The sequence below is a fragment of the Spirosoma endbachense genome (assembly GCF_010233585.1).
Lineage (GTDB): Bacteria > Bacteroidota > Bacteroidia > Cytophagales > Spirosomataceae > Spirosoma > Spirosoma endbachense.
Genome location: NZ_CP045997.1, coordinates 4,717,284 through 4,774,954, shown reverse-complemented (window position 1 = coordinate 4,774,954; position 57,671 = coordinate 4,717,284). Strand labels below are relative to the sequence as shown.

Annotated in this window: 50 protein-coding genes; 19 read left to right on the top strand and 31 right to left on the bottom strand. The window is 45.0% G+C overall.

Annotation, left to right across the window (positions count from 1 at the left end):
- Positions 1-103 precede the first annotated feature (103 nt).
- Positions 104-2,578: a zinc-dependent metalloprotease gene (locus GJR95_RS19265; protein WP_162387412.1), complete on the bottom strand. Its 2,475-nt coding sequence runs from the start codon at positions 2,576-2,578 to the stop codon at positions 104-106.
- Between the two features lie 604 nt (positions 2,579-3,182).
- Positions 3,183-4,415, bottom strand: coding sequence for a mandelate racemase/muconate lactonizing enzyme family protein (locus GJR95_RS19260; RefSeq protein ID WP_162387411.1), 1,233 nt, complete (start codon positions 4,413-4,415; stop codon positions 3,183-3,185).
- A 413-nt stretch (positions 4,416-4,828) separates the two neighbouring features.
- Here GJR95_RS19260 and GJR95_RS19255 point away from each other — a divergent pair, with 413 nt between their 5' ends.
- Complete coding sequence (locus GJR95_RS19255; protein ID WP_162387410.1) at positions 4,829-6,328, top strand: glycosyltransferase family protein; 1,500 nt, start codon at positions 4,829-4,831, stop codon at positions 6,326-6,328.
- Between the two features lie 40 nt (positions 6,329-6,368).
- On the opposite strand, the gene GJR95_RS19250 is transcribed toward GJR95_RS19255, so the two are convergent.
- Together GJR95_RS19250 and GJR95_RS19245 are read right to left on the bottom strand one after the other, a co-directional pair.
- Positions 6,369-7,199, bottom strand: coding sequence for an SDR family oxidoreductase (locus GJR95_RS19250; RefSeq protein ID WP_162387409.1), 831 nt, complete (start codon positions 7,197-7,199; stop codon positions 6,369-6,371).
- A gap of 156 nt (positions 7,200-7,355) precedes the next feature.
- On the bottom strand, positions 7,356-8,363 hold the full coding sequence (locus tag GJR95_RS19245) for a helix-turn-helix domain-containing protein (RefSeq protein ID WP_162387408.1): 1,008 nt from the start codon (positions 8,361-8,363) through the stop codon (positions 7,356-7,358).
- A 96-nt stretch (positions 8,364-8,459) separates the two neighbouring features.
- On the opposite strand from GJR95_RS19245, the gene GJR95_RS19240 reads away from it, so the two are divergent.
- The 4 genes from GJR95_RS19240 (at position 8,460) to GJR95_RS19225 (ending at position 15,321) form a co-directional block, all read left to right on the top strand.
- Positions 8,460-10,889, top strand: coding sequence for a TonB-dependent receptor (locus GJR95_RS19240; RefSeq protein WP_162387407.1), 2,430 nt, complete (start codon positions 8,460-8,462; stop codon positions 10,887-10,889).
- Between the two features lie 188 nt (positions 10,890-11,077).
- Positions 11,078-12,556 (top strand): ankyrin repeat domain-containing protein, encoded by a 1,479-nt coding sequence (locus GJR95_RS19235; protein ID WP_162387406.1) that lies wholly within the window; start codon positions 11,078-11,080, stop codon positions 12,554-12,556.
- 4 nt (positions 12,557-12,560) lie between these two features.
- The gene (locus GJR95_RS19230) at positions 12,561-13,064 is read left to right on the top strand and encodes a DUF2271 domain-containing protein (protein ID WP_162387405.1); all 504 of its coding nucleotides are present in this window, start codon (positions 12,561-12,563) and stop codon (positions 13,062-13,064) included.
- Between the two features lie 61 nt (positions 13,065-13,125).
- Positions 13,126-15,321 carry a PepSY domain-containing protein gene (locus GJR95_RS19225; RefSeq protein WP_162387404.1) on the top strand — a complete coding sequence of 732 codons (2,196 nt, stop codon included), beginning with the start codon at positions 13,126-13,128 and terminating at the stop codon, positions 15,319-15,321.
- Positions 15,322-15,399: 78 nt separating this feature from the next.
- Here the strand turns inward: GJR95_RS19225 and GJR95_RS19220 are convergent, their stop codons facing one another.
- The 3 genes from GJR95_RS19220 to GJR95_RS19210 all read right to left on the bottom strand — a co-directional run bounded on the left by GJR95_RS19220 (position 15,400) and on the right by GJR95_RS19210 (position 18,030).
- Positions 15,400-16,386: an FAD:protein FMN transferase gene (locus GJR95_RS19220; protein ID WP_162387403.1), complete on the bottom strand. Its 987-nt coding sequence runs from the start codon at positions 16,384-16,386 to the stop codon at positions 15,400-15,402.
- Between the two features lie 203 nt (positions 16,387-16,589).
- Positions 16,590-17,096, bottom strand: coding sequence for a hypothetical protein (locus GJR95_RS19215; RefSeq protein WP_162387402.1), 507 nt, complete (start codon positions 17,094-17,096; stop codon positions 16,590-16,592).
- Positions 17,097-17,592: 496 nt separating this feature from the next.
- Complete coding sequence (locus GJR95_RS19210; protein ID WP_232541242.1) at positions 17,593-18,030, bottom strand: (R)-mandelonitrile lyase; 438 nt, start codon at positions 18,028-18,030, stop codon at positions 17,593-17,595.
- 189 nt (positions 18,031-18,219) lie between these two features.
- Between GJR95_RS19210 and GJR95_RS19205 the strand changes: the two genes are divergently transcribed.
- Positions 18,220-18,648, top strand: coding sequence for a hypothetical protein (locus GJR95_RS19205; RefSeq protein ID WP_162387401.1), 429 nt, complete (start codon positions 18,220-18,222; stop codon positions 18,646-18,648).
- A 223-nt stretch (positions 18,649-18,871) separates the two neighbouring features.
- On the opposite strand, the gene GJR95_RS19200 is transcribed toward GJR95_RS19205, so the two are convergent.
- The 3 genes from GJR95_RS19200 to GJR95_RS42550 all read right to left on the bottom strand — a co-directional run bounded on the left by GJR95_RS19200 (position 18,872) and on the right by GJR95_RS42550 (position 21,936).
- Positions 18,872-20,530, bottom strand: a complete 1,659-nt coding sequence (locus GJR95_RS19200) for a carboxylesterase/lipase family protein (protein WP_162387400.1) — start codon at positions 20,528-20,530, stop codon at positions 18,872-18,874.
- A gap of 174 nt (positions 20,531-20,704) precedes the next feature.
- Positions 20,705-21,601, bottom strand: coding sequence for a helix-turn-helix domain-containing protein (locus GJR95_RS19195; protein ID WP_162387399.1), 897 nt, complete (start codon positions 21,599-21,601; stop codon positions 20,705-20,707).
- 206 nt (positions 21,602-21,807) lie between these two features.
- Positions 21,808-21,936, bottom strand: coding sequence for a hypothetical protein (locus GJR95_RS42550; RefSeq protein WP_262889802.1), 129 nt, complete (start codon positions 21,934-21,936; stop codon positions 21,808-21,810).
- 151 nt (positions 21,937-22,087) lie between these two features.
- On the opposite strand from GJR95_RS42550, the gene GJR95_RS19190 reads away from it, so the two are divergent.
- The 4 genes from GJR95_RS19190 to GJR95_RS19175 all read left to right on the top strand — a co-directional run bounded on the left by GJR95_RS19190 (position 22,088) and on the right by GJR95_RS19175 (position 24,853).
- Entirely contained in the window at positions 22,088-22,444 is a 357-nt protein-coding gene (locus tag GJR95_RS19190; RefSeq protein ID WP_162387398.1) for a DUF3244 domain-containing protein, read from the top strand.
- Between the two features lie 192 nt (positions 22,445-22,636).
- On the top strand, positions 22,637-23,746 hold the full coding sequence (locus GJR95_RS19185) for a sensor histidine kinase (RefSeq protein WP_162387397.1): 1,110 nt from the start codon (positions 22,637-22,639) through the stop codon (positions 23,744-23,746).
- Positions 23,743-24,501, top strand: a complete 759-nt coding sequence (locus tag GJR95_RS19180; protein ID WP_162387396.1) for a LytR/AlgR family response regulator transcription factor — start codon at positions 23,743-23,745, stop codon at positions 24,499-24,501. Before GJR95_RS19185 ends, GJR95_RS19180 begins: the two co-directional genes overlap by 4 nt.
- A gap of 58 nt (positions 24,502-24,559) precedes the next feature.
- The gene (locus GJR95_RS19175; RefSeq protein ID WP_162387395.1) at positions 24,560-24,853 is read left to right on the top strand and encodes a Dabb family protein; all 294 of its coding nucleotides are present in this window, start codon (positions 24,560-24,562) and stop codon (positions 24,851-24,853) included.
- A gap of 339 nt (positions 24,854-25,192) precedes the next feature.
- Here the strand turns inward: GJR95_RS19175 and GJR95_RS19170 are convergent, their stop codons facing one another.
- The 3 genes from GJR95_RS19170 to GJR95_RS19160 form a co-directional block, all read right to left on the bottom strand.
- Positions 25,193-25,606, bottom strand: coding sequence for a hypothetical protein (locus GJR95_RS19170; protein ID WP_162387394.1), 414 nt, complete (start codon positions 25,604-25,606; stop codon positions 25,193-25,195).
- Positions 25,607-25,662: 56 nt separating this feature from the next.
- Positions 25,663-28,986, bottom strand: coding sequence for a glycosyl hydrolase (locus GJR95_RS19165; protein WP_162387393.1), 3,324 nt, complete (start codon positions 28,984-28,986; stop codon positions 25,663-25,665).
- Between the two features lie 88 nt (positions 28,987-29,074).
- A complete protein-coding gene (locus GJR95_RS19160; protein ID WP_162391771.1) occupies positions 29,075-32,524 on the bottom strand; it encodes a ThuA domain-containing protein in 3,450 nt (1,149 codons plus the stop codon).
- Positions 32,525-32,669: 145 nt separating this feature from the next.
- On the opposite strand from GJR95_RS19160, the gene GJR95_RS19155 reads away from it, so the two are divergent.
- The 8 genes from GJR95_RS19155 (at position 32,670) to GJR95_RS19120 (ending at position 39,514) form a co-directional block, all read left to right on the top strand.
- A complete protein-coding gene (locus tag GJR95_RS19155) occupies positions 32,670-33,062 on the top strand; it encodes a hypothetical protein (RefSeq protein ID WP_162387392.1) in 393 nt (130 codons plus the stop codon).
- Positions 33,063-33,065: 3 nt separating this feature from the next.
- Complete coding sequence (locus GJR95_RS19150; protein ID WP_162387391.1) at positions 33,066-33,791, top strand: NUDIX hydrolase; 726 nt, start codon at positions 33,066-33,068, stop codon at positions 33,789-33,791.
- A 273-nt stretch (positions 33,792-34,064) separates the two neighbouring features.
- Positions 34,065-35,363: an MFS transporter gene (locus GJR95_RS19145; protein WP_162387390.1), complete on the top strand. Its 1,299-nt coding sequence runs from the start codon at positions 34,065-34,067 to the stop codon at positions 35,361-35,363.
- Between the two features lie 727 nt (positions 35,364-36,090).
- Positions 36,091-36,297 (top strand): hypothetical protein, encoded by a 207-nt coding sequence (locus tag GJR95_RS19140; RefSeq protein WP_162387389.1) that lies wholly within the window; start codon positions 36,091-36,093, stop codon positions 36,295-36,297.
- Between the two features lie 155 nt (positions 36,298-36,452).
- Complete coding sequence (locus GJR95_RS42835) at positions 36,453-36,812, top strand: LytR/AlgR family response regulator transcription factor (RefSeq protein WP_162387388.1); 360 nt, start codon at positions 36,453-36,455, stop codon at positions 36,810-36,812.
- 90 nt (positions 36,813-36,902) lie between these two features.
- Positions 36,903-37,397 carry a hypothetical protein gene (locus GJR95_RS19130; RefSeq protein ID WP_162387387.1) on the top strand — a complete coding sequence of 165 codons (495 nt, stop codon included), beginning with the start codon at positions 36,903-36,905 and terminating at the stop codon, positions 37,395-37,397.
- Positions 37,398-37,511: 114 nt separating this feature from the next.
- Positions 37,512-38,366: an outer membrane beta-barrel protein gene (locus GJR95_RS19125; protein ID WP_162387386.1), complete on the top strand. Its 855-nt coding sequence runs from the start codon at positions 37,512-37,514 to the stop codon at positions 38,364-38,366.
- 827 nt (positions 38,367-39,193) lie between these two features.
- The gene (locus GJR95_RS19120; protein ID WP_162387385.1) at positions 39,194-39,514 is read left to right on the top strand and encodes a hypothetical protein; all 321 of its coding nucleotides are present in this window, start codon (positions 39,194-39,196) and stop codon (positions 39,512-39,514) included.
- A gap of 476 nt (positions 39,515-39,990) precedes the next feature.
- Here GJR95_RS19120 and GJR95_RS19115 read toward each other — a convergent pair whose 3' ends face one another.
- Positions 39,991-40,185: a hypothetical protein gene (locus GJR95_RS19115; protein WP_162387384.1), complete on the bottom strand. Its 195-nt coding sequence runs from the start codon at positions 40,183-40,185 to the stop codon at positions 39,991-39,993.
- Positions 40,186-40,334: 149 nt separating this feature from the next.
- Here GJR95_RS19115 and GJR95_RS19110 point away from each other — a divergent pair, with 149 nt between their 5' ends.
- Complete coding sequence (locus GJR95_RS19110) at positions 40,335-40,712, top strand: hypothetical protein (protein WP_232541241.1); 378 nt, start codon at positions 40,335-40,337, stop codon at positions 40,710-40,712.
- 285 nt (positions 40,713-40,997) lie between these two features.
- On the opposite strand, the gene GJR95_RS19105 is transcribed toward GJR95_RS19110, so the two are convergent.
- From GJR95_RS19105 to GJR95_RS19025, 17 genes are all read right to left on the bottom strand, one after another.
- On the bottom strand, positions 40,998-42,725 hold the full coding sequence (locus GJR95_RS19105; RefSeq protein WP_232541286.1) for an ABC transporter ATP-binding protein: 1,728 nt from the start codon (positions 42,723-42,725) through the stop codon (positions 40,998-41,000).
- The gene (locus GJR95_RS19100; protein ID WP_162387382.1) at positions 42,725-43,933 is read right to left on the bottom strand and encodes a nucleotidyltransferase domain-containing protein; all 1,209 of its coding nucleotides are present in this window, start codon (positions 43,931-43,933) and stop codon (positions 42,725-42,727) included. Before GJR95_RS19100 ends, GJR95_RS19105 begins: the two co-directional genes overlap by 1 nt.
- A gap of 103 nt (positions 43,934-44,036) precedes the next feature.
- Positions 44,037-44,303, bottom strand: coding sequence for a PqqD family protein (locus GJR95_RS19095; RefSeq protein WP_162387381.1), 267 nt, complete (start codon positions 44,301-44,303; stop codon positions 44,037-44,039).
- A gap of 94 nt (positions 44,304-44,397) precedes the next feature.
- Positions 44,398-44,970, bottom strand: coding sequence for a hypothetical protein (locus GJR95_RS19090; protein WP_162387380.1), 573 nt, complete (start codon positions 44,968-44,970; stop codon positions 44,398-44,400).
- Positions 44,971-44,995: 25 nt separating this feature from the next.
- Positions 44,996-46,828, bottom strand: coding sequence for an asparagine synthase-related protein (locus GJR95_RS19085; RefSeq protein WP_162387379.1), 1,833 nt, complete (start codon positions 46,826-46,828; stop codon positions 44,996-44,998).
- A 3-nt stretch (positions 46,829-46,831) separates the two neighbouring features.
- Positions 46,832-46,984: a hypothetical protein gene (locus tag GJR95_RS19080; protein ID WP_162387378.1), complete on the bottom strand. Its 153-nt coding sequence runs from the start codon at positions 46,982-46,984 to the stop codon at positions 46,832-46,834.
- A gap of 42 nt (positions 46,985-47,026) precedes the next feature.
- Positions 47,027-47,440 (bottom strand): lasso peptide biosynthesis B2 protein, encoded by a 414-nt coding sequence (locus GJR95_RS19075; RefSeq protein ID WP_162387377.1) that lies wholly within the window; start codon positions 47,438-47,440, stop codon positions 47,027-47,029.
- A gap of 9 nt (positions 47,441-47,449) precedes the next feature.
- A complete protein-coding gene (locus GJR95_RS19070; RefSeq protein WP_162387376.1) occupies positions 47,450-48,319 on the bottom strand; it encodes a phosphoenolpyruvate carboxykinase (ATP) in 870 nt (289 codons plus the stop codon).
- A gap of 108 nt (positions 48,320-48,427) precedes the next feature.
- A complete protein-coding gene (locus tag GJR95_RS19065) occupies positions 48,428-49,249 on the bottom strand; it encodes a phytanoyl-CoA dioxygenase family protein (protein WP_162387375.1) in 822 nt (273 codons plus the stop codon).
- Between the two features lie 53 nt (positions 49,250-49,302).
- On the bottom strand, positions 49,303-49,899 hold the full coding sequence (locus tag GJR95_RS19060; RefSeq protein ID WP_162387374.1) for a hypothetical protein: 597 nt from the start codon (positions 49,897-49,899) through the stop codon (positions 49,303-49,305).
- A 40-nt stretch (positions 49,900-49,939) separates the two neighbouring features.
- Positions 49,940-51,418 carry a capsule assembly Wzi family protein gene (locus GJR95_RS19055; protein WP_162387373.1) on the bottom strand — a complete coding sequence of 493 codons (1,479 nt, stop codon included), beginning with the start codon at positions 51,416-51,418 and terminating at the stop codon, positions 49,940-49,942.
- A 63-nt stretch (positions 51,419-51,481) separates the two neighbouring features.
- Complete coding sequence (nusG, locus tag GJR95_RS19050; RefSeq protein ID WP_162387372.1) at positions 51,482-51,988, bottom strand: transcription termination/antitermination protein NusG; 507 nt, start codon at positions 51,986-51,988, stop codon at positions 51,482-51,484.
- Positions 51,989-52,195: 207 nt separating this feature from the next.
- Entirely contained in the window at positions 52,196-53,392 is a 1,197-nt protein-coding gene (gene wecB / locus GJR95_RS19045; RefSeq protein ID WP_162387371.1) for a non-hydrolyzing UDP-N-acetylglucosamine 2-epimerase, read from the bottom strand.
- On the bottom strand, positions 53,385-54,164 hold the full coding sequence (locus GJR95_RS19040) for a hypothetical protein (protein WP_162387370.1): 780 nt from the start codon (positions 54,162-54,164) through the stop codon (positions 53,385-53,387). The genes wecB and GJR95_RS19040 overlap by 8 nt, the downstream gene beginning before the upstream one ends.
- A gap of 49 nt (positions 54,165-54,213) precedes the next feature.
- Positions 54,214-55,293 (bottom strand): DUF354 domain-containing protein, encoded by a 1,080-nt coding sequence (locus GJR95_RS19035; RefSeq protein ID WP_162387369.1) that lies wholly within the window; start codon positions 55,291-55,293, stop codon positions 54,214-54,216.
- The gene (locus GJR95_RS19030; RefSeq protein ID WP_162387368.1) at positions 55,290-56,459 is read right to left on the bottom strand and encodes a DegT/DnrJ/EryC1/StrS family aminotransferase; all 1,170 of its coding nucleotides are present in this window, start codon (positions 56,457-56,459) and stop codon (positions 55,290-55,292) included. Before GJR95_RS19030 ends, GJR95_RS19035 begins: the two co-directional genes overlap by 4 nt.
- Complete coding sequence (locus GJR95_RS19025) at positions 56,456-57,472, bottom strand: lipid II:glycine glycyltransferase FemX (RefSeq protein WP_162387367.1); 1,017 nt, start codon at positions 57,470-57,472, stop codon at positions 56,456-56,458. The genes GJR95_RS19030 and GJR95_RS19025 overlap by 4 nt, the downstream gene beginning before the upstream one ends.
- Positions 57,473-57,671 lie beyond the last annotated feature (199 nt).

Genomic DNA, 57,671 nt, shown 5'->3' with positions numbered 1-57,671 from the left:
GCCTCTCGATACCGTTTTTTATTAATCAGCCTTTCTCAGCGAACCGTGCACGAATAAGTTACTTCTATTTAGCTCACCAATTGGAACTTACGCTGACCAGGCATTATGGCTTCCAGTCGCAGTCTGGCGAAAGCCACTCCTGACCCGGATCGATCGGGGCTCCGTCGGGAGGGGCCTGCGCACTAGTTGGGCGCAGATCGGCAATGTTACCTTCAGCCCGGCGAATCTGATCGCTGGCAAACAACCGATGGGCAGCTGATTTAGGGTTCGCACTGGGTGCGATAAGTTTGCTCTTTAATTGATCAAGCTTTTGAACAGCTACTGCCCGCGCCTGTGACGTGACTTCCGGATTGTTGGCCAGCTCAATTAGTTTTTGCAGGAATAACTTATCTGTAAGCCGTTTTACTTCGGCCTGATAACCATCCGTTGGATCAGCTTTATACCATGTAGCACTAAGCAGTTGCTCAAGCATTGTCTCCAGACTAACCTGTGCCGGGTCGATAGCAGACTGCACGACTAAACGACTAACGCGCTCGGGGTTCAATAGCATCTGAAGTGTCATACCAGCCGCAGCTTCGGGCGCGCCCATCGGATCAAATGTAATACCTGTCCGGCGTTTGAATACTTCACGGGGATTAGGATCATACCGGAATGGACGGGGTGGAATCATCGACAGGATGGGCGTTGGAAGCGCCAGAAAAGCCGGATCGATTGTTGCCAGCAAGGCATCGATAGCGCGCTTCTGCTCCTGCGCCGGAACGGTCGACATAACGGGTTGTCCATCACCACGCAAGGCATTGGTATACGCCTGGCCACCTACTACTTTCGCAGCGGCTTCTACCTGATACCGGTGGAACATATACATCGGAACAAGTACTTCTTCGAGCGTTGCCATCGGAGCACCGGCCGGGATTTTCGTGGCCGAAAAGTTTGCCAGCGCTATTTTTCGAACCTCCGATACGCGCTTTAGTTCATCGACGGCATTAGCACCATTGTCCCACAGGTGTGTGCCGGGGTGTGCAGACCCTTCGGGGCGGGCATCCTGATCGGTCAGGAACGTCAGACCTGCCTTGTGCATGTCGCCCACGATCTTGTCCAGCGCCTGTTTCTCGTCTGTTCCGCTCGGAAACTGCTCGTAGCCATACCGGATACTCCACTTATCGTACGTTCCAATTCCTTTGGCATACGCGTCTGACAGATCGATGCCAGCCCCTTTTACCTTGGCGACCATTGTTGGGTAATCCATAACCGACGCCCGGTTTTGCGTACTGGCGATGTAATTATGGGGTAAGCCTAGCGTATGGCCAACTTCATGCGCAGCCAGTTGCCGCAATCGGTCGAGTGACATCTGAAGCATCGGGTCAGTAGCAGGATTCATTGCATTGGCAAAGTCACCTACCAACCCCTGAGCAATGAGATAATCCTGACGAACGCGAAGCGAGCCAAGGGTAACTTTTCCCTTGATGATCTCGCCAGTGCGTGGATCAATGATACTCCCGCCATACGACCAGCCCCGCGTTGAGCGGTGAACCCACTGAACCAGATTATACCGGACATCCATTGGGTCGGCATCCGCAGGAAGCAGTTTAACCTGAAACGCATCTTTGTAACCGGCCGCTTCAAACGCCTGATTCCACCAGGCAGTGCCCTCCATCAGTGCCGAACGAATTGGCTCGGGCGTACCAGGATCGAGGTAATAAATGATTGGTTTAACAGCCTCGCTAACGGCTGCCGATGGGTCTTTCTTCTCCAGCCGGTGCCGCGAAATATAGCGCTTCATAATTGGCTGACTCACGGGCGTTGCATAGTCAAAATACTCGATACCACCGTAACCGATGCGCGGATCGAACAGACGTGGTTTGTAACCTGCGTCGGGAAGTTGCACAAACGAATGGTGCTGGTGCATGGTCACGGCCGATGGCGTAGGCACAACCTCACGCAGGTAAGCGCCCGGATTGTCGCCCGTAAGGGTTATGATCGTCTCGAACTCCGTGTTTTGCGGAAAGGATTTCGTATGTGGCAGGTACATGGCACTCCGCGCCGGATCAAATTTGAAGGCTCCCTGCTTGGTTCGGGTAATGGCCTGCACAGCGCCAACCGCATCCTGCATCAGAAAAGGAGTCAGATCAACCAACACTTTGCCTCCTTCTTCGGCCGCAATCTCAAAACCAGCATGAACCGACTTGGCAAACGACTCTTCCACTGCCCGACGTTCGAGGGGGTCGCTGGTAATGGCACGATAGGCGTAGTTTGGTTCGATAAGCAGTACTTTCGGGCCACTGCGCTGAAACTTCACGATGTGTTCCTGCCCTAGCCGACCACGGTCGAGGCCAATGTCGTTAGAACCTACCCCCTGAGCCAGGGTTGGATAGTACAGAAATTCGGTGTCGAATTTTTCGATTTCAAGCCAGATCTTCCCTTTTTTAGCATCCCAATAATAAGTCAGGAAACCAGGAGTACGCTCCATACCCGATGTGAAGGTGGCAATACTGGCAGACGTATTCGTGGGCGACTGGGCATTAATTTGGCTATAAGCCGATAGTAAGAGGTAAAAAAGAGCAAATACGCGTTTTTTCATACTAAATGAGCGGTTGTATTTGCCGCTCAAGATACAGCCAAATCGCTTATGTATTGATGTCAAAAGCTGGAGTCCGCTCAATCAGTAGCCGATTCAACAGCACAAAGAGCTATCAGAAACCATAAAACCGGCACCAATTTGCTCAACGGGCGAGTTGTCGTTTCAGTACTCCGCCGATAAAACTGCCGATAAATGTTAGCCCTATCGACCCATATAGGCTAAATAATTCCAGTTCCCGTTTGCCGCTTGTTTCTGGAATAAGTACTCAGACAGATTTATTTATGCAATGAATTAGCTTTGTGAAATGCAACCACGCTTTGCCAGTCTCACTCCAGACGAAGAACGTACTCTGCGAGAGGGTCAGCAGCACGGGCCTCAGTTTCGCCATCAAGGTCTGGCTAGAAAAACACCTGCTGAGGTGTACTGTACTCCTTTGCAAGTCGACGTAGAATCGGAAAACCTCAATTAAAAAAAGCAAAAACTGGTCCTAAATATAGGGAGCACTATACAATAACGCAGTTGATCAAGCCAATAATTTACCCGAATAGTGGCTATAAAACGTGGCTATAGCAGGCTAAAATTCGGTACAAACACCGATGGTCAATTACACAATCCGTTCGGCCGATTTCCAGATTTGTTCGTCGTAGTTGATTCCTAATCCTGGCGTATTGGGTATTTGCATGACACCATTCTGCACCCGGATAGCGGGTTCATACCAGGTAGCAGGTTTACTATTCAACTCATAAACAAACTCCTGAAGACCATATAGATTGGGGCAAATGGCGGCTAAGTGCCAGAATGGAGCAATAAGCGGATCGGATTTAGGCGTATGTGGCGCTATAGTTTTGCCATAGGCTCGGGCAATTTCAGCGACCTGCAACCCTCGTAAAATACCGCCGTTATAATAGATATCAGCCTGTAATAAATCATAGACATCTGTCCGCGCCAACCGCTCAAATCGGTAGAGACTTGTATCCTGCTCTCCACCAGCCAACCGGAGTTTTGTAAGCGATTTATTTACACGTCTCAAACCCTCTTCATCCTCAAAATTGCAGGGCTCCTCAAAAATGGCAACTCCGTTGTCTTCCAGCATATGGCCAATTTCAATACCTTCTTCCGGTGTGTATGAACCGTTGGCATCGGCATAGATTGTGATCTTATCCCCTAATTTCTTGCGGACCAAAGGAACGAAAAGCCGCGTCCGGCGGTCATCCTCCGGCGTATTTCTCATACGCCCTCCAACCTTGATTTTTACCCCTTTAGCGCCCGTAGCGGCCAGTTTCTGCGCCAGTCGCTCTACAACAACATCAGCAGTATCAGTGCCCCGATCAAAATCGGAAATATATACCTCATACTGATTCCGCAGGGGTTTGCCCAGTAACTGATAGACTGGTTTTTTACTCAAGCGCCCCAACAGGTCCCAAACGGCAATTTCAACAGAGCCAATGCAATTCCAGAGCGACATACCGGCATATTTGTAGTTCGAATTAAGACGGTATGCATCATCAATTAGCTGCGGCAGGTCGCGGGCATCTTTCCCCGTAAAGTGCTCGATGACAAGCCCTTTCAATAACGAGGTCAGATTCTGCATCCGTTCGTTGCATTGAGTAATCCCCTTTGTTCCATCCTGCGCAGTTACCACCACCATCAATTGCCCTTGTGTCTTAAGCAATTCTACGGACCGAATGGGTACAGGATCAGCTATCGCTTTGTGCAGATCAGGCAATTTCCAGGCAGGCAATTCACTGCCAGCCGTTTGATCCAGGTTAAAGACGCTGGGAGTAGCGAGCAGACTGCTGCTTACAATCGTTTTATGAAGAAATTGTCGGCGCTGCATAGGAATGGGGTAAGTCAGATAAACAAGCAAAGCCAACTATGAATCGAACATACTGGACAAATACCTTACGTTTCCTTATTAGCTCCAAATCAACCAAATGAGGCTCGGCAAGGGATTTGGTGCCTGTTATAGTTTTGCCTAGCTAAGCCAACCTTACAGGACAGGTTCAACACCCGAACAATAAGTGGTGAAATGATTTTGTGTTATGTTTACATCCCATGAAGGTATTTACAGGGAGCTTCCCGCTTCAGCGCCCATTCGAGACCCTAAGAAATTGCCTGAGCAGTCCGACGTAGGCCCAATTTTCTCAACGCTACACAACAACGGGATCGTGCTTTCTGGTGGGCTTATCTGTAAGTTGCCATCGTAAAAATCAAAATACATAAATCAACTTACCCGCACATCAATAAGTGATGTCCAAAATGGAAATAAATTCACGATTCAGGATTGACGATTCACGCTTACGGTGGCTTTTGTTATTTTCCCTGCTTGTACAAATCATTTTCTCTATCACCCAGGTTGGCTTTCTTCATCCTGACCAGCACTTTCAATTAATCGAGTTTTCTTCCTGGCAACTGGGGGAACCTTCCGGTGCCACCAGTGTCTGGGAACTAAAGAGCCATATACGGCCAACGGTACAAGTTTATCTGTTTTCGGGGTTTATTCTTGCCTGTCGGTTTTTCCACATATATGATGCCTTCGTGCAGCTAGCAATCCTGCGCCTTATTTTTGGGCTTCTGGGTTTTGTCGTATTTAACGCGATTGGCATTTATTATTTCAAGTCCAACAAAAAACTACTATACCTGGTCCTGTTGCTGATCAATTTATCCTGGTCACTTCCCTACATCCGTACATTATTTAGTTCCGAAATGGCATCGTCTATTGTATTCTTCGGCGCCATTCTATTGTATGAACTAAAAAAAGGAAAGTTTCTCTATGTTTTATTAACGGGTTTTCTGTTTAGTCTGGCTTTTTATTTCCGCTTTCAAATAGCATTTGGTATTGTTGGTTTCGGTATATGGTTTCTGTTTATTGACAGAAAATATGTAAATCTGTTGCCTATTGCGATTGGATTTGCTGCAGGAGTGGCCATTAATGTTTTTTTAGATTATCATTTTTATCACCAGCTGGTTTTTACTCCCTTCGATTATTATCGGGTAAATATTACAGAAGGTAAGGCAGCCGAATTTGGCACCTCCAGTTTTTTGTGGTATATATTATTGCTGGCGCTGGTTATTGGTACGCCACCGCTTAGTATTTTTCTTTTTTATTATAGCTTGAAAGGCGCTGGACAACAATACCGTCAGCCGCTGGTTTTTGCCGTCGCGTTTTTTATCATAGGCCATTGCCTGGTAGCACACAAGGAAGAACGCTTTATGTTCCCGATAGTCAATGTGTTACCCGTTATAGCAGGCTGGGGTTTAGAGTCATTTATTGCTTATTATCAGCGTGCCCGTACAGGAATTCGTAATTTTCTAAAAGGAATTTTATATTTCAGTGTAGCGCTTAATACGCTGGTATTAATTTTGTTTTTAATTTTAAATCCGTATTATCAAGCAATAGAATTTACCAGAAAACTGACAAATACATTTAAGGATTCAAAACCCACTATTTATTGTTTTTCGCGTACGCCATTTGAAACGGAAAGTGGTCTGCCATTAACTTTTTACCGAAAAAATGCGCCGAATATTAAGCTTGTCAAATTTCATGATGCTGATTCTGCCCGGTATTTAAAAAATGCATGGATGGTAACTACGTTTAATGACGCAAAAGAAAAGTTGTCACTTTTCGACAGCCTTGGCTTTAAACCGCAACTTTATTCATCTGCCATCCTGTGGAATACGAACGCCTATTTACAGTCAAAACAAATAGGGACAATTAATGAAATTTGGGTACTTTATAAAAAAGAATAAGCTAGGCCTATACCGAACCAATAGTGACGATTAGCAAACACTATTGGCTTACGGGATCATTGACAAAATAATCACGAATCAATCTCGTATAGTCCCCATCGCTGTTTTTTGTTTTGGCATCGATGTAAAACTGGGCGTCCTCACCCACAACATAACGCAGTTGTTGTTTCCCATCAGTAGTCGCTTTGTAAATGGTCGCGGCAACCATTTCTGGACTTGCTTTTGGGATATGTTGGGTCGTTTGCGCATACCGACCAAAGAACAAAGCCAGCAGAGGATTATAAACAGGAATCTCATTTTTGATCATAGTCAGCCCATTTCGAAAATTGGTGGCGACTCCACCTGGTTCAATGATTTTGACTGTTATCCCCAAAGGAAGCACTTCATGCGATAAGGCTTCGGAAAAGCCTTCTACGGCAAATTTCGAACTGTTATATAAACTACCAAATGGTAACGCAACGACACCGCCAAATGAAGAAATATTGATGATCGTTCCGCTACCCTGAGCCCGCATATAAGGAATCACAGCCTGAGTAACCTGCATCATTCCGAATACATTTACGGCATACTGCTGCCGAATCTGCTCTTCTGTAGCAGATTCAAAAACACCCATCACGCCATAGCCTGCATTGTTGATGAGTGCATCAATTGTACCGAACGTATCTGTACCGGCTTTAACTGCTTTCCGAATGGATTCGGTATCGCTAACATCCAGATAATCAACCAGAACATTATTCAATTGAGTCAATTCCGTTTCCTTTTCGGGTGAGCGCATGGTCGCTATTACGTTCCATCCGTTTTCGTGAAAAAGTTTAGCGGTTTGTTTGCCAAAACCAGAAGAGGCTCCGGTAATTAACACTGTCTTTGCCATTGTTTTACACTTTATTTGTTCAGTGCAAAGGTCAGGCGATAAACGGCATTGGGCTTATACATTTCAACGGATGACTTATACAAAAACAGGCAGTTGTTTGTCTCTTCTGATTGCTGCAACCCAGGCTGGATTTGAAATAGCTACGAATGCTTGCCTTTAAGACAAGTCACAGCCCGGATGCGATCGCATAGCACTAGGCAGGATACCGAAGTATTTTTTAAAGGCTACCGTAAAATGAGCCGGATTTTTATAGCCTACCCAATACGATATTTCACTAATCGTTTTTTCGCCTTCCAGCAAAAAGTGTCGGGCATCTTCCATCCGCCGTTGGGTAATGTAGCCAAGAATTGTCGTACCTATTTGTTCTTTGAATCCTCGCTTCAGGTTGAATTCATTCAGACCAACGAGTTTAGCCAATTCAACAATCGTAGGCGTATTCGGGTAACTGCTATCCAGCACTTCGCGAGCTTCGTGTATTTTATGGATATCCGCTTTTTTTGATAGAAGAACAACGGGCTGAGCGCCCTGCATTTGCTCCAGTTGAAGCATGAGTAGTTCAGTTATCCTGGACTCCAGAAATAACCGTTTCAACGAGCCCGTCCGCGGGCTGGCGCGCATATCCCGAATGATCCAGTCCATAGCAGCCGTAATCGGTAGATTTTTAGCCGAGATATAAGCCGGTTTCTGCTGATTTATCCTGGCCACCAGGTGTCGATGCAAGTCACTATCAGGTGGTAATAGGCGAAAATAAGTTTCTTTGGGAATCACAACTACGCTATAATCCAGTTGCTCTGGAGATGCATAGTAGTCATAAACACTTTTCGACGGAGGAATGTAGGCGATATTATGCTGACCAGTCGAGAAGGCCTGGCTCGTTGTCTTCCCGCCCGTTAATGCCTTGCTTTCGCCCCGCAGCGCAAAATCCAGTTGAATAATATCTTCTTCTACTTCCTTAATCAGCTGGATCGATTGCGTGAGCTGGAACTTGCAGTGGGCCATAAAGAAATTACCCGTTGTGAGCTGAGTGTCGGTGATACAGCCCATCTGCTCATGCTGAATCCTGACCTGCTTCTCCTGAAAGAGCTCAGTTTGTCCATCATTTCCCGTCAATTCTTCCTGGCGTAACGGTGTGTCAACGCCTTTAGATTTTATAGTTATTTCCAAAATAGCCCGATTTCGATAGGAATGCTCCCGGTTACGATACCTACTCTACTCATTCAAGCCGCAAATTTGCATCAAATTAGAATTAATCTAAATAAAATGAGACATATTTATTCCATTTTCGTTCTGTGTTTAAGTTTGTTGACGCTCTCTAGTGTTGAGGGTCTTGCTCAAACACACGGATCAATTCGTGGTAGTGTAAAAACCAGTGATGGTAATCCAGCTTCGTTCGTTAATGTTAGTCTGAAGGAAATTCGCAAAGGAACGATTACAGCCGAAGACGGCACCTACCAGTTGAAAGGAATTAGCGCTGGCACCTATACGATGCAGATCACATTCGTGGGTCTGCAAACCCAGGAGAAGGCTGTTACAGTGAAGGCCGGTCAGACCACACAAACGGATTTCTCCCTGATTGAAAGCGCAGCCCAATTGAGCGAAGTAGAGGTTACCGGAAATAATCGAACCGTCACCCTCGGCAAAGCTGCGATTGCGCCCTTAGACCTTCCACAGATGAGTGGTGTGGTAAGCAGTGTTGTGATCGCGAATCAGCAGGCAGCCCGCCTGGGAGATGTTCTGAAAAACGTAAGTGGAGTATCCCTAACCCAGCAACGGGGTGGTGTGGCCGAAACGTTCTCGGCACGGGGCTATAGCATTGGCATTGCCGGTGCGGGGGGTAGTATTTTTAAAAATGGGGTCATTTCCAACACGATGGGTTTCCCCGAAGCCAGTACTCTGGAGTCGGTTGAGGTATTGAAAGGTAGTTCTGCCTTACTATATGGCAATGTTTCGGGCGGTCTGATTATCAACATGGTTACCAAGAAGCCAAAATTCGAGCACGGTGGTGAAGTGTCGATGCGGGTCGGTAGTTATGGCCTTTATAAACCCATAGTTGACGTATACGGCCCACTGGCAAAAAACCTGGCGTTTCGGGTGGTCGGCACCTATGAGACCGCCAAAAGTTACCGGGATGTCGTGAAAACGAACCGGGTATATGTTAATCCATCCCTGCTCTACAAACTAGGCCAGAAAACCACCATTCTTCTTCAGGGCGATTACCTGAAATCAGATCTGACGCCCGATAACGGTATCGGTTCGCTGAACCTGAATCAGGATGCCATCATTCCCGATGTGCCCCGTTCGCGGTTCATTAACACACCCTGGGCTTATAACAATGTCGATCAGACATCCGGGTCGCTGAACATTGACCATGCCATTTCTGACAACTGGAAATTGACAGCCATTGCTTCGGCCCAGGGCACGAATGTAAGTGCCTATGGAGCAGGTGTACCCAACAATAACGTATCGGCTACCGGCGACTGGACCCGCACGCTCAGCCGAACCATGACCAGCGAAAATAATGCTACCGGGCAGGTAAACCTCAACGGACGATTCAATACCGGCGCTATTGGCCACCAGTTGCTGGTCGGTAGTGATTTGGTTAGTATAGTGAGTGAAAGCAATTTGTATACAGTTAATTATGGGACAGGCAAAACGTCCTACGATAAAATCAACATTCTGAATCCGAGTCTGTACGAAGCCCGCAGCGACATTCCCGATGCAACTGCAACAAGCCGGACCACATCGCCCTCGACGCGGCTCGGATTCTATGCACAGGATTTAATCAGCCTGACCGATAAGTTTAAAATTCTGGCTGGTATTCGTTGGTCGCAGCAACGAACAGTGCAGACAACCATCCTTAATCTGTTGACCCAGGTTGAAACGCGGGGCACGGCCGAAACCAAAACCGATGCAGCCTTTTCACCTAAAGTGGCTCTGATGTATCAGCCCACCAAAACCACTTCGTTTTTCGGCAGCTACTCCAACAATTTTACCATCAACTCGGGGGTCGATATATACGGGCAACTCTTAAAACCTTCTATTGTCGACCAGTTTGAAGCGGGCGTAAAAAACGAATTGTTTAACGGTCGTATTACGGCCAACCTCGGCGTTTACCACATTGTAAACAGTAATTTTGCCCAGATGGCCCCGCTCAAAGCGGATGGAACAGCTAATGCCGACGCAAACGTGAAGGAGTTTACGGGTCAAACCACCAGCGACGGCCTGGAAATAGACCTGACAGGTAATCTGTCGAAGAATTTCTATTTCATTACCGGATACGGCTATAATTACATGCGGTATACCAAAGCATCACTCGTGAAAGGTTCGCCCATCGAAGGTGAACGGCTAACCAACAACCCGGCGCACACGGCGAATGCCACTATTTTTTACACGTTTGATTTGCCTCAACTGCGTGGTTTAAAACTGGGCGCGTCGGCCTTTTATACAGGAGCCCGTTATGGCGGCAACAACAATACGTATGGGCAAACCCCGGAATTTAGCCGCCTGATTCCACTGACCGGCTTCACAACGTTCGACCTGTCGGCAGGCTATACATTCCAGAAAATTTCGCTATTAGCCAAAGTGTCGAACATCACCAATACGTTGAATTACCTGATTCACGACCGCTATAGCATTATGCCGATTCCACCCCGGCAGTTTACAGCAACACTGTCGTATCGATTTAAATAATTCTGTACTGATCGATTTTAAACCGATAAGGTCTTTGGAGACCTTATCGGTTTTTATTATAGGTTTTTTAAATATAGTGGCAGCCCATAAGCCTTATTTAGATTGAATCTTATTAATTTGCACCCCGTTTCGTTTTCCGCTTAGGGCCCAAACAAGTTGTATCAGTATTTCAACTCCAGTATATCAGTATGAAAAAAATAATCATCGCCATTCTGGCAGGCATCGCCTTCTCAGCTCAGGCCCAGAAAAACGTTCTGCTGGAACAGTCGTTCTGGCAGGGCAAGCCTGATGTGGCTCAGGTTAAGGCGGAAGTCGAGAAAGGAAACAGTCCGTCGCAGTTCAATTCAAATAGTTTTGATCCCGTCGTGATGGCGATCAATGCCCAGGCTCCCAACGAGACGATCAAGTATCTGTTGTCGCAGTACGGCAATGACGTGAACAAGATCACGCATGATAGCCGCATTTATCTTCACTGGGCTGCCAATCGGGGTAATGTCGACATTATGGAATACCTGATCGCAAAAGGGTCTAAAGCCAACGTAGAAGACAGCCACGGCATGACCGTCTTGAATTTTGCGGCCGGTAGTGGCCAGCCGAACACACAGGTCTATGAATTGTGCCTCCAAAATGGAGCAGATCTAAAGAAGGATCTGAATCATGACGGGGCCAATGCCTTACTGATTGCGATTGCCAACGACAAGGATCTAAAGCTGACCGATTATTTTGTCGCGAAAGGTCTTGATTTGAAAAGTACCGATGCCGCTGGTAACAACGCGTTTAGTTATGCAGCACGGGGTGGCAATATTAATATCCTGAAAGCGCTGCTGCAACGAGGTGTTCCGGTCAACGAGACCGCCATGATTATGGCCAGCCAGGGCGGGCGTCAGGGTGCTAATTCCATCGAGGTGTTTCAATACCTGGAAAGTCTTAACATCAAACCGACCGCAACCAACAAAGCCGGTGAAAACGTCCTGCACGCGCTTGTTCGCAGACCCAAGCAGAATGAAATTATCCAGTATTTTCTGGCGAAAGGCGTCGATGTCAATCAGGCCGACGAAGAAGGTAATACGGCCTTTATGAATGCAGCCGCTGCCAACCGGGATATTACCGTTCTGGAAATACTGCAACCGAACGTAAAAAACATCAACCAGAGCAACCAGAAGGGCGCAACAGCACTGGCTTTGGCGGTGCGGGGTAATTCACCCGAAGTAATAGGCTATCTGTTAAATAAAGGAGCAGACGTTAATGTAACGGATAAAAACGGCGATAATCTGGCCGCTTATCTGGTACAGTCCTATGCCGGTAACGGCCCACGTGCCGATGAATTTGATGCGAAACTGAAACTGATTCAGGATAAAGGGCTTGACCTTAAGGCTCCCCAGAAGAACGGCAATACGCTGTACCATCTGGCAGTTGCCAAAAATGACCTTTCGCTGGTGAAACGGCTGGAGCCTCTCCAGATCGACGTAAACAGCAAAAACAAGGAAGGTATTACGGCCCTGCATAAGGCAGCCATGGTATCGAAAGATGATGCCATGCTTAAATATCTGTTGTCTATTGGCGCCAAAAAGGATATTCCGACCAACTTCAAAGAAACCGCTTTCGATCTGGCCAGTGAAAATGAATCATTGGCTAAAAACAACGTGTCTGTTAACTTTCTGAAATAAGTGTATGTCTTGTTTGCATAAAATCAGCCTGCTGGTCCTGACCCTGGTGGTTGCCGGATCATCGGCTTCGTTTGCTCAACAGTCGGGAACCACCCAGTACAAGTGTATGATCCAGATGACCAACTACATGGGCGAAAAAGCGTATATCGCCGTTTCGCTCATGAACGGAAAAGGTGTCTACGAGAAAACACTGTATGTACTCGGCTCCGATAAAAAATGGTATCCTGACGTTAAGGAATGGTATAAGGCCGTGGGCAAAAAAACGACTAATATCAGCGCGATTTCCGGAGCATCGGTGGCTGGCGGAGATCGTAGCGTCATCGTGCTGGAAATCGACAATTCGAAGCTCAATAAAGAGTACAAACTGCGGTTCGAAAGTGCCGTAGAGGATAAGGAAGATCACGCGAAAGATCTCGAAATTCCGCTCACGACCGAAGGACTTTCCGCCAAGAGTGAAGGGACGGGTTATATTCGCTACGTACGCTTCAGCCCCAATACCAGTAACTGAGTTGTGTCAACCACGTTATACCAACCACGTTACGTTGCCCTAATTAATCGCGGCCGGATTTATGACCATTTCTGTTTGGAGATACAGCCACTTGGTGTTGGCTGTATCTTCTTTTCTTTTGCTGACCCTGGCCTCGACCACAGGAATCATACTGGCGTTCGAACCCGTATCGCAAAAAATTCAGCCGTATCGTGTCGATACCATTAGTCAACTTACCCTGGCTCAGACGCTGCCAGTTCTGAAAAAAAGCTATACCGAAATCAGTGAACTGAGCGTCGATGCCAACCAGTTTGTGCAGATCAAGGGGAGCGATGCCGATGGAAAAAACCTGACCGCTTACATTGATCCGCAGACGGGCAAAATTCTGGGTATTCCCACGAAACAAAGTGAATTTTTCCAGTGGGTCACCGCTCTCCATCGGTCCCTGTTTCTGCACGAAGCCGGTCGGTTTTTTATTGGACTAACCGCGTTTCTGCTGCTGTTGATTACTGTTTCAGGCACCATGCTGATTATCCAGCGTCAGCGGGGAGTAAAGCGGTTCTTTACCCGGATCGTTCGGGACAATTTTGCCCAGTATTACCACGTCGTGCTGGGACGGCTGTCGCTGATTCCAATCTTTGTCATTGCGCTTTCGGGGACTTACCTTTCACTGGCCCGGTTTGGTCTGGTCGGTGAGGATAAAGTTTCGCCCAAAATCGATTTCGACGCTATTCAGTCAAAGCCAGAACGAAAACTGGCCGATTTTTCGGTATTTAAAAACACACGACTTGCGGACGTACAGACCATCGAATTTCCGTTTTCGGAAGACGTCGAGGACTACTATACGCTAAAACTCAAGGATCGAGAATTGACCGTCAATCAAATTACGGGCGACATCCTGAGCGAAAACCGGTATCCGGCCGCCGTCTTACTGACCAACCTAAGCCTGGATCTACACACGGGTCGAACGAGCGCAATCTGGGCTATCATCCTGGCAGTGGCTTCGGGGAATATTCTCTTTTTCATCTATTCTGGTTTTGCCATTACCTGGAAACGACGGGCCAACCGCGTCAAAAACAAGTACTCAGCCGATGAAAGCCGGTTTATTATCCTGGTCGGGTCAGAGAACGGCAGTACGTTTCGCTTTGCACAGGCAATTCACCAGCAGTTGATCAAACAGGGTGAGAAAACCTTTTTGACCGAGTTTAACAACTACACCGTTTTCCCCAAAGCAGAGTACCTGATCGCCCTGACTGCAACCTATGGGCTCGGCGAAGCTCCGACGAATGCCCAAAAATTTGCGGCTCTGGTCGAAAAATACCCGCAGCCGCAGCCTGTTCGTTATTCGGTGCTCGGTTTCGGGTCGCACGCCTATCCCGATTTCTGCCAGTTTGCGTTTGAGGTCAATCAGGTGCTGGCCGGTCAGCCCTGGGCTGTTCCACTGGTCGACATCCATACCGTCAATGATCGGTCGCCGGAAGATTTTGGTTTATGGGCCGAAGCCTGGTCGCAGCAGGCCGACCGGCCAATGCCGGTTTCGTCTGATCTGTTGAAGGGACCAGTATCCCGTTTTGAGACTTTGACCGTGACCAATAACACCCGCACCGAGCAGTCTGACGGAACCTTCCTGATCCGGCTGCGGGCCCGTCGTCGGCGGAGTGTTACATCGGGTGATTTGCTGGCCATTTATCCGGCCAATGACCACAGGGAACGCCTGTATTCGATTGGCGTGCTGGAAAAAGAGCTTCAGTTGAGTGTCAGGCTCCACCCAGGCGGGTTAGGATCTGGCTTTTTACACGAGTTAACGCCCGGCGAAACGATCAGGGCTCGAGTCGTTTCTAACGATCATTTTCATTTTCCCCAAAATGCGCCAGTCGTCGTGATGATCGCCAATGGCACTGGCATTGCGCCGTTTCTGGGTATGATTAGCCAGAATAAGCAGCAGATACCCTGTCATTTGTACTGCGGTTTCCGGCAAAGCGCATCGTTCGATAGCTACCGGAACTTTCTGGAAGCAAGCCAGACGACTCAAAAACTCACGAGCCTGCATGTGGCTTATTCGCGGGAAGGCGACAGGCAGTACGTGAGCAGCCTGATCGCTCACGATGCCGAGTTCATCGCCAATGCGCTGATGATGAAAGGTGTAGTGATGATCTGCGGGTCACTGGCGATGCAAAAGGACGTTATTGATCTGCTCGAAACCATCTGTCAGACGAAACTGGGAAAGTCTGTAAGCGTTTATCAGTCGCACAGCCAGATTCTAATGGACTGTTACTAAGCCTGTGATCATCACACCTTGTCGATTGGGTAACAAGCAACGACAAGGTGTGACAATCAATGGCCGGGATTTGTCTTTCTAAAGACTGTATTTTTTCAGATCCAGGTTGCGGGAGGAAAAAATCTGCCCCTCATCGGTGATCAGGATATAGCTGTATTGCGGGTATTTCCTGATGAGTTTCAGCCCGGCTTCTTTGCCCAATACCATGAGCGAGGTACTGAACCCGTTGGCGGTTTCGGCGCTGGGGCCGAAAACCGTCACGCTACTCACACCAGTAGCCGGATAGCCCGTGCTGGGGTTGATGATGTGCGCGTATCGCCTGCCGTTGAACACCACGAATTTCTCGTAACTTCCGGAGGTCACAACGGCGCTCTGCCGTAATGGTACAACGGCGAAAACCGTGTCTTTATGCAGCGGATTGGTGATTCCGATCGCCCAGTCGCTTCCATCCGGTTGTTTACCCCAGGTGTTCATATCGCCCGAACCATTAACGATTCCGGCTTTGATCCCTTTAGCCAGCATCATCTCGCGGCACCGGTCAGCAGCGTACCCTTCGCCCAGGGCACCGAAGCCAATCTTCATTCCTTTGCGTTTGAGAAAAATCGTGGAGTGCTCACGGTCCAGCTCGATATACAGGTACCCTACTTTCTCAACCGATTTTTTAATAGCCTCAGGACTGGGCATCTCCGTCATGGAGCCGTCGAATTTCCAGATCCGGTCCATCGCGGCAAAACTTATATCAAACGCACCATTTGTGATTTTGGAGAAATGGAGTGCTCGCTCTGTCAGGGCAAACACTTCCGGATCAACCTTAACCGGTGTGATTCCGGCGTTTCTATTGACCAGCGAAATTTGTGAATCCGCTCTCCAGTCAGAGATTAAATTCTCGATCCTCGACACTTCGGCAATCACCGTGTCAATATTGCATTCGGCTGCCAGGGAGTCAGTAGCGACAATGGTAATATCGAATCGACTTCCCATTAATTTAACCGTTCGCTTTCGCAACACCTGGGCATTGGCATCGAATCCCGATAAAATCAGGATCAGAACTATTACTTGTTTCATACCGCAAAAATAAGAAAGCCTGATCAGGTCAACCACTTCAGCCAGAAAGTAGTAAAAGACGGGCGTTCTGGACTAGATCTCAGACTCGTTATAAAGCGTTGGAGCACAGTCCGTCAATGAGCGCTTTTGACATTAATCATACAGAAGCTATGTAATTCCTACTCCGGCAGTATCAGATTGTGGTGAATGCAGTAATTGGCTCGTTAACGTCTGTTGTTAATCCGGCAAAACAGTCGTTGAAGTTCATAGTCAATTTTACATTCTGGAAGTTCAGGTAATTGGTTGCGCGATAAGAATGTTATAAACTGTATTGCCAGGGCTACAATGGCCTGTTTATGAGGGCATTTCTGGGTAAATATTGACCAATACTCATTGTCTATCGATGAGCCGGTTTGCTTAGCCCAGCGAACAAACGTTTCATCCATCAGCAGATCCTCAAACTGATAATCAAGCTGCTCTTTCCTGGCGGTGTTGAGACTGCTTCGATTTATGGTAGAATTAATCGTATACTGTTGCAAATGGAGTGGATAGATACGCTCATTTTCATCAGGTAGCTTTTGCGTTAATGGACCAGCTTGTTGATCGATCAAGGCATTCCAAAAAATCTCGCCCTCCGGCGTCTGTAACCAATCACGTACTGTTTGGGTCTGGGCCTGTAAACCAGCCCCCATCCAGAATCGCTCAAGAAACGTTACATAGTCTGTGTTCATGGCAGTGAAATTTAAAGAAGGCGATCATCATTCACACTGGCTATTACCCTTTCGCGCCAGTTGAACCCTATAATCGTTTTGGAATCCAGAAGTAGGTAATACATAGTGCAAAAACAGAGATCGCCTACGCATCGATAAGCGCATTTTTGTTATCAAGCAAGTCAAATTGATACGTACAGATAGCTTGTTAAGAGTTACTGAATTTGCCCAGGTCTGATGAACGCAGCATGCTCAACCGGTGAATTGCCTGCTCAGAGACAGCGTATAGTCCTGTTTAAGCGTATACTACCCGCTCAGGCTGAGGGTTGATGTAAAAATAGTAGCCTGTCTGTCAGGTGAGGTAAAGAGGTTCGAAAAGTATCCGATTATGTTGGCTATGTATCCGATCTACTGGCAACCATTAAATCGGGGAAATACGTACTGACAACTAGTTTTACCATGCTAAGTCAGCATAATATTACTTACAGGAACATCACGTATAAAGGAGCGATTTCCTTTATGATTGATAGGAATGATATTCTTCATCCGTTACGGCCTGAAGCCAAACGACAGCTCCACCCTTACTCACATTCGGGTTAATGGCCAGATGGGTAAACCGCCCATCTGGGGTGGCCCCGTGCCAATGCACCAGATCAGGAGCAATGTTCACGGCTTCTCCTTCCCGAAGGAGTTGAATCGATTTTCCTTGTTCCTGGTAGTAGCCTGTTCCCGCTGTTGCCACTAAAATTTGTCCATTGGGGTGCGTGTGCCAGTTATTTCTCGCTCCGGGCTCAAAGGTTACGTCACTCACCGTACAATCTGTCTGATCGTTAGGCGGTACAAGTGCTTTTATCCAGGCTATGCCCGTGAAATAATCTGACGGTGCCTGCGTGGCTCCCTCCGGTATCGCTGGTTGTTGTTTTTCTGGCTGGCTCATGCGTTGGTTAGCTAGCATTGATTGATTGTTATAGTTGATTTCATAAGTATTAGCCAGCTATAAGTGTTTTGTGATGGGTGAAAAAAGTCTCCGTTTGTCCTAAAATCTGGCCATTTATCAAATATAGTTCTATGCAAGCTACAATGTTTTGCATAGTAGCTTGCATAGAACTATATTTGATTTTTCACAATAAACACATAACTATCTATGAAAAATCTTATTTTATTCGCGCTTTTACTAAGTACTACACTTAGCTTTGGTCAATGTGATAAGGATGTTCTGCTCACTTCCTCGAAAACAGAATATCTCGATGGATCAGGAACTGTTCAGCGAACTGAAAATGAACAGAGCACTATTGAACTAAGTAAATCACAGGTGATTATCACGCCCGGAAATTCCAACCATAAAATGACTGGAAAAGTCGAGTCTGCTACCTGTAACTGGCCTACTGCCTATCAGGAAGGAAAAATGGTTATCAAAGCCGTATTTGACGATCCGTCAGGAGAATCGCGTCATGCCACGCTGACTACGGAAGGCAAAGCCGGAATGATAACATTCCTGATGGAAATAGCCGAAATGCCTGATAAAAAAATCCGGGTCAGCGTAAATAGCTTCAAGGAAACTAAAAAGGAATAACTCTATTGGGCTACTAAATAGCTCTAGATAAGTCCACCTCTAATTCCTTAATGTTATTTGAGGAATTAGAGGTGGACTTATCTAGAGCTATTTCTATTTTATACGTACTAGTCATGAATGTGCTTGATGACAAACCTATAAGCCGGGCTGCCGTTGCGCCGGGCCGCCGATGCGGTTTCAAAAACCGTATAGGTTTATATTAGCCCAGCACTAATTTTACCGATTACACCAACGCTTTTCGGGCCTCGCGGTCTGGATCATTGACTAGCGCAGAGGTATCATCCAAAATCATGGTTTCGCCGTTTTGGGCCGTATACGGCTTCCAGTTGGGTAGGCCGCCCCCATTTGGATTTCCGGTCTTTACGAAATTAATAAACGAGCCAGCCATCTTTTCTGATAAAGCTCTGGGGCGTTTGCCCCCACCCGTATGTGTAAGCATCAAATCGGTATTATAAAACCAGAAACAAATATCATCGCAGTGGAAAGCACGCATCCGACCATCAAACAAGGGTGGTTGCCAGCCAAACCAGGCCACATAAACGGGAGCTTTCTGCCCGGTCACTTTTGCGTCGGCAGTAGCTATGGCATTCTTTCGATTGGAAACAACTAAAGCCCAAATCTCGATGGGGCGGGCCTTCGGAAAGTTTTTTGCATAAGCATCTACAATGTCGCCAGTTTTATCCCCAAAGCGCGGTTTCAGTTTTTCCTTCACTTCGGCCAGCGAAATACTTTCTAAGCTAGCATCTGTCCTATCAGGGTTTTGCTCATGAAATGTGGAGCAGATCATCAGGGGTATATTGGCCGAGAAGTGATTCGGGTCCGTGAAAAAAGCACCCTCATTGAGGTAGGTTCCGTCGGCCACGGGCGCGTATCCTCCCCGCTGAATACCAAGCCGTTTGGCTTCGTCAGCCATTTTTTCGACCGCTTTATTGGCTATATCGATGTATGCCCGCCATGGAATCTGCTGGAGTTTGTCTAGTTCCCCCGGCTTTAAACCAGCTTCTTCCATTATTTTAAGCCCCAGTTTTTCGGCGTATTCCTTATTTACGCCAGCCAGCGAGCTACCGCTCAGCGCAACCGCCTTATGAAATAACCCTTTAGCAGAGGGCATATTCATCAGGGTAGTTACTTTGGCTCCGCCACCAGACTGACCAATAATGGTTACGTTGGTAGGGTCTCCGCCAAAATTGGCAATATTGTTTTTAACCCATTCAAGGGCCGCCACCATATCCAGATTACCTACATTACCGGATGCGGCATGACCACCAGCCGCTTTAAGATCGCTATAACCCAGAGAACCGAGCCGATGATTGAGCGAACAGAAAACGACATTACCCAGCCGGGCAAGATTTTCGCCATGATAGCCATCCTGTTCTACGGCGTTCCCATTGACGTATCCGCCCCCGTGTAGCCAGACGACTACCGGACGTTTCTGGGTATCCAGAGCAGGCGTCCACACATTAATTTTTAGGCAGTCTTCCGAAACATCATCATAATTCCAATGGTCAACAAAGGATGCATAGGGATTGGCATACCGTTTTTCCATAATCTGGGGAGCGGAGTTTCCCCACCAGAGAGCCGGCCGAATATCGGTCCAGGCGCTGGGTTTTTGTGGGGGCATGAACCGATTCTTCCCCGATGTATCCGCTCCGTAGGGTATGCCTAAAAACTGGTGAATACCACGCAGAATAAATCCTCTGACTTTTCCATATTCAGTTTTTGCAACCGCAATATTGTCGCCCACAAACAACACCTGCTCGTCGCCTGCTGGTCTGGCAATTTTAGGCGGGCGTAAACCAGAAGCGGTCGATTCATGAGCTACACCCAAACTGGCCACACCAACGCCCAATGACTGTAAAAAATTTCGTCTTGATGGTTTCATCGTTGAATTTTGTTAAAGGGTAAAGGGAAGTAAATAGCTTCTGATAAAGGTTCGTAGCACTCCATGTATGCGCTTACTGTAAAAGGGACGCAATGGGGCATTTTTACTACTCCTGATCTACAGATTTATCGTTGATTGTCAGCAAGTCAACTCCTGGATAAAGTGAGTATCCCGCTATTGGCGGGGCTGATGGCTTTCCCGAAATTCAGTAGGTGATAACCCCGTATGCTTCCTGAAAAACCGGGCGAAATAGTTGGGGTATTCGAAGTGAAGCAGGTAAGCGATTTCCGAAATGGAATACGTGGTATAGGTCAGGTATTTACGGGCTTCGTCGAGCAGGTGTTCCTGAACCAGTTGGCTGGCCGACTTGTTGGCAATTACCCGGCAAATACGATTCAGATGCACCGGTGTGATGGCCAGATCGTCGGCCAGTTGTGCTACGCTCTGGGTGGTTCCGACCTGCCTGATCCGCTGCTGAAATTTCCGAAAATATTGGAGCGATAGATTGTTTTGTTGGGTCCCTACCTCATCGTTATGCTGCCACAATCGGTAGCATACCAGAAACAATTTTTGCAGACAAATCTGCAACATCAATCGTTTCTCGGACTGATCATCAAACAACTCGTCATCAATGGCTTCAATCAGTTCGGCTACCCGTTTTCCGGAATAAGGCTCCTGAAATGTTGTGATACATTGAAGACTACCCAACATAGTGGCTATTGGGGAACCACCAGGAAACAAACTATCCACCAACGCATCGGACAGCGTTAGAATACGTCCCTGCACATCGGAATTGTAATTAAACCCGTGCAGGGCAGTGGGCGGTATCAGCAACAGACATGGACCCGTTAACTGGCGCTTGCGTGTAGCCTCCTGAAACTCGAACTGCCCGGTTTCTATGAAAAATACCTGAAATAAGCGGGCATGGATATGCGGTTGAATAATCCAGTCGAAAGTCCGACTACGGGTCTCCAGCAATTCGGAGTATAAATACTCGTCATTTGATCGGCGGTCCGACATTTCGGCACTGCCTTCACCGTAGAGACCATCATATTGGGTTATTCGCTGCACAGCATATACGTTTACAGGCTTTTGGCAGGAAGCGTGCCAAAAGCCAATTTTTTTCATTTACCACCTGACAGGAGTGGATTCCATAGAAAATCATAGACAGAAAAAGCAAAATCCCTCACCGATTAATTGATGGTTAGTCGTCTACTGTCGAAGTTAATTGGATGCGCTATTAACAGCAACTCGATTTATACTATAATTTGTTCTCATCATCCATCGCCAATTTGCGTCCGGGGATGTTTGATTTGTTTCCAGCTTAATTGACGTGTTTCGGAATGAAACGGAGCGTTTCGAGGGTGCTTGCTCGACAAATCGACCCGGTTATGTAAGGTTTTCATGTAAACGTTCGATGAAGTATTTTTCACTCGTCGCGCAAAAACCTTCACTCATCCGGCTTATCCCAAGCTTCGTAAGCTTTGAATTTCAGGGCTATAGTACCGGACCTACCTTTGACCTGTCAAACAAAAACAAATAAAAAATCGACAAATCATGAAAAAGATTCTTCTTCTGGTGTTAGGACTGGTAGCCAGTTCTGCATCGTTCGCTTCCATCAATGAACCCAGCCAACCCATTGCTACGGTGTCGCTGATTGATAATGACAAGGTTAAACTCATCGTTGCCCCCGAAAAGGCAACCGCTACAATCACCTTAAAAGATGCCGTTGGGCATGTGCTCTATTCCAGTAATGTCAATCTAGTGGAGGGTATCCAGCAGAAGTTCGATATTTCCCATTTGAGTACTGGGGTTTATCAACTTTCCGTTTCCGTCGGCAAAGAGCACACAGTTAAATCCTTTACGGTGGCGGAAGTTCCCAGCCAGCAGGTTGTTACCTTACAGGGTGAATAACCTCAGAGCTGACACTAACTTCAGTGTTTCGGCTCCTGTGACCAGTCTTTACAGCCCTGGCTGGACATCTTCGTCAAACGATGTCCAGCCAGGGCTGAACTGCACTTAGTCAAGTCTTCCCGGAAACTTCATTCGTTTCATTTTATGACTTAGTAGCCGATTGAGGCCATTGCCTTTTACCAACAAACGATCATGGCCGAAAAGCTTACTTCCCGACAGAAATGGCAACTGGCCATTCGGTTACTGCTGCTGTATTCACCCCTGCTGCTGTATGTCAACCTACCCGATTCCGTTCGAAATCCGGCCAGGCTGTTGGAGGTATCGCCGTTTATCGTTGTTTTCATCCTGATCGCTCTTGGCTTATATTTTATCTGGATTACCGCGACGGACTGGATTCAAAACCAATTATTTAACTGGTTCGGAGATGATTTTCTGCTGGATTTCAGCTGGCTTTCCCTGGTGCTGACCATGCTCATCTCGCTGGTGCTGGCCGTACTTTACACCAAGGTTTTCCAACTTATTTTGATGGCGTTATTTACCCTGTTTATTCATAGTGGCTTCGCACAGGTACCCAAACCCCATACGTTACCCTTCACCCCTGACGTATTTTCCTACTTACAGCGGGTAAACAACGTTTTTAACCTGGTCATTATCCTGTCGGCTTTCTATCTGACGATCATTTCCCGTTCCTATCAGCAACTAAAAAATGTGCAGATCCGGGCCGAACGGTCGGAGAAAGAAGCGGCCCTGAGTCAAGTGGAAGCGCTGAAACACCAACTAAGCCCCCACTTCCTCTTTAATAGTCTGAGTATTCTAACCTCTATGGTGCATGAAGATGCTGACCTCTCGGAGCAATACATCAAACAACTTTCTAAAGTGTACCGCTACATTCTGGAACAGCGTGATCAGGAACTGGTTTCGCTGAAAACCGAATTAGAGTTCATCCATTCCTACACCTTTCTACTCCAGATCCGTTTCGAAAATAAATTTGATGTGGTTATCGAGATTACCCCATCCCAGCAAAGTCAGTATCGAATTGCCCCCTTAACGCTCCAGTTGCTGGTCGAGAATGCCGTTAAACACAACCGGATGTCGGTTCAGGAGGTCCTCCGCGTACATATTTATTGCCAGAACGACGTGCTGATCATCGAGAATCCGTGGCAACCCCGCGACCAAACCGAACTGTCTACCGGCGTTGGTCTTCGAAATATTATTAACCGCTATGCCCTGCTTACAAAACGGACCATATCGTATGGTAAGCAGGGCGAATCGTTCATTGTCAAAATCCCCCTCCTATCATGAACGTTGTCATCATTGAAGATGAAGATCGGACAGCCCGCCAACTGGAGCGATTACTCAAAAAGTATGACCCATCAATACAGGTACTGCTTCAGATACCATCGATCAAAAAGGCCGTCGACTGGTTTAGCCAGCATCCTAAACCCGATCTGGTCTTTATGGATATTCACCTGGAGGACGGGCTGGCTTTCAGCATTTTCGACCAGCTTAGTCTGACGCTACCGGTCATTTTCACGACCGCTTACGACGAATACATGCTAAAAGCATTTAAGGTTAATAGCATTGATTACCTACTTAAACCCGTTGATTATGAGGAACTAACGGCTGCTATTGAGAAGTTCAGGACGCTGCGAAGCCAATCGACAATGCCCGATTTAAATGCGCTCCTGGCGTTCATGCAAAAGCCACAGTCGCTCAACTACAGGGAACGGTTCATGATCACTATCGGCACCAGGGTGCATAGCGTGGAGGTTGCCGATATTGCATATTTTTACTCGGAGGAGAAAGCGACATTCCTGATCACCAAAAGCGGGCAATTGCTCCCCCTCGAATACAGTCTGGACCAGCTTTCGAGCCTGCTAAACCCAGTTCAGTTTTTTCGTGTCAATCGCCAGTTTATCATCGCCCGAAATGCCATACAAACCATTCATGCGTATTCGGCGGGGAAACTTAAAGTCGATTTGCAACCGATTCCCCGCCAGGAAGTGTTTGTCAGCATGAGTCGACTATCGGAGTTTAAGGATTGGTTAGGCCGTTAATGATCTTTTATCAATCCAACGTTAATCTTCAACAAAATTTCAGTTAGCCCAATACCTTATGATTCAACATAGCGTAATTTTCACGCTGAAACATGCACCAGGCAGTATTCAGGAACAAGCCTTCTTTGAGGCTGTCCAACAACTGGCAACCATTCCCGGCGTCGGGCAGTTTTCGTGCCTGCGCCAGATTAGTCCTAAAAATCAATTCACGTTCGGGTTGTCGATGGTCTTTGCCAGTCAGGACGAGTATGATCAATACAATCAGCACCCGCTACATCAGGCTTTCGTTGAGCAACACTGGATAAATGAAGTAACCGAGTTTATGGAGATTGATTTTCAACCGCTGGATTGAGCTAGTGCTGGGCCAATTTAAGCCTATAAGGTTTCAAAAACCGCATCGGCGGCCCGGCGCAACGGCGGCCCGGCTTATAGGTTTGTCATCAACCACATTCATGACTAGTACGTACAAGATAGGAATTGGAAGAGTACCAGTCTAAGCTATTTACTGCTGAATTAACTGGATTCATCGCTTTTTTCGGCTGAACTAGGTCTAAAATAAACAAAAATTGCCCTGATGCACGGATAAAGAAACCGGCCTCAGGGCATCAATTTAACTTAATAAATTAGTCTCCTTTTTCTTATTAGGGTTTTCGCTGAGAAGCACCGTATTCGGTGCTTCTCAGCGAAAACCCTATTTAACACGCTGGGCTGTAGCGTCAAACATACTGTAAAGCATTCCTTTTAAATGGTCGTCATCCACTTTGGTTAGCTCGATGGGGATCTCGCCAGCCTGTTCCGTATTGAAATAGATCGTCATTTTAGTGGCTTCTTCCAGAATTTTTGTAATCGGAGTAACTTCGGTTCGCTTGCCCGTTGGGTCTTTTAGCTCGCCGGTGAGTTTACCGTCTTTTCTAGTTAGTTCAGTCACAAATTTAGCGTCCCCGTTTGGCGTTCCCACTACGTTTATCTCCCATTTACCAGCAAAAAAGTCGGTTGAAGAAGTCGCCGTTGTTGACGTGGCAGTTGCCGACGTGGTCGTTTGAGAAAAGCCCTTTACAGAAACACCTAAGAGTAAAATGAACAGGAGAATACTTGCTTTTTTCATGATGGTTATTGGTTAAAGTGAAATTGAACTGTTCGTTATTTTTGATATGTAATTACTTACCGCTTCACCTCAGCCGTTGCAGAAGCAGTTGTCGCTTCCAGCAGGCGAACCGGCCCCAGCAGTCCCGACGGCAACAGGGGCGCATCAGCTTTATAGAACGGTAAGGTGGTGAACGTAACCTTGCTGGTCACACCGGGTTGGGCGTCACCAATCAGGCGATTGACCCACAGGTTCGTGACCTTTATCTGTACGGTATTACGGCCAGCTTTCAGCGCTTCCGTGATGTCGATCTGGAAGGGTTTCTTCCAGACCGTACCTACATTTTTACCGTTGACAATTACCTCGGCAATGTTCTTCACCTCACCCAGATCAAGGATATACGATGCGTTTTTAGTCACTTTTGGCACATCAAGCGTGTTGTCGTAGGCGGCCGTTCCGGAAAAGTACTTGACCCCTGGATCGGCATTTTCCGTCAACGATACCAGCGTGTTGAACGTGGCCTGCTGAGGGGCGCCCCGGCCTTCCTGAAAGTTAACTTTCCAGGCACCGGATACGCTGGCAACGGGAGATTCGGTAACGGCAGATTTCGTGTAAGAAGTTACCGTCGCCTTGTCGCGGAAGACGATAAAGTAGGCTTCCCACGACTCAAACTTGAGTGGCACAATCGTTCGCCCGTTGTTGATCTGATAGGATACCTTTTCGGTTTTACCCGTTTCGGGATACCACAGCTCCGGAACTTTACCCGTAACCCGGAAGCTAATCGTGGCTTCGTTCGGATTCTCGCTACGGTTATCGAGCCAGTAGAGATCTGCATCGCTGGTTTGACGGTGAATGTACATCACCTTCGATCGGGCACCGGAAATGTCCGCATCTTTCTGAACGTTCATTTCCTTCAGGACGGTTTCCACTGGCTTTGTCGATACGTTGGGATTACTCCAGATCTGGTTCACCAGCGCGGTAAATTCAGTAGGGTTATCGCTCAGGCTGGGAGAGCGTTCGGGTTTGATACCTGCTACTTTCATGCCTGCGTTGACCAGTTCGCCCAGCTTTTTCAGTACGGGCAGCGTCATCGTCCGCGCCGAGGAATCCAGAACAAACAGGCGATACTGCTGACCACCTGACGTACTGATTTTACTCCCTTCTATCCGTAAGGCATTCTTGAGCACAGACGCATTCGCAAAGTCGTATGCATATCCATCCGGAATAGCAGGCAACTTTTGGGCGAATGCCTGTGTGATGTTGTTGTTCTCACCGTAGTAATACAGAACATCTACGACGGGTTTGCCCTGCTGGAGCAGGAAGCAACTCCGCCCCAGATAATCCATCCAGGGTTTTGCCTGCTCAGCCCAGGTTTCCTGCCGGGTAAAATACTGGCCAAAGGGCCCGAGCGAAATACCGGGTTTCTTATCATCCAAAGGCTGGTGTACGGATGTGTGTACGACAAAACGGTTTAATCCCGACGCCATTTCCAGATCGGCGGTACGCTTTAGTTTTTCCGGATGCCAGCTAAACGCATTTTGAATAGAGGTCATCGACTCGGCCGCTACCAGATTCTGTCCGTAGATGTGCGCAACCGAAGCTGCTTCCCGAATGTCGGCTTCACTACGAACTTCCTCATCTCCCCCACCGGCCAGACTGCCGGGCGTCCACATGGCCGACATAGGAATATCGGCTTTACGCTTCACGTCCATGCCGTCGGCTAAATAAATACGGCCATTTTCATGCGATTCGGTATATCGCTTCATGCCGCGTGCGTGCAGCGCATCACCAATCACGTCATAATGATTTTCAACAATCAGTTCACCAATGGTCTTGCGAAAATCCCACAGGAATTTCTCGCTGGCTTCGGCACTCTTCACTACCCGGCCTGTCAGCACCGGAAGCCAGGGTTTGATGTCGTAGCCACGCCGTTTCAGAAACTCTTCGGGCATCGCCCTGGTCCAGGTCATGTGGCCTGCTTCGTAACTATCCAGAACCATGTATTGCAGCCCTTTTGCCCCCATTTGCCCGCCGGTAGCATCTTTATACATGTCCAGGTATGTCTCGATGTATTTTTTAACCGCCACCTTGTCGAGCTTATCGACTTCCAGACCAGTAGCTTCCGGCGAAGCGGGATGGTTTTTCCGTCCCGTGATCGAATAGCCCAGCCGCATGACCACCCAGTTCCCGCTCGGGGGTGTCCAGTTCAGTGTGCCATCAGCACCCATTTTAGCGGTCAGATCCAGTACATCTCCGGTCGGAATGGCGTCGGCATCCGACTTCACCAGTGAGTGTGTGCTTTCTTTCCACGGACTGAAACCTGCCTTTTCTTCAAACAGGTCTACCCGGTCGGTGTTGTGCAGCACCAGTTCCGCAACCTGTACACCCTCTGGTTTACCCGGTGCAGCGTTTCCGCCAAACATGGCACCAAAGGGGTTGCCCTGAGGCTGTAGCGTTTTAAATGCAAACCGGAAATATTTAGCCGTAGTAGGCACAATACTCATTGTGTTCTGGGGCACTGTACTCCCCTTAATCATCACGACATCCCGGAAGTTGACCCCATCGTCGCTCACTTTCAGGGTTCGGTTATCGGGGGCACCTCTGAATTCGGCCAATGCACCACCACTGCTTGCTCCCACAATAGTAAACGCCTTAACGGTTTGCGGGCTGTCGAACGCGTACTGAATCCACATGTCCTGTCCCACTTCCACCGGCGGCAGCAAACTACTTTTTGCCAGATCACCATCGGTCAGATCGGAAAGGCTGAATGTCCCACCACTCGCCGTAACTTTGGGCATGAACGTACTTAAGGACTTCTCAGCAGCGGGCAAACGATAGGCAATAACAACGGCATCGGCGTAATAGGTTGGCACGTCGCCAACGGGGCCACCAAGCGTACTGGCTCCTATCGGTACATTCTGAAAACTGCCCGTTGTGTTAGGTGGCTGGGGTAGCTTACCCGAAAAAGGTTGCCCGCCCGTAACCCGCGTTTCGGACCAGACGTATTTTTTCATGGCGTCGCTGGCAGATACCCACGGCCCACCCGTTACGCTCCACCCCGGTGATCCGGCAATGGCCATTTCAAGCCCAAGTTTTTGAGCCAGATCGGTGGTGTGTTTAAAAGCGTCTTTCCATTCGGGGGTCATGAACACCAGTTTTTTGGGCGTCACGCTGGGTGTGAACAGACTGGCATCGAAGTTTTGAAAACCACCAATGCCGACGCGGTTCATCCATTCGAGGTCTTTGGTGATGCCGTCTTTGGTGATGTTGCCGTTCATCCAATGCCACCAGACGCGTGGTTTGGCGGCATTAGGCGGAGCCTGAAATCCTTTTTGGAGTGGCGAAGGCTGCGCAAAAGCCAGCGCAGGAAGCATCCAGGCCAATATTATTATTTTTTTCATAGAAAAGAGGTTTAGGAACTAGTTACCATTTGTCAATCGTTAATCGCGCTAATTACTAACAACTTATGACCAATGGCAACTAATTAACTCACTGCCCGACGGAACTCAGAACGACTTCGACACCCATCACCACCATCAGGCTGCCAAGCGGTTCGTTGGGATTGACAAAGACCAGATAGACATCATGCAATTTGTTATCAAACGGAGCGGGCAGTTTGACCGGAACGTTTAGTTGATTCGGTTTAAAGTCCATCTTATCCGACGATTCCAGGAACGGCGATTCGCCGATTAATTTCCCGGTCGGACTATCCAATCGTATCTCAACCTTACCCCCTTTGGCATTGAGTTGCGGTTTGGGGGCTGTGGCCATGACGTGAAACTCCGTTACTCCACTTAAATCAGCCTGTCTGATTGCCATGTACGCTCCTGATTTGCTCGGAATGGCCAGGTTATTCCCTCCGAACGACATTTTATTTACATTGTCGTATAGATCGAAGCCATGTACGTCCACTTTGGCGTTTCTCAGGACAAACGTCTGCTCCGATCTGAGTGAAGGTAATCCTTTGGCCCCTTTATCTTCGTAGGAAGCCCGTACAATGAAGACACCTTTACCCTTATCGCCGGATGGGACGCTGGCGGTGTAGCTCCCCTTCACCGGCAAGACATTGCTACTGGCGGCTTCGCTGGATACAGTCAAGATATACTTAACCATTTCGGAGGCATCGGCAGCCGAAAGCTGTGGGTGAGCCGCCATAGCCGTTTCTCCCCAGACGCCACTACCACCGGCAATTACCTTCTTTGTCAGCCGCTCCAGAGCGGTGTTATCTCCCTTGTATTTACTGGCTACGTCCATGTAGGCCGGTCCGATCGATTTTTTAGCCACACTGTGACAGCCCTTGCAATCGCTGGCTTCGATAAGTTTTTTGCCACTCGCCAGGAGAGCCCCGGCATCGGCCGATCGGTGGCCCTGCGCGATGGCAATTTTATCGAAACCCTCCGGCATGTAATCAATATTGACAGCCACCCGCTCCGGATCGATACCCTTCCCGAGCGTACCATCTTCCTTATCATTTACCTTTATATCGTATCGGAAGGGTTTATTGGGGGTGAAAAATGACTTATTACCGCCGGGCAGCTCAACACTCAAGACTGGAGCTTCATTGCCCACCGTAATGTCCATCGACTGGGAAACGATACCGCCTTTTCCATCATTGACAGTAAGGGTAGCCTTGTAGACCCCCACTGTTGAGAGCGTCAGCGTAGCATCAGGGGTGTTAATCAGCTTAGTAAACCCATTTTTTGACGAAATCTTCCATGCATAGGTCAGCGCATCGCCATCGGCATCAACCGTTCCTTTTGCCGTAAGGCTCAGGTTGAACGGCGCAGAACCGCCCATCTTATTCGCTGCCACCAGAAGCTGCGGTTTTCGGTTGCCCCCGTTATACTCGATGCGAATCAGCCGGGCATCGTCGTTGGCCGTAAACCAGCCGGAGCCATATTCGAGCATATACAAGTCCCCGTTATCGGCGAACTCCATATCCATCGGGTTGCTGAACTTATAGCTCGGCATAAACCGCTCCATCGACTGATAATTACCGTCCTTGTCCATCGTCACGGCCATAATCCAGCCGCGCATCCAGTCGTAGGTCAGCAGCTTCCCGTTATAGTAGTTCGGGAAAGCGTTGGGGGCACTTTTAAAATCCTCGGCATAAAATACTGGCCCTGCCATTGCGTTTCTCCCCCCTGCACCCACCAGCGGGAACTCGGGAGAGCCATCATACGGATACCAGATAAAGGCTTTCTGAGCCGGGGGAAGCGTGTTCAGTCCTGTATTATTGGGCGATGTATTGGTTGGTGCGTTGGCGTCCCATTTTTCTCCGGATTTTTCGGCAACAAAATCGTATTTATTGTACGCCTTATTGTCGCCTACAAAATGTGGCCAGCCGAAATTACCGGCCTTCTTCGCCTGTCCGACTTCATCATGGCCAGCAGCACCCCGATTCGGGTCTGGTTTGGCGGCATCAGGCCCTACCTCTCCCCAATATACGTAACCTGTTTTCTGGTCGACCGAAATGCGGAAAGGGTTGCGATGGCCCATAGTGTAAATCTCCGGACGTGTTTGCGAGGTTCCTTTCGGGAAAAGATTACCATCAGGAATAGTGTAGGTACCGTCGGGTTGGGGTTTGATCCGGATGATTTTACCGCGCAAATCGTTGGTATTGGCCGAAGATTTCTGAGCGTCCCAGGCACTGCGGCCTGGTCGTTCATCGCTGGGGCTATACCCATTGGAGCCGTGGGGATTGGTGTTATCACCCGTCGACAGGTACAGATTACCAGCCCGGTCCCAGGCAATTGAGCCGGCGGTATGGCAGCACTCCTCGCGCTGAGTTGGTACATCGAGCATCACCTTTCTGGAGTTCATGACCAGTTCATCGCCCTTTAATTCGAAGCGGGCCAGCACGTTTTTAGATTCGGCCGGGTCCGAATAGTACAGATAAACCCAGTGGTTCTGAGCAAAATTGGGGTCTTTGCTCAGACCCAGAAGCCCATCTTCGCCCATCGATTCCTTACCCTCCTTGCTCACGTATTTTGTACTAACCGGGATTTTGGCAATGGTTTTCAGCTCCTTCGTTTTGATCGTGTAGAGCCGAACTTCTCCTTTTCGCTCAATGAACAGGATTCGACCGTCACCCAGTACGCTCAGTTCCATAGGTTCGTCCAGTTTTTCGGCCAGAACAGCTTTAGTAAACCGGTTCTCTTCGGGTCGGGCTTTGGCATAATCCAGCGGCTTTGGTCCATCCCCACCTGTTGTGTAATTAATACCAGCCCACAGATGGTTCAAAAACAAAGGCTCGGTGAAGGTTTCGTCGGTATGACCCATAGCCGTATAAAAGGCCCGGCCACCGTCGTATTCCTGATACCAGCTCATGGGGTGAAAATCAGGATTCTTACCCCCCACATAGCTCTTTTCGTCAATCTTCAGGACGACGTTGATTTTCGGTGAAATGTCCTTGAAACTGTAGAATTCGTCATTTCGCTCAAACTCATCGGGCATTCCCTGGGTCGCCCAATGATTTTTGAGGGTAACGATAAACTTACCTTTCTGCACATTATTGGGCATCGGGTGATCCAGAAAATAGGCTCCTGCCAATTTTCCGTACCAGGGCCATTCGTACTCAGTATCTGTAGCCGCGTGAATACCCACGTAGCCACCACCCGCCTGAATGTAGCGTTCAAAAGCCGCCTGCTGCTCACCGTTGAGCACATCGCCAGTCGTATTTAGGAAAACGACCGCATTGAATCGCTTTAGGCCTGATTCATTAAACTGGGCCGCATCTTCGGTAAACTGTACGCCAAACCCCTTTTCGGCAGCCATTTTTGCCAGAGCCGTTTTGCCCGCTTCAATGGACTGATGCCGGAATGCGGCCGTTTTACTAAAGACAAGTACGTTACGTTTTGGTACCTGGGCAAAAATTGACTGTACTAACAGCCATAGGCCCAAAGTCAGCAAACTGATTCTAAAGGAGTTTTCTCGCATTTCAGTTACTATTTTCACTCGTTTGAGCAAAGGTAGAAAAGAATTTTTTTTATTGTCTATATTATAGACAATAAATTTTATCCAATTCTATACATTTGTAGTACCATCCTCCAACAAGCGATAGTCGCCATTAATCAAACACAACATGCCGTTCCATACCCTATATACCTTACTGCTGGAAGTATGGCATACACCCATCCAGGCTCAATCCATCAGTAGCACCGACTTTGCGAGCATGGCTTTGTTTCCTCGACAAAATGACCTCCGTAACACCCTGAACCTGTCCGGGATCTGGCAATTCAGGAAAGACTCGCTGGAAGCTGGTGTGAAAGAAAACTGGCAAAACGGCCGGAACGAAACGCATTCCGGGGGCGTCAATTACAAAGGCGTTTTCACCCGCGACCGAAAGCTGCCTCGTTTTTCCTGCGTTCACTCTGGGCGAATAAAAAGGAACCCAGCAAATTCGTTTTTCTCTCCCAGTAAGCCGTCAGGATGCGTAAGTTTACCGCCTGATTTCTTACCAATATCGATCCAGTAGGCCATGCATTCTCCGAGTGAACAGAATTATATTCAACAGCTTTCGATTGATTGCGTCATTTTTGGCTATCAGCAAAAACAGCTCAACGTACTAGTTCCAAAACTTGATTTTCGGGGTGATTTCTGGGCGCTCCCCAGTGGCTTTATTTTTCAGGGAGAAGGCATCGATCAGGCGGCCCAGCGCATTTTAGAAGAGCGGACAGGTATAAAGGATATTTATCTGGACCAATTCAGAGTGTTTGGTGATGCTGAGCGAAGCAATAGTTCGTTTCTTGAGCGGATAATCCACCTCAATGAAGATAAACTGGGAGATAATCGATTCAACCGAAAAGAACTGGAATGGATTACCCGGCGGTTTGTGTCCATCGGTTATTATGCTTTAGTAGATATATATAAAGTAATTCCTCAAAAAAGTGAAATCGATGAGTCCATGGAGTGGTATCCGATCCGGGATTTACCCACCATGATCATGGACCATAACGAGATGGTAGCCCAGGCTCTCGAAACCCTGCGGCTAAATCTTGACCAGAAATTGATTGGCTTTAACCTGCTTCCCGAAACGTTTACCATGAAAGAGGTGCAGGAATTATACGAAGCCATTTATGATAAACCCTTCGCCAGAAACAACTTCCAGAAAAAAATTCTGGACTTAAATGTATTGGAACGTCTGGAAAAAAAATTCACCGGCGCTGCCAACAAAGCTCCTTTCCTGTATCGCTTCCAGCGATAAGCCTAGTTCCCCCTAATTTTCTTAGGTTGCAACAGCTCCCAATTTTTCAATTCAGAGATTACGTTGCCTAAGCTATGGATATCCGGCGTTGATCATTCTTTTTGTTTTCTATATCAGTTATCAATTGCCTGGCCTGCTTAGGGCATAAGCTCAGGAATGTACCATACTTCACACAAAGACGTAAAAATATTACACCATTTACCTGATTATACAATATATTATTTTGTTATTCAATAAATTTGACAAATTATTTCAATAACTCATCACTTACTCATGGTTGTTCCTGATGCTTCATCCAAACCGGCTGGCGGTTCCGCACAACCGAACCGTCAGACTGCGGCACCAGCTGGTTTATTTAGTTTGCCAGTCATTGTGGCAGCATTAGGCTACTTCGTCGATATTTACGACCTGCTTCTGTTTGGAATTGTTCGCGTACCGAGTCTGAAAGATTTGGGCCTTGCTCCCGACCAGATTTCAACGATAGGCGGACGCATCATAAACTGGCAAATGGCGGGTTTACTGCTCGGAGGCATCTTATGGGGTGTTCTTGGCGATAAGCGCGGACGACTATCGGTGTTATTTGGCAGTATCATTACGTACTCTATTGCCAATATTGCCTGTGGATTTGTAAAGCACGTAACATTCATGGACCCTGTCACCTATTATGCACTGATGCGCTTTGTAGCAGGTGTCGGGCTGGCTGGTGAATTAGGCGCCGGAATTACACTCGTCAGCGAAATTCTACCGAAAGAAAAACGGGCTATAGCCACCTCACTTGTGGCTGGAATTGGGGTTTTGGGAGCTGTAGTCGCCTACTTTACGGTTAAATTGTTCGACTGGGAAACGGCTTTTTTCGTTGGAGGTGGTTTAGGATTTGGTTTGCTATTTTTACGAATTGGGGTGATTGAATCGGGTATGTTCACCAGCATAACCGAGCAAAAACACGTTAGCCGGGGTAACTTCTTTGCCTTTTTTACCAATGCGGATCGGCTCAGCCGCTACCTTAAATGCATTGGAATTGGCATTCCAACCTGGTTTATTACCGGCATTCTGGCTTCGTTCAGTAATGAATTTGGACGAGCATTAGGCATAGCCGAAGAAATTCAACCAGGTTTAGCCATTACCTGGTTATACATTGGAATGGCCATCGGCGATCTGTCCAACGGTTTCATTAGTCAGTCACTGAAATCGCGCAAAAAAGCGATTACCCTTTTTATGGCCATTGCGCTTGTATTCAGCTTGCTTTACTTATACATCGGGATCAAAAGTGCCACTATTTTCTATTGTCTCTGTTTAGGTCTGGGATTTGGTAATGGCTACTGGGCTATGTTCGTGACCATTAGTGCTGAACAGTTTGGCACCAATCTCCGCGCTACCGCAGCCACCACAATTCCAAATATGGTTCGCGCCTTCCTGATTCCAATGACTTTGAGTTATCAGGCACTAAAGCCTTCGCTAACTATCATTAATGCCGGTGCCATTGTTGGTCTGGTCAGTTTCATAATCGGGTTTTACGCCATCCTGACAATACCTGAAACGCATGACAAGGATTTGAATTATTTAGAAGAATGAATCTGCCACTCAGACATAGGCCTTTCGCTGTGACGCGTGCCACGGTTACCGATGCTGTTGTTGATAATCGTGGCACGCGTCACAGCGAAAGGCCTATGATAGTAACTTTTGTATGTAGCCTCGCCCCTTATTAAAAACTAACTGGCAGAGCCTTATACTGTACCGATTATACCTGACTAATTAGCCTCAGATCGTTATTTGCATAGCCGAAGAGGGCATGCCATTGGCACTGACTCCGATAGAAATTAATACAGATTTCAAGAGATCGATGTGTCAACGGATGTTCTGTATTAATTACGGGACTTCAGGTAGTAGCCGAGTACATTAAGGTTAGTCTGGTAGTTGTCAACACCACGTTTATAACCAAGAACTCATAAATAGCTGTTATTTGCATAAACGTATAGTACTAGTCGTTAATTTAGACTAGTTAAATTAATTAATGATCCAGAGGCCGTCGCTATTAGCCCCCGAAGCTGTAGAACATATTCCCCATATTAGTAGTATGCCTCTGTGCCCTACTCACGAAAAGTATAGCTCCTTAGTAAAAAATAACTAGGGAGCAATCTTCATTATTAGGTGATTAACCGCTTTTTTCATCTGTTTGTACATGGAATTTAGCGGCTTGGACACACCTGAGTAAAAACCACTGGTCGATATTTTGTATGTAAAGTAGCTATCCAGCCTACCTTCTCATTTGACGAGAAAGCACTATTAACCCAAACATCCTATGCGGCAGGGACTGCTTATTTTCGGAGTGACTGTTTGTTTACTGGCTTGCGTAGCAGGCTATTTTCTCGCACTAGTTGATTGGATTGAGGATTTTAAGACCGGAGTTTACGCGGCAAACCATGCCGAAGCCTTGCTGGAAACAGGCGCTATTTTGATATACACCTATGCTGGATTTGATTTCTTCAAAAGAAAACTAGCCCATTGATCCACTTCTCAAGGAAATACAATTGACGCAGAGTTGAAAATAGGCTTGTCTCTGATGAGCCTTATTTTCCTGCCTCAGCCTGTTCATATGCCGATACACGGCTTTTATGTCATTGGTAGTTTCTACCTAAACTTCTTTATTAGTTACTTTTTTGTATGAGTAAGAGCGCACATCCCAAAAACGAGACAATTAAGATACCTGGAATCCAAAAACCGATTCCTGTCTGCTTAATTACTCACTGCAAAGGTTATGGGAACTATACCCGAATCTATTGCCAGGGTGCAAAAAGCCCTATTGTCTCTAGCCAAACACTAAAGCTCTTTGAAGATCGGTTGCCCAGTTTTCTAAGAGCCAACAAGTCTACACTAATTAACTATCGCCATATTGTTGGCGTTGACCGACTCGATGGCCGATCAATGGAACTGATGCTGGCTAATGATGCTCCTATTCCGGTAGCTCGACGTAGACTGCAACGAATCCGTGATAAGCTCGCCCTACTTAAGGTACCATCCTGAAAACGATGTACTACACAACCAAAGAGTGGATGGTCAAAGCCTGTTTCAGCACTAATCGATACAACTAAATCAGTCTCAGAACCTACGCTGATGAAACATATATTTTGTTTCCGGACTGGCTACTGGATAGCCCTCCTGATTTGCACGACCACTATTCCGTCATGGGCACAATATGGGCCGTTTGTTGGAGCCAATACCATTGTACTTTCTACAAGTCTGGCGGATAAGGATGCTTACTTAGTTATTACTCAGGTATTGACTGCCGAATCCCTCTCCTTTTCGGCCGAAAAAGATGTGTTGCGGATACGGTCCCTCCCTACTTCCATATTGACCAGCAAAGGGTTAGTTTTTGAAGGCCGACTGTGGGTAAATACCGGGGTCGTAAAACTAATGGGACAACTTTTGGAAGGGAGTAATGATGGTACTGGATCAGTTGTTAACATAGCCGTCCCTATCACTTACACTAAAGGACGGACTTTCCGCCAACGAATGGGCTTTTCGTATATGGATGAGCTGGCCAAAAAGTTACAGACTGGTCTAAAAGGTAGTATAGCCTATAAACATCAACCTGCTGGTACCCTATAGGCTAGCTTTTTGCAGGAAGTTGTAGAAGAAACAATGTAAAGAAAATCAGTTTACTAGGTTGCTGCTGAAGCATTAATTCTAATTTCATTTTTAACTCAACGTAAAATAAATAGTATGAAAACTCAACTCACACTACTGGCAAGTTGCTTGCTGGGAGCAAGCCTGGTTAATGGCCAGGGCACGACAAATACGACGTCAACAACGACGAGCACATCGACCTATAACGCAACGCCGGTAACCGATACAACCAGAACAACCGGCACTACTTATTCGGCGACACCGACCACTATGTCAACCGATAGTGTGTCGAATCAGAATAAAGCGTCGGCAACACCGTCAACAAACAGCTACAATCAGACCACAACGACAACGACAACAACAACCGCTGCTCCCTACGAACAGGCGAATGCCGTCAGCTCTCAGAAGTCAGATAAGGATAGGTGGAAAGCCGGCAAATTCGGTATTTATGCAGGTGTCAATTTGTCCCGTTTTGTGCATGAAGTTACGCCCGACAATGCCTACCGGGCCGGCTGGCAGGCTGGTATTTATGGTCGTTCAGGTGGTACTATCTTCGGGCAACTTGGTCTTGAGTATCGTAATTCGACCACTAATCTGATACGTACGGGACAGGGCACAACACCCGGATCAGTTTCTAGCGAGGTAAGAGGCCAAATCGATCAACACTTTTTGGCTATTCCGGCTTACGTTGGCGTCCGTATTGGCAGTGCGCTTGGCCTACGGTTACAGGTGGGCGCTGAATTTGCCTCGCTGGTAGCAGTTGGCAATAATAATTTCAAGTTGGGGGCCGATGATTTGAACCGCACGATTCTAAATGGTCTGGCCGGAGCAGGAATCAACCTTGGCCCCTTAACGCTCGACGCAGTCTATAATCTGGGCCTCCAGAATGTGTTTGATAATGCCGATACCAAACGCCGGATATTTGCATTTAACCTCGGATTCCGCTTCTAATTTACGTTTTTAAAGAGGTGTTATTCTTTCTGGGATTGTCTGCTACATTTTTCAAGAAAAGCAGGCAATCCCTTTTCTATTTCAATGCCATTCAACAACAATAATATTCTATTTCTAGTTGTCCTTTATTCTGGCTCTGATACCCAAGATCATTTATTGCTATTCTACAGTATTCACTTCTATTCAAATGTAATTTTTATAAATACAATTCATTATTTCTATCTAAAATTCAAATAAATACTATATACAAAAATAGTCATTTTCGATGAATAAGCCTTTATTAAGGCAAGTAATATAGTATTTAGCTTTGGGCCAGCTCTTGGCAAAGGGAGTAATCGGTCTAGGTTCTCATAAACTCAATTACGTTTTAGAACCAACGATTTATAACTTAAAAAAGCTTATAAATTAGCCATCGTAAATTTTTCTTATCGAGTCTAAATACATTCACAATAGTTCATTTATCCAACTAGTTAAAACGAGCTATTTCAATAATCCAATCAAAATAATAAGTTATATTATTTTAGATGAACGAATAAAGCACTCATCCTGAAAATAGTTCTTTAATATAAGACAAAAAGGCAAATGAATTTATTTATAATTCAACTAAATAGCTTGCTTTCTATAACCGCTTGATCAAATATTCTATTCAATTAATTGAATTATAATTTACTCATATTCAGTATATTAACTCTATTTATCACGACTATCTATTCATGATTAATATAAATAGTATTGGCAAAAATATAAAACATGGCAGAGAAATGGTCGTTATTATAATGAATCCCTCCCTCACTGAGTAGTGAGGCATTACTAATTACTTTAACGCTATGAAAAAAATCATCATTGCTGCATCAGTCTGCGCATTGCTGGCAGTAGCAGGACCTGGATACGCTCAAGCCGTTCAGGAAGGAAAAGCGGCCAAAAAAGAAATGAAGGCCGAGAAAAAAATAGCGAAAGCTAAAGAACACGAAATGAACGCCAGAACAGGTAAGGGCATCGAAGTAGCTGGTGTTTCTGATCCGAATACAAGAATGGCCAAGGCTGATCGTAAACGAGAGAAAGCCGAGAAAAAAATAATGAAGGGTGATGCAAAAGAATTAAAAGCTGTGGCCAAGAATAAGAAGAAGAAAGCAGCGGGCGTTGATTAATAGTTGAATTAGTACCACCATCACTATTTAAAATAAATCGTAGTTGAGAATTATTAAAAAAGAAAGCCAAATTGGCTTTCTTTTTTTGTGTTACAGAATATAGCAATCAGTATTTAATTCCCCTAGTACAATTCTTATCAATTCTTTATTTTATAAGCCATAAGTACATATTAGCCATGCTACTACATGCATTACAGAATAAGATCATAGTGTCTACGCCATTAGTAGATCCGTGGAATTAGCCTAGATGTGGTATTGGTTTCTGCGATACTGTGTCGGTTTCTTCAAACCGACACAGCAAGGAGGGTTCGCCGTGCGATTCTCAAAACCTAGTGCTACATGCCGGATGCGGTTTTGAGAAACCGCCAGCGTCAGGTTGAAGAACATGACTCCACTGACATCACGCTATTGCCAACTAAACTAGGTCAAACAGGGTAGCCAGTTAAGCAACTGTACGTTCATGAATCACTTACCGGTTACGATAAACCCAATCCATATGACGGCTCCACGCCAATGCTCATGGTATCCCTCCCATTGGCCATAAGCTCAACCGACATTTCTGAATCAGAAGTTACCCTTTTACTCCCTTTTTTAGGCACTTGGTTCGCCGTTATCGGCACTTCATCGGAAGCTTGTTTCGGGCGGCCTGATCCTGATGTAATTTTGTCCACAAGCGAACAGGGTCTGTCCGTAACTGGACAGACCCCACAGTCAATAAAAATCACAAACCATTGATTATCAGCCATACATTCAAATTGGCACGTACTTTGGCTTATGAAGCTTGAACAGATAAACAACACTACTAAACGTAATTACAGCCATGCTACTCCCCTTCCTGAACAAACTGGTCGCTTCAGTCCTGATGAGCACATCCACCCTGGCAAACCCGACTACACCAAAGGCGCTCCCATTCGACGCCAGTGCGTTCGTGACGATTAACAATCAGATCCGCGTAGCGGTGAGCAAGACCGCAGACGTACCAGTAGTTATCCTTCTACGGAGCTCAGACAATCAGATCATTTATCAGCAGAGCATCGACAAAAAGGACGCTCACTATGCCGTGAAGCTTAATGTGGAAGAATTGAATGATGGCAAGTATGAGCTGGAAGTAGCTTCTAAAGAAGGGAGCATACGGAAGCAATTGACTTTATCGACCAAACCAGTAGAGCACACCAGCCGGGCTGTAACCATTCAGTAGTCAATTCATGATATTCTTAAATAAGGACTCTGTAACAGATACAATCGGGTATAGGATTTTGCGTTAATGCTAATCTTTGCCCTCTGTTACCAACCATATCCAGTCATATTATTAGGTTAAGAAAACGGGAAATACCGGACCCTCTTGAGTCCGGTATTTTTATTGGTTAGCAAAGAATGGGCATACTTAGCAACCTGGATAAGTGGCTCACTTGATAATTGAAATCAAGTAAACGAGTTGATAAAGCCAGTGTGTGCTAAACTCGACATGTTAACAATAAGCAGCTCAGTTAGGATATAGAGTAGAATGAACCGCTTCTAAATCAATCGTTTCATCAGCGCCTTCATGTAGATATTGATTATGAGCGATTATCAATATAGTTATCTTACCCTTTAATTGGTCTATGGCTTTTTTTATCATTAACTCATTACTGATATCTAACGCATTTGTTGCTTCATCCAGGATTAACATTTTGGGATTCCGGAGCATGGCCCTTGCTAAAGCAATACGTTGGCGTTCTCCTCCAGAGAGCCGTACTCCCTGATCGCCTACATTCGTATCCAGACCTTTAGGTAACGTAAAAACAAACTCGCCTGCTACTAATTTCAATACTTCCTGTAGTTCCGATTCAGTTGCAGCGGGTTTAACCCACAATAAATTTTCCCGAATGGTTGCATTGAATAAAAAACATTCCTGAGGTATGTAGGCTGTCATTTTTCGCCAATCAGCCAGATTTACCTCATTTAAATCAATATTATCTAAAAGTACTTTACCTGCCTGTGGCTTTAAAAGGCCAAGGAGTAGTTCTACCAAAGTGGTTTTACCTCGCCCAGAAGCACCAAGTATTGAAGTGGTTTTATTTACTTCAATTTCGCAACTGAAATTGTCAAGAATAGGTTTTTCTTCGTCATAGCGAAAGCCTATTCTTGACAATTTTATGGACTTTTCAGGAAACCCATTTACTGTCAATTTATCGCCATTCTCCTCTCGATTTTGCCGGGATTTAAGTAGTAAATTCGTCACACCCTCATAGGAGGGTAGCATATTTAACGTATATTGAAAGACTCTGATTAATGAAGAAATAGTCGGCAACAATTTTGAGGCAATGTATATCATTAACAATAAATCCACAACTGGCATATGAACGACTTTTATTGCCCATATAAGAATGATGCTAACGATTATTGCTGAGCCAACTTCATATAAAATACTGGTACCAGCACTTATTTTAGCAAATAAATATTCATCCCTAACGGTCTGGCGCGTGATATTCCTGAACTCAGTCTCATATCGGCCCTGAAAACTATAACTTTTTGCCAACTTAAAACTGTTAATAAACTCAAGAACAGCATTAAATAAACTCTCATGGCGTTCGTACATAGCTACACCAGATTTGTACGCTTTATTATTTAATTTACGTTGAACCAGCAGCAATGGCAGAATACACAAACTGGCAATAAAAGTCATCTTAATCGATACATATAAGGACGTCGCCAAGTAGAAAAAGAATAGCGCAAACGTACTAAATGAATTAACAGCTAAATTCACAGAATATCCGATATTATTAATTTCATCAATTAAGTTATTAAATATGTGGGTATTTTTTGCATTTTTAATAAACCCCCATTCCGAATTAATAACTGCGGAAAAAAGTTCATTTCGTAGATTCTGCTTATACTCTTGCACAATAGATACATCCAATAAATTTTTTATATAGCCCAAACATGCATGAATCAACACAAGCAGTATATAAATAATAAGACAAGTATAAAGTGTGAAGGAGATGCCTAGAATATCCCAGACTGCCTTAGTTAGTTTAAACGCTCTACTGTTCTGGTCCGAATCTCCCGTTATACCAGCCAGACCGAGTAGAGGCAACAACAGAATAATGCTCCCTCCTCTTGTTAATCCCGAAAAAAGAGTAATAATAACAGACGAAACTATTTTAATCTTATTCGATTTAAACAGTGAATAAAGATAGTGTCGAAGCGCTTTTTGCTCACTAAATATCATCACTTTACTTTATTAAATAGTTTATATATCCACAGAAAAGGAGCTGCGATATAATTCAATACAAAAAAGCTGTCACGAAATGAATAGATAGACCAGTAAGACGGATTAATAAAGAAATTGCTAAAAGACGTGAATATTGCCTTATAACCATCTAAATAAATAGCTGACCAGTAAAATTTAATAAATTTACGCATAGCTAATGAAAATGTTTTAAAGGACGATATAGGGCTTAGATAAACGTCGGAAATAGTGCTCATTGAAAAAATTGAAACTTCAGAGAGTCTCCCTATATTGGCATCCTTTTCTATTGCTTCGTGAATAATGGGGTGCAGGTCAATTCCAAAAATGACATAAGCTAAATGGCAAGCCTCAAGTACATATCGTTTTTCACTTTTTTGGCTTAACTGGTTATAGATTTCAACTAAGAAACCAGCACCTTCTCTCTCAATAATTCGTACTATATCAACAAGCCAGAATAACCGTTTCCATTGGTGTGTTCCCCCATGTATACATAAGTAAATAAACATATCGTTTCTGGGTAAGATCGGTATAGCCTGGCCACACGCTTGTATCACGGGTAGAGTATCCCAACTTAATTTCGATTTCAGTATAGAATCACTTCCTGCTGCATTCAGTCGCCAGTGCAGTTCAACCTGCACATTAGTTTTGGAGTTGTATAAATTATAGTGATGAAATGTTTTGTCATAAACAGCTTTTTGTTTCGGAGTCTTCCATAGAATATCCGACAACTTATAGCCTACATCGAGCAAAATTTCATAGGCTTTCTGAACATCCGACTCCTGAACGATAATATCTAAATCTTTACACTCTCTTTGCGTATAGTCATCATAATAGAGTTCACCTAATAACGGGCCTTTTAAAGCAACTGCCTTTATTTTATTAGCATTCATAATTTTCAGAACCCGACAAAGTTCTGCCATATAGGAAAGCATTCTAAGCTTATTAGCTACATGCTGTTCCCTCAAGCGATTCTTTATATGTACTGGAAATGAATGATTAGTTTTTATAGTAGTATAAACAATATTCGTTACGCGATGGCATTCGGCGTTATGTAAAAAAATATCTGGATCAAATTGCTCAAAATCGCTTGGGTAAAAGGTCGATTTCGCATCTAAACATCGCAGCAGAAATTGCGTTTCCTGATTTAATCCGGCTATAAATTTACTTTTGCTGACACCTGTTCTCATGGCATTGGGAAGCCGTAATTAGTTTAAGGCTATATGGTTTTAATACATTGGCCAGCTCTAAAGTCGGAGCTAGCCAATGTGCGTCCTCGAGAAGCTTGCTTTGCTAATCGATTGATTTAACTAAACCAAGTTCCTTCATTTTAGTAAGATGTTCTTCTACATCGGCACGACATTCTGAGTAATCTACGTCATATTCTTTAAGAAGTAAGTCGCATAAATTTTCAATAGTAAGAGGACCTTCGAGTAATTCCCAGATTCTCGTAGCTACGGTATTTAACGAAAAATAGCTTCCTTTTTCGATGTCCATCATTACCAACTCATCATCTATCTGCCCAGAAATAGTTTCATGGTTTCTTATAAATCTTTTCATCCTTAATGCACTTTATTGTTACCTGTCTACCTAAAACAATACTCAGAAAAACCGATTAAGGCTACAACTTTAATTGAAAACCGTAATAATATAGTCAAGTCTCTTCCATTGAGGTGCTTATCAGTCGTTCAAAATTTTTTATTGATTTAAAATTCTTTATCAATAAAGTTTCGTATATATTGCACTTTATTCTTAGCAATTCAATTGATTGATTCAATGGGTCATCTTCGAAGGCATCGTTTCCATATTTAGCCAGGTCTACTAGTAAGTTTCTAAAACTTAGCCTATAGTCATTACCGAAAATTTCTCTATAAAGTAAATATATTTCATCTCTGAATTTCACGGCATTGTCTATTATTCTCATTGCATTCGCTTGCGTAATTTTATCTATCGAAAAATCTTTCAATAACTGGCACCGGAAAGCTGAACAAATTGATGCCCGTTTCTGATCATATATTGTGCATTTGCCACAAAAGTAAGAGCAAGGTAGTTTAAAAAATTCTCTGCCGTCTTCTTTGCTATAGTTTTGCTCAATCTTTTCCGGCAAATTCCCTTGTTCTCCTGCCTGCAAAACAGCATAGCTAAACAGTGTACCATCGCAACAAAAGCCACATTTAACACATATCTCCTGCTCATTCAATGGACTTTCAACGGCAAGGTCTTTCATAGCGTTCCTATTTAATATTGTTCACTTATTCTTCTATTGATTTCTCATAGCTTTTTGAAAGCTCATGGAGTGCCTTGAAAGCAAGAATATCACCTAATAATTTATTAGATGCTGGATATTTATCATCTTCTTCGAATTGCTTAATTTCATGTTCTACTAAGGCAAAGTCAACAAAATACAAACTTGGGTTAGCTTTAAAATCATCTATTTCATTTATAAAAAGTAGTCCCCTGTCTTTTGTCTGGCTATTTACCAAAGCAAAAAAAGCAGGATCTTTTTTGCCTAGCCTCCATCTTACGGCATTGGGCAGCAATCCCTCACTAATTTCACGAAGAATAATACGCGTATATTTACTATCTTTCACTAGTAGCTTAGAGGGGACTTTCAGTATGTATTCAACAATTCGTTTGTCTAGTAAAGGATAACGGTATTGAATTCCTGCCTTATATCCCGTAATTGTCCAACATTCTGTACGTTCAGGGAGGTGATAGTTATACAATAGGCCCAATTGATATTTTCGGCGGGAACGATAACAATAGTAACGCTTATATGTTTTTTGATGCAGCTTTCTGTATGGCTTTTTAAAAAGCCACATTGCCTTATCATAACTTTTTTTTACTGAAGATGGTATATAATTAACGGCCGGAAAAAGCACCCTAAAAACTAAATATTTAATTATTTTTCGAGGATTACTAAGTGGGTTTTTTTTAAGAAAAGTTTTCCATTGAAAATTAAACAAGAGATCGGAATCGACTCCCAGACTTCCATAACTTATAAATTCATCTCCACCATGGCCATTAAATAATAAGTTTGTCTTGTGCGTTTTTGCCATTTCCAGCACTTTTTCTTCATGAAAATACATGAAGCTGTTCATGCTATTTTTGGTTAACTCAATAAAATCATTTACTTCAACGTGAATATGCACAGGTGTAATACCTGCCATTTCACAGGTCTGTTTTACCAAATCCCTTTCATCAAGCTCATTATTAACGGGTATGCAATTAGAAGGCGACCAGGAATAACCATAAAAGGTCGATTGTTTCTCGAACTCTTTACAAGCCAGAACAGCAACGAGACTTGAATCGATACCACCACTTACATGGGCACCTGCATTAAATCGCTGATCTGCACGAATATGCACGGCATCTTTTAAAAGCGATTTAAGTTCAGAAAACATCTGTTCCTGACTCAGAGTTTTATCCGTTTTGATCCGTTCTGGCTCCCAGTATTTTTTAGTGGTCACCCCTTCTGCCGTGTATGAAAGTGAATGTCCCGCTTTCAATTTTAATACCTTCTCATTTGGCGTCAGCGTCATATCAACAACTTTATAGTCCGCTATAAAGGGGTCCATATTGATGCGAATGCCTTCTGAAAAGGTGCGACATAAGCCAATAATATCAGAAGCGAAATAGATCGATTGTCCCGTTGTTGTATAAGCAAGGGGGGCGATGCCTAAATGGTCCCGAAAAAGGTAGAAAGCATTTTTTGGCGACTCATATATAACAATGGCAAAATCGCCATTGAGGCTATTTACAAAACTGGGGCCTTCTTGTAAATAAATTTGCGCGACTAGTGCTGGTTCGGAAAGCGGGCTGGAATTTAGGTTAAATTGATGGCATAGTTCTGCTCGGTTGTAGAGACAGCCAGTCATTAATACCAATAAATCATGAGAGGTATCAATGTACAGGCAATCATCAACCGTATAAGGAAGTCTAGGGTCTAAGAAAAAACCGCCTGAAAAGTTCCTATAGTTTACATTGTGGTGTTCGCCCTCCGCCCATTCTATTGATTTTTTGAGACGATTGAGATTTGCTCTCTCAGTCGCTAAGGGCCGAGGGGAGAACACACCGTAAAGCATAGGTTACGACGGAATATCTTTTGTTTGATTATCTCCACCTCCTTTTCCTACTTCTCTGTCGCCATGCCCCTGAGACGAATAGGTGTCTTTGTTGATGTTCAGAGTTTGAACAGTGGGCTTAGCCCAAACTTTCCTGTCATTATATAATGCTTCCATAGTGTAAGATTGAGGTTAATGTTGCAGACTTAACAAAGTTAATTAAAAATTGTATAATTCATGGAAATTCCCGCCTTTTTCTACGATACCGATTTCGCCTGTTCTAAGCCAGGCATGTGCTTTTAATTTTTTATTTTCATCGAAAGCTACGCCTAACGAAAGCAGAGAATGAATATGCCGGCGTTGTAACATCCAACGAGAAGCAATGCTCATTACTATGCACTGGTTTTTCCAGAATGAGAGCCAGCGAGTACGACGAATTGCTTTTTTTATCTGTTTTAGCTGCTCTAGTTCAGGGGTTTCGTAATTCTTTTTATTAACAGACAAGATACTCACACAAAGTTTAAATGGTAGAAATAGTAAAAGAATTTTAGCTAAAAACACAAAAAATAATGCTTCCAGAAAAAGGAGTTTTTCCTTAATCGGTAATTCATTATATTTTATTAGCATTTTCATAACTCAATATTACATAATTTCAGTTGGTAAAAGCTGCTGATCCGATTTTACCATTAAAATAAGTTTTTCTAATTTAATTCGCAGTAGCTCAATTGGAATGGAAGCGGGACGAAAAACTTTTGTAACAGTTACAGCCTGGCTTATCGCAATTATTTGCTCTAGATATGCCCTTTCGCTTTCAGGCATTCCCTCTAGGTATTCACTACGATATATTTCTTTGCGAAGGGCAGAAAATTTTTCAACACCTCTCAACGGTTGAGCCCATATCTTAGGCACGTCGTGGATTTGTATAATAAATACATGGCTTAACAGTAAGACCATTTGGTTGCCTGATTCTACTGGGAAATAAAATTTACCCTGCCGGGGAAAAATCCTTTCCAAGCCCTCTTCTTTTTGATTCAATTGCAGCAGGCTATCGCTCCACAGCTTAATTCGATCTGATACGCCCCATATCTGCGGCTTTCCCCTATTAAATAGTATTGGAGTTACATCGTCGGTTAAAAAATTGGCTCCACTTAAACAGAATGAAGCAGTGAGGGATGATTTACCCACTCCCGACTCACCACAAATCATTATCCCCAAGCCCTCGTACTGAAAACAACTCCCATGTAGCGGCAGCGTTTTTCGTTGATGCAAAATTGCCCCATATACCGACCCATTCAGATACAGCTCAATAACAGACTGACTATCAGCCACATGAGGCATCACTTCAATCTGATTCCCATTGTATGCGTAAAACCTGGCAATTCCTTCTAAGTCCAGAGTATATTCAAACTGATTCAGATCGATACAACCCGTGCTATACGTTGGTTTTTTTATGATTTTCTTTTCAGTCGTTGTATCGACTTTAACGTCTTTTATGGGAAATCGGAATAACATTTTGCTAACGAAACTATTAAAACGTTTTGTTTTGAAAAAAATACTTTAAATAGCTTTTTTCTTACATTCTGATTGGAAAACCGATCCAGAATTGAATAAATGTGCGTATTAGCTTCCTGAAGGTTTTATCTGCCTTCTAATAAACAGTTTTTTATGATTATCAGGAATTTGTTCAAAATCAGCATCACTTACAACTAGTGGGGCCTGCTTCGTAAAATTGACTGGATCAAAATACCAGGGTGCACTATAATTTATATAAAGTAATGGCCTGATTTGTTCGGAAAGGTTAGGGTTTCCGCTATGAAAAATTCGATGATCCATCAAAATACAGGAACCCGTATCAACTTCAAGATCAATAAAATTTGATTTATCATTTAAAAGGCTGGAAGATGGACCACTTTTTTGACTTCCCGGCCATACCCGAGTGGGACCATTGAGCTGATTAAATGGGATTAATGGAATCAAAGCGCCTACTGCATGGGGTGGCAAAAGACTGGTAAGGGGGTGCCGGGTAAATATTCGCCCATCACAGTGGATCGCCATTGTTTTTGCACCTGGCAATGATGTAACACATGTTAAGTCACCAATAATAAAATCTCCATCAAACAATTGTTCTATAATTGGAAAAATAAACGGATTAGCATATAACTCAGGCGAATTAAATACCCCTTTTACTTCCACCGCAATTTGATACCGTTTGTCGCCAACTTGTATTATCTCTTTTGCGTTTTTATCAGTAAAACTTTGCTCATAGCGGTTCCTAAAAGCTAAATAGAGTGCATTAATATATTCTTTTGAGAAAACAGCTTTTAAAACGACATACCCATCCCGACGAAAATCTTTTAGAATAGTTTCCGGATTTGCTTCGTCAATTTGTTGACATTGATTTTCCATCGCTTGACTTGTTGCTATCGCTTTTTGCTCATTCACAAAAATTATGTCGAAACTCTGGATATTTCTGTGTCCAGGAGTCGGATGTATTTTCAGAACTGAGCCTCTAAGCCTACATTACCGGTTGACGTAATACCCAGTTTCAGCTTATCCAAACGAGACAGATCTCTTATCGGCGATGGTTTCGCGTTGTAAAGGTTCACCGACGCGGACGTAAGCTCGTTCGACCGCTCAATCATATAAAAAGCACCAATGAAAAGTCCTAGTCCAAGCAATGTTTTCGGTAAACTTCGCTTGGTGTATTCAACCTCAACATCGGGTACATTTGGTTGTGTTTTGGTTCCTATTCCTCGAATAAATGCTTTTTGTTGCTCCCCCCGAATGCCCATATAACCAATTGCCAGCCCCGATATAATCATGACCGGACCAATTGGCTTTAGTATATTTCCCCATCGGTGCTGAGCTAAAGCTTTTGGGTTTGATTGATACAGGCTCCGGACGGCAGCGTTGGATTGACGTTCGTTATTTTTATAGATAGTTGTTGTTAGCAAACCTCGTTTGGCCACGAGCGAATCGCCGAAACTGGTTATCGTAATAGCGGATTTGGCAACTACCGGAAGCGCGTTACCTGGCTGTGCCACACCAGCGAAGGTCATGAACAGCCCGAAAGCAAGTAATAGTGATCTCATGATCGATAATGAGGTGTTAATAACGTTCGGTGAGACTTGACTAAAAAGAACGTTTGGCAAAAAAACTGACACCCAGATTTTGCGTTAAAACACCGGCGTTGTCATATGCCAAAACAGCGGTAAACGTATATTTTCTGATCGGAAAAATAACTTGCTGCTGTGCCGATAGCTGATTGACATCTACTGGAACAATATAGCTCCCTAAATTTTGACTGACTGATAGTCGGGTTAACAGATCGAACTGTTTAACTCGACTTTGGACACTAAGAGAAACTGCTTTTATCCGGTTGTTGACAAGTCGGTTTGGGTTCGGGTCCAGATTTTGGGGCAAGCCCGTTGTATAGCGCAAAGGCATAATATATGGCGTACCGATGGTTTGACCTTTGTATACCCACCCATCAATATACCTCCCGTTATTCATGTAATCTTCAGCGCCCCGCAACTGTTGAATTGTGGATCTGTTCGACAGATAAGGGCCGCCCTGATTGGTTGTTTGCAGGTATTCGAGCAAAATTTTCAAAATTCCGCGGTTTGCCTGTTTGCGGGTAAATGATACTCCATGTAGACCATCCGAGATGTTGTTGAGGTAAAATAGGGCACCCGCTTCGTAAATTGACTGCTTGTAGATAAACCATTTATGACGACTGGTTTCATACTCCAGTGCTAGATCGATAGTACCTAGGTGATTACCGACCCGATTCCCACCTTCAGCAGATGCGGCATTGTTCTTTATCTCCAGTGTGTCCAGGGTATAGAGCGACTTCCCCGTAACAACAAACATATAGGTCTCCCAATCGGTGCCAAACTTTGTGATTCGAACGCCATTATCGACACGGGGATATAGCACATCGCCCCCCCACTGCACCTGGTGGTTGAACCCACCGTAAAATTTGAATCGCCAGGCAGGTTTGCCTAAGCGAAAATATAAACTCTTCTGATGCAGGTAATAATTCTTAACCGAATCAGAGGCCCCTAGCCACCCGTGCGAAAAGTTACCTTTAAGAGCGATCAACCCATTCTTTAAAATAGGGACATAGTTGGGTATCGATAGCTCAATTTTAGGAACAGGAAGTGCATTGCCCGACCAGATATATGATCCAGTACTTAGGGTTGAATCGACCAATCCAATGATTTCTCTTCTTCTCCCAGCATACAATTCAATAGCACCATACCGCACTTTTCCGTACAATTCCGATAAGAGAAACTGGTTAATTGTACCTGCATTGGCAACTGCCCTTATGCCATAACCATACGAAAAGCGGCCCTGTTTTTTGTCCGTAGCACTACGGGGAGCATACTCTTTTCTGGCTTGTGCTCTTACTGAAAAACCCTGCGATTCTAACGGAACTTCTCCATACTGATTGGATCGGACCCAGAATGGATTACTGGCTGCTGTAGACAAAAACGTTCCGGCCTCTACCTCAATGAGGGGTTTGGGGGAAACTGTCTGTGCACAGGAATGGTGGCAAATATGGAAAAATAAAGCCACGCAGGAAGCTATTTGTACAAGTTTAGACATACTTTTGTACAAGTTTTGGCACACTTTAGACCCGAAAAGACCGAATGATTAACTTCTCTCTGACTAAGAGAGTAAGGTGTTGTTTTTTAGTTTCTCAACTTTGTTTTTGTTGAGGTCTACGGATACATACATAGACAACGATTCTATTTTTACCAGGATCGTTTTCCCATGTGTAAAAACAACCTGGCCCTCCCGGCCCATAAAAGCACCCGATAAAATTCTAAGCCGATCAGCTGATGCGAAATCATGAATTTCGAGCGACTCGTGATCAAAGTCATTAAGCATGTCCTTAATCAAATCAATTTCTTTTTGCTTTACCACGGCTGGTTTCTTAAGCCAATAAAGATAGCCAACTACTCCAGGAGCCCCATAAACGACCCGGCGGTCGTTTTCATCAAGATTAACAAAGCAATAGGATTTGAACATGGGCTCCTCAACGATCTTGGTGCGATCAGACCATTTTCTGGTGACTTTTCGGAGCGGACAATAGACTTCTACTCCTCGCTGATGTAAGGATTTGGCTACCAGTTTTTCTGATCTGGATTTTGTATATAGTACAAACCAAGGCATATTGCGATGATTAAATTGGGGTGTGGCGCTAGACATAGCTAAACAAATATAATGATTCATAGGTAAGGTAAGTGATTTGCATTAAACTAATTTTTTTTATCAATTTTCTTATTTGCAAACTCTTCTATATACATTGGATATCAATTTGCAAGAATGTGAACTTGATATTTTATTAGTTAGATTATCAGTACACAATTAAAGGATATTCTATAGTAAAAATTTACTAGGCGGTATGAACTTATTTGCTTTTTGTTTGTTACCGTCCTCACCTAGTAGTATATCTATAATCTGATAAGCTGCCGTTCCATCCCCATACAGTGATACAAACGAAATCGCTGGATTTGTCTCAAAGTGAGCATAAGCGTCAAGAATGCGTTCAGGGTCGGCACCGCAGAGGATAGCTGCTCCTTCTTTCACAATTTCAATCCACTCAGTTTCAGCACGTAGTATAAGACAAGGTTTTCTAAAGAAATAGGCTTCTTTCTGAACTCCACCCGAATCCGTTATGATGCGTTGAGCGTTTTTTTCCAGAGTCGTCATTTCCAGAAAAGATACGGGTGGAATCAGTATAATACTCGGATTGGTATGAATAGCCCGATAGAGCACCGGCTCCAGTAGGGCTTTCATTTGTTTAGCTGTTCGTGGATGAAGTGGCAAAACTAATTTTACCGAATAAGTTACCGTGATAAGCTGTAGTGCCCTGAAAATACCATTCAGTCGATTACTGTCATCGGTATTTGCATTTCGATGAATCGTAACCAGGATATAATCGCCCGCCTGTACATGTAGTTTTTCCAGAATAGTTGTTCGCTGGGCCGCTAACTCAGAAAAGTGTAGACTGTTATCGTACATAATATCGCCCACCCGAAATACACCCGGACGGTCTATTGTATACGGTGGCAAGTTCGTTAGTTGGAATCCTTCTTTTTTAAGATTATCGGTGCCCGCCTGGGTTGGCGTGAACAGGTATGTAGAGACATGGTCGCTTACGATACGATTGATCTCTTCCGGCATTCTTTTGTTGTTAGACCGTAAGCCTGCTTCAATATGAACGATAGGTACCTGAATTTTTGATGCCGCAATAGCCCCCGCCAACGTTGAATTCGTATCGCCAAATATGACTACATAAGTTGGTTTCTCTTTATCGAGAATCTCCTCAATGCCCATTATCATTTTGGCGGTTTGTTGGCCGTGACTACCCGACCCTACCTGAAGATTATAGTGAGGCTGAGGAATTTCCAACTCCTCAAAAAACACAGCCGACATATTCTCGTCATAATGTTGCCCCGTATGAACCAGCACCTCCGCAACCTGATCAGCAAACTGTTGCCGGATGGCCCGGCTCAGCGCCGATGCTTTTATTATTTGCGGTCTGGCACCAATAATTGTCAATAATTTAACCATCAATCGATTGCGTGGCGGGTTGATTCATATAGAAATACTGCTTAATGACGTTTTTCGCCCGCTGAAAAACAAGCTCCCTTACCCAATAGGCTGGATTTGAGTTCCAGCGCTGCGGATGAAACGTGAACATAATCTGATCCGGCAACTGCTGATTTTGCAATCCGGCAATAACATCACGGGTGCTTTTGTAATTGTATCGATGGACCGAGTTGACTTTATCCCGAACGCTTACATTGTAACCATCCCATCGTCGGCCTGTATCGGTCAGATAGGCTACTTTTGAGAAGTCAATATCAAAATAAGGCTCCCCCCGAATGCCAAAGTCGCGATACGAATACGTTTTCCATAGGTCTTTGGAATCGTATTTTGATAGCGGACTTCCATGCATACAAATGGTTGTCACCGGAGCTAGTTTACGTAATGCCGTCAGATTCTTCCCGAAATCATCGATAGCCAGGTCTCGATTCCCCCTACAGGTGGTCAGGCATTCATAATGATACCCGATTTCATGACCCATTCGGGCTATTTCCAGGATAACCGCTTCATCCCAACTTGCGGGAATGGCCCTAAAATAATATACCCCCCTGATACCTAATTCGTACTGAATCCGGGCAAAGTTCAGTGAGTTCTGTGGCATTAAATCAACATCATGGCGCAGAATGACTGTATTGGGAGGCCCTGTCTGTAAAAATGCCCCGAACGTTGAAAAGTAATAACCAGCATTCCTGATGGCCGCTATTAATTCAATGTACATTTGTAAAGTAAAATCCATATCCGTTTCAGTACAGGTTTTCGGTTCTTACCAGGTAGATTAACAATCTCTACTGAAACGCAATGTCGGGCTTTGAATTGGCAACACTGAACGGGTAATTTATGACTAAGGCCGTCAGAAACGAGGTCAGATCCACTTTGTCGGCCAGCATTGCTTCTTTACGTATACGCCACTCCGCTTTTAGATCATTATTGAGAATAAGTTCTTTAATCATGTGCATCATAGCCTCAAAATTCTGGGGCAAAAACGAATAGCATAGTTTGTAGGTGTGCTCCAATTCATTGGGAATCGAAAGTCGGCCTGCAAACGAATTGAGCTTAACAGCCGGTGTACCCAGTAGGGCTGCTTCGGAAGTCATGGTTTGACTATCGCCAATAAACAGAGTAGCATAATATAACAGGGTGTGTATCTTTTCCGGCGATACGGGCAGTTGATACGATTTCAGGACTGGTTCAATCTCACGTTCTGTAGTGATAAAAATCCGGCCGAAATATTTCAGGAAATTGATAATTTCTATTTTTTGATCAGTCGTTAATCCCTGCGCACCAGCATCATGGTGTGCTTTAAAGGCATTAAACCGCAAAACGAAAAATGGTTCGCCCGGCTTTAATCCGATCTCACTCAAAACATTCGTATCCGGCACAAAACGATTTGGATGTAAATAAGCCAGTTCATGGTAACTCGGATGGAATAGTTGTCGGCTGCCCCTTTTCTCGTGGGACAATGCAATGGGATTGAGAATAACATCGGCATAGGAGGTGAATTTCCCAAAGATAGGGGTAGCCGCTAAATCATCGTCATCGAGCGCAAACGACTTCATCGGTGTGAGCCTCGATACAATGGGTAAAACCATAGAAACACCTATTCCGTAATCAACCCGCCGATGAATGACGATGCTCAAAACCTTAATCAGGTGAAAAAATTCGTAGAGATATTTCTTAAGAATATGGTCTTTCTTGCGGCCTGTGCTGATGTAATTGATGTCATACAATTTCAGCAGATTAGTAATCGAGTCAACGTTTTTTGCCGTAACAATCACCTCATAACCCCTACTCTTCATTTCGGCAATGAAGTGTCTGAACAAGTGTACATGGGCAGGGTGGTTGATGTCGATTAATACCTTCTTCATAGCATGGATTTATTGGTTTGTGCAAAGTCGGTAAGGTGCTGGTCAATTTTCCGCAAGTCACTCTGAATCAATCCATAATGACATGGAATTGTGAGAACCTCCCCAACGATCTGTTCGAAATTTGGGCACTCACCTTGCTGATAGCCAAACTGCATTGCCCACGATTTGGCATGTTGAAAATGCTTTCCGGCACCTACGCCTTTCTTTCGCAGGAAGCTATAGAGTTCATTTCTGCGCTGGCTGAGTAGGACTACTGCAAATGAATTACCCGTATCGTCCACATTGGCAAGCATTTTATAGTGTCTATTGTGCCCATCAATGAGGTAGCGGGCATTCTCCCGTTGTTTTATCGACATACTCTTCAGTTCAGTAAACTGCCGCTGCATGGCATAGCCAACGCTCCGATATGGTTGCCTTTCGTGCGTGGGATAGCCCGAAAGTTGCTGGCTTTTGCTGCTGAGAAAATTTTCATTCAACAGGTAGTAAAGCATGCTTTCCCCCACTCTCGTATGAATCAGGGCGTTGATAAACCGTCTGCCCGCAAATGTCAACTCCCTTATCAGTCCAGATGATTTTAATTTGCCGAGCACTGCACCTACTCGCTCAGAAGATTTCTTCCTGTTTATAACCAATAGTCCCCCACTGCCAACCGATGGAAACTTTCCGTTACCAAATGAAAAAACGGCTGCATCGAAAAAATTACCGACATGGACACCTTCATACCGACTATGAAACGCATGGGCGCAGTCTTCAATAACAGGAAGTTGACCACTCAATTGTTTTATCTGCGTTATGTGTGCAGGTATACCAAATGTATGCGTAACAATCAGTGCATCTAAGCCCGGAAGTTTCCTTTGCAAATCATCGTAATCGAGACTTAACTGTTCATTAATGTCAATGAATACGGGCTTACAGTTTGCCGCTGCAATTGCCGCCAACACCGATGAGCATGTGTAGGGCTGGATGCCAATTTGTGCCCCCGGTTTTAGATCAAATGCCAGTAAGGCGTATTTAATACCCACTCGTGCACTGTCAACGAAATAAATGTCAGCGCCTGGAAATAAATCGTTTAGGTAACTGGCATTTGGTTTCTTATTGAACAGTTGGCCCGTAATGCAGTCCCAGGTATCCCGCAACGAGTATGAATAGTTGAACCGGGGAATCATCGTTTGGCGCACTGCCACCATTTAAATAATTGCGTCATCAGCCGAAACAGAATAGGAAAATGAACGCATTCATATCGACCGAAACTCACCAGAGTACCGCCAAACTTTTTTTTATAATCCCGTACCCCGTAAGGTACATTTGGTTTACCGGCACCACCAAAATCGAAATGGGAAAAGCCATTCATTTTAGCCCAGTTGAAAACCGCCCAGGGTAGCAAATCATTGGGGTATTTGTTGTAATAACGACTGTATGCACCCGCGTAGTAGTCGTACAAGGTATCTCCCCAGGCAATGCAAAGCATACAGCCGATAATCCGATTCTCCCACACCGCTGTAAAAATCCGCAATCCGATTTTCTCCGTCGAGTGCTGCAACATGACTTTGAAATGGCCAAAATCGGGTAGTGGTAACTTGGCCCGATGATACACTTCGGTTAAGATGTCGTAGCAATGTGTCAATGTTTCGAGTGTGGCCACCATTTCAACCCGACACCCTTCTTTTTCGGCTCGCCTGATTTCATTCCGCCTTTTTGAGTGCATGTCTTTCCAAAGCTCCTCCTCCGTTTGAGTTAAATCCACAAGAATGTTCAAATGGTCTTCATATCCGAACCCATTGGCCAGAAATACCGCCCGAGACGCAGTCGTATCCCGGATGTTCCGCATCTGTGTATAAAGGCTTTGGGGGCTTTTTATCCGGTACGTGGCTAACAGACCATTTAGGATCGGCTCATCCTGGTTTCTTACAAGTGGCCCACCAATGATCAGATTCCGACTCGTCAAAAAGCGCATAAAAGGAAGGTTGATCTGTACCTGCTGGCAAACCAGTAACACACCAACGATACTACCTTCCTGTTTCGCGATTATGAAAAATGGGCGAAGTTTCTTAGATGTAAGCGATAGTTTATAAAAAACCGGCGATTGAAAAAAATGGAAGCCTGGGTTAGCGTCAATAAACGAATTAATCGTTCGTTCGTCGTCCGGCGTTACCTGCTGCAAAAGGGTATACTCGTACATCAACTAGTACTCTTCCATTTTATATTTTATAAGTACTAACCATGAATGTAATTGATGACAAACCTATAAGCCGGGCTGCCGATGCGCCGGGCCGCCCAATGCTGTCAACTTAAGCATCAAGTTGCTCTTCTTCGATTAATTTGGGGCTTTCTAGGCCTTTTCCGTTGGCGGCTAAATGCTCGGTTTGGCTTCGACAACG

Coding starts and splice junctions, on each gene's coding strand:
- GJR95_RS19265 (WP_162387412.1), bottom strand. CDS start 2,578: ATGAAAAAACGCGTATTTGCTCTTTTTTACCTCTTACTATCGGCTTAT.
- GJR95_RS19260 (WP_162387411.1), bottom strand. CDS start 4,415: ATGCAGCGCCGACAATTTCTTCATAAAACGATTGTAAGCAGCAGTCTG.
- GJR95_RS19255 (WP_162387410.1), top strand. CDS start 4,829: ATGTCCAAAATGGAAATAAATTCACGATTCAGGATTGACGATTCACGC.
- GJR95_RS19250 (WP_162387409.1), bottom strand. CDS start 7,199: ATGGCAAAGACAGTGTTAATTACCGGAGCCTCTTCTGGTTTTGGCAAA.
- GJR95_RS19240 (WP_162387407.1), top strand. CDS start 8,460: ATGAGACATATTTATTCCATTTTCGTTCTGTGTTTAAGTTTGTTGACG.
- GJR95_RS19235 (WP_162387406.1), top strand. CDS start 11,078: ATGAAAAAAATAATCATCGCCATTCTGGCAGGCATCGCCTTCTCAGCT.
- GJR95_RS19230 (WP_162387405.1), top strand. CDS start 12,561: ATGTCTTGTTTGCATAAAATCAGCCTGCTGGTCCTGACCCTGGTGGTT.
- GJR95_RS19225 (WP_162387404.1), top strand. CDS start 13,126: ATGACCATTTCTGTTTGGAGATACAGCCACTTGGTGTTGGCTGTATCT.
- GJR95_RS19220 (WP_162387403.1), bottom strand. CDS start 16,386: ATGAAACAAGTAATAGTTCTGATCCTGATTTTATCGGGATTCGATGCC.
- GJR95_RS19215 (WP_162387402.1), bottom strand. CDS start 17,096: ATGAACACAGACTATGTAACGTTTCTTGAGCGATTCTGGATGGGGGCT.
- GJR95_RS19210 (WP_232541242.1), bottom strand. CDS start 18,030: ATGCTAGCTAACCAACGCATGAGCCAGCCAGAAAAACAACAACCAGCG.
- GJR95_RS19205 (WP_162387401.1), top strand. CDS start 18,220: ATGAAAAATCTTATTTTATTCGCGCTTTTACTAAGTACTACACTTAGC.
- GJR95_RS19200 (WP_162387400.1), bottom strand. CDS start 20,530: ATGAAACCATCAAGACGAAATTTTTTACAGTCATTGGGCGTTGGTGTG.
- GJR95_RS42550 (WP_262889802.1), bottom strand. CDS start 21,936: ATGAAAACCTTACATAACCGGGTCGATTTGTCGAGCAAGCACCCTCGA.
- GJR95_RS19190 (WP_162387398.1), top strand. CDS start 22,088: ATGAAAAAGATTCTTCTTCTGGTGTTAGGACTGGTAGCCAGTTCTGCA.
- GJR95_RS19185 (WP_162387397.1), top strand. CDS start 22,637: ATGGCCGAAAAGCTTACTTCCCGACAGAAATGGCAACTGGCCATTCGG.
- GJR95_RS19180 (WP_162387396.1), top strand. CDS start 23,743: ATGAACGTTGTCATCATTGAAGATGAAGATCGGACAGCCCGCCAACTG.
- GJR95_RS19175 (WP_162387395.1), top strand. CDS start 24,560: ATGATTCAACATAGCGTAATTTTCACGCTGAAACATGCACCAGGCAGT.
- GJR95_RS19170 (WP_162387394.1), bottom strand. CDS start 25,606: ATGAAAAAAGCAAGTATTCTCCTGTTCATTTTACTCTTAGGTGTTTCT.
- GJR95_RS19165 (WP_162387393.1), bottom strand. CDS start 28,986: ATGAAAAAAATAATAATATTGGCCTGGATGCTTCCTGCGCTGGCTTTT.
- GJR95_RS19160 (WP_162391771.1), bottom strand. CDS start 32,524: ATGCGAGAAAACTCCTTTAGAATCAGTTTGCTGACTTTGGGCCTATGG.
- GJR95_RS19155 (WP_162387392.1), top strand. CDS start 32,670: ATGCCGTTCCATACCCTATATACCTTACTGCTGGAAGTATGGCATACA.
- GJR95_RS19150 (WP_162387391.1), top strand. CDS start 33,066: ATGCATTCTCCGAGTGAACAGAATTATATTCAACAGCTTTCGATTGAT.
- GJR95_RS19145 (WP_162387390.1), top strand. CDS start 34,065: ATGGTTGTTCCTGATGCTTCATCCAAACCGGCTGGCGGTTCCGCACAA.
- GJR95_RS19140 (WP_162387389.1), top strand. CDS start 36,091: ATGCGGCAGGGACTGCTTATTTTCGGAGTGACTGTTTGTTTACTGGCT.
- GJR95_RS42835 (WP_162387388.1), top strand. CDS start 36,453: ATGAGTAAGAGCGCACATCCCAAAAACGAGACAATTAAGATACCTGGA.
- GJR95_RS19130 (WP_162387387.1), top strand. CDS start 36,903: ATGAAACATATATTTTGTTTCCGGACTGGCTACTGGATAGCCCTCCTG.
- GJR95_RS19125 (WP_162387386.1), top strand. CDS start 37,512: ATGAAAACTCAACTCACACTACTGGCAAGTTGCTTGCTGGGAGCAAGC.
- GJR95_RS19120 (WP_162387385.1), top strand. CDS start 39,194: ATGAAAAAAATCATCATTGCTGCATCAGTCTGCGCATTGCTGGCAGTA.
- GJR95_RS19110 (WP_232541241.1), top strand. CDS start 40,335: ATGCTACTCCCCTTCCTGAACAAACTGGTCGCTTCAGTCCTGATGAGC.
- GJR95_RS19105 (WP_232541286.1), bottom strand. CDS start 42,725: ATGATATTTAGTGAGCAAAAAGCGCTTCGACACTATCTTTATTCACTG.
- GJR95_RS19100 (WP_162387382.1), bottom strand. CDS start 43,933: ATGAGAACAGGTGTCAGCAAAAGTAAATTTATAGCCGGATTAAATCAG.
- GJR95_RS19095 (WP_162387381.1), bottom strand. CDS start 44,303: ATGAAAAGATTTATAAGAAACCATGAAACTATTTCTGGGCAGATAGAT.
- GJR95_RS19090 (WP_162387380.1), bottom strand. CDS start 44,970: ATGAAAGACCTTGCCGTTGAAAGTCCATTGAATGAGCAGGAGATATGT.
- GJR95_RS19085 (WP_162387379.1), bottom strand. CDS start 46,828: ATGCTTTACGGTGTGTTCTCCCCTCGGCCCTTAGCGACTGAGAGAGCA.
- GJR95_RS19080 (WP_162387378.1), bottom strand. CDS start 46,984: ATGGAAGCATTATATAATGACAGGAAAGTTTGGGCTAAGCCCACTGTT.
- GJR95_RS19075 (WP_162387377.1), bottom strand. CDS start 47,440: ATGAAAATGCTAATAAAATATAATGAATTACCGATTAAGGAAAAACTC.
- GJR95_RS19070 (WP_162387376.1), bottom strand. CDS start 48,319: ATGTTATTCCGATTTCCCATAAAAGACGTTAAAGTCGATACAACGACT.
- GJR95_RS19060 (WP_162387374.1), bottom strand. CDS start 49,899: ATGAGATCACTATTACTTGCTTTCGGGCTGTTCATGACCTTCGCTGGT.
- GJR95_RS19055 (WP_162387373.1), bottom strand. CDS start 51,418: ATGTCTAAACTTGTACAAATAGCTTCCTGCGTGGCTTTATTTTTCCAT.
- nusG (WP_162387372.1), bottom strand. CDS start 51,988: ATGCCTTGGTTTGTACTATATACAAAATCCAGATCAGAAAAACTGGTA.
- wecB (WP_162387371.1), bottom strand. CDS start 53,392: ATGGTTAAATTATTGACAATTATTGGTGCCAGACCGCAAATAATAAAA.
- GJR95_RS19040 (WP_162387370.1), bottom strand. CDS start 54,164: ATGGATTTTACTTTACAAATGTACATTGAATTAATAGCGGCCATCAGG.
- GJR95_RS19035 (WP_162387369.1), bottom strand. CDS start 55,293: ATGAAGAAGGTATTAATCGACATCAACCACCCTGCCCATGTACACTTG.
- GJR95_RS19030 (WP_162387368.1), bottom strand. CDS start 56,459: ATGATTCCCCGGTTCAACTATTCATACTCGTTGCGGGATACCTGGGAC.
- GJR95_RS19025 (WP_162387367.1), bottom strand. CDS start 57,472: ATGTACGAGTATACCCTTTTGCAGCAGGTAACGCCGGACGACGAACGA.